Below are 45,362 nucleotides of genomic sequence, written 5' to 3' on the forward strand. Positions count from 1 at the left end.
GCGCTTGGAAAGACAATTTTTAGTACACTGCGTTAAAAATAATGAGAATACCTATGTTTGCTCTGCCGTCATCGGCGCGTTTTTTTCGCCTCCTCGCTGTTGCCAGCACATTGTCATTTTTAACGGCATGCGCCAGTGCGCCAACGGTTAGCCGCGCAACGCAACCGCCCATGAAGCAGAAAGCACCCGAGCCTGCCGCCAGCGTGCACGAATCCCCGGCGAGCTTCATCACCCGTACGATTGCGCCCGCCACCAGCGACGCTGAACAACTTGCTATCGACGCAGCAGAAGCTGACACCGCCATCAGTGCAACGCTCCCTGTCACGGATGATGACCCTGCGCTTGCCGAGTCTATTGTCATCTCGGTGCCAGTGGCAGCAATTGGCAATCCGTCATCGAGCACCAACCTCGTGCAGCGCCTGCGCCGTGGCTTCAAAATGCCGACGCGCTATAACGCACGAATTTCAGCTGAATTTACGCGCTTTGCAGGACAACAACGCTACATTGACGAGCTTATGGAGCGTGCGTCGCGCTTTATGTATACCGCGGTTGCCGAGGCTGAACGCCGCGGCCTACCCACCGAGCTTGCCCTACTACCGATCATTGAAAGTGCCTACGACCCATCGGCCACATCACGCTCTAACGCCGCCGGACTCTGGCAGTTCATTCCCGATACTGGACGCTTGTATGGGCTCCGACAAACATATTGGTTTGATGCCCGCCGCGACCCCCTAGAGTCAACACGCGCAGCCTATGATTATTTGGCAAAACTCTATGGCATGTTTGGCGACTGGGATCTGGTGTTGGCCTCGTATAATGCCGGACCTGGCACGGTCTCGCGTGCCATGAGTGCCAATGCCGCGCGCGGCCGTAGCACCGATTATTGGTCGTTAAATTTGTCGGCTGAGGCCACCGCCTATGTGCCTCGGTTTTTAGCGGTTGTGTCATTGTTTAAAGACCCAGTAAGCGCCGGTGTCAGCATTCCCAGCATCCCAAACCGACCTTATTTCCGTACCATTGCTGCGCAAGGCACGCTATCACTCGATACCGTCGCGGCGCTCTCTGGTATTCAGCTCGAAGAATTACAAACGCTCAATGCCGGCCTGCTGCGTGACAAACTCGCGCCCAATGGCCCGTTTTTATTGCATGTGCCCAGCACACTCGATGCCGCTAGCGAGCGCTTATTGGTGCAGCAGTCGAGTGCTAGCGATGTGCGCGTCGCCACCGCCGATGGCAGCTCAGCGCCAGTAGCGGCGTTGCCCAGTGCGCAGCTCATTCGTGCCAGCTTTATTGAGGCCAATAGCCGCAGCTACCGCATACAACGCGGCGACTCATGGTATAAAATCGCACGCGCTAATCATCTGTCTCAAAAACAACTCGTGCAGGCCAACAATGACAGCCTCAGTACAATTTTAGACGTTGGCCGTGTGATTATTATTCCCACACCTGCGGCGGCGGCTTATCAAGCACATACGTTTAGTGGTCAGCCCACGCCAAGCCCTCCTCCACGCCCGACTCAAGTCATTCAAACAGGCAATCGCGAGCTCTAAGCTATGTGGCACGGTGTTTTTATTCGCTTGGCTATGCGCTGCTGTTTTCTCGCCATGGGCCTGTTTGGTATGTCTGCTCAGGCAGCGGTACAACATAGCCATGCCATTACCTTACGTGGTGCGCCAGCACTCGCTGAAGGCTTTAGGCATTTCAACAGCGTCAATCCTGACGCACCCAAAGGCGGCCGCTTACGGCTCGATGCACTCGGCACATTCGACAGTCTTAATGGCTTTATCAACAAAGGCGTGGCGGCTGAAGGTTTAAATCGTCTTTACGACTCACTCACCGCCGGCTCAGAAGATGAGTTCGGCACGCGTTACGGGCTGCTGGCAAAACGCATTATTCGCGACCCCAACGACGCCTCATGGGTGATTTATGAGCTGCGGCCAGAAGCGCGTTTTAGCGATGGTCACCCGCTTCGCGCAGAAGACGTTGTGTTTACCTTCGAGACCCTGCTCAGCGAGGGTGCGCCAGCGTATAAAGCCTATTTTGCCGACATTGCATCAGTCACGGCGTTATCGCCATTGCGCGTGAAGTTTCGTTTCAAGCACAAAACCAATCGTGAGCTACCGATGACGGTCGGCGAAATTGGTATCTTGCCAAAACACTATTGGGCCACGCGCGAATTCAATCGCACCAGCCTTGAGGTACCGATTGGCAGCGGGCCATATGTGATCAGCGACATCGACCCCGGTCGCCGCATAAGCTATGCGCGTAACCCCGACTACTGGGCTCGAGACCTCAATGTCAATCGTGGGCGCTACAACTTCGATCAGATTAGCTATCAGTATTATCGCGATGGCAGTGTGGCATTTGAGGGCTTCAAGGCGAACCAATACGATGTCCGCGAGGAAAATAAAGCCAAAACCTGGGCAACCGAATACAACTTCCCTGCCGTCACCGATGGCCGCGTGATTTTGCAGCGCCAGCGCCACGAAAACCCGGCGCCTATGCAGGGCTTTGCCTTCAACACCCGACGCACACCACTCAATGATCTGGCGGTGCGTGAAGCGCTGAGCTTGGCATTCGATTTTGAATGGGCAAACCGAGCGCTATTTTTCGGCGCCTACACGCGTACCACCAGCTTTTATGCAAACTCCGATCTCGCTGCTCAAGGCGTGCCGAGCAAAGCCGAGCTGGCGCTGTTAAAGCCGTGGCGCAAGCAACTACCCGCCGCCGCTTTTGGCCCAGCCGTTACGCCGGCCAAAAGTGCTGGTGATGGCTATGATCGCGCGAATTTACTGCGCGCACAGGCCCTGCTCAAACAGGCCGGCTGGCACTATCGCGACGGCGCATTGCGTGATGTCGCCGGCACGCCCATGCGACTTGAGATGCTCCTTGTACAACCCGAGTTTGAGCGCATCGTGCAACCACTCCGGCGAAATCTAGCGCGTTTGGGCATCGACTTGAGCATTCGGCTGTTAGATGTTGCGCAGTACATTGAGCGGCTTCGTCAGTTTGACTTCGACCTGACCGTGACGGGCGTGCCGGCCTCGTTATCCCCGGGTAATGAGCTCTGGAGCTACTGGGGCTCGCAAAGTGCCGACACACCCGGTAGCGGCAATCTGGTGGGTTTAAAATCACCGGCCGTTGATGCGCTCATTGCGCGCATTACGCAGGCTAAAAGTCGTGACACGCTAGTCACTTCGGTGCATGCGCTCGATCGTGTTTTACGCGCCCAATGGCTGCTGATTCCGCAGTTCCACATTCCGTTTTTTCGCATCGCCCGCTGGGACTTTTTTGGCCTACCTAACGACCCGCCACGCTATGGTCTCGGTCTCGATAGCTGGTGGTGGAAAGGCTCACCTAACATCGCTCAGGAACGCTAATGGCTAGTTATATCATTCGCCGTTTGGCGCTCATGATCCCCACACTTTTTGGCATTTTGTTGATCAATTTCTTGGTGATTCAAGCCGCGCCCGGTGGGCCAGTTGAGCGATCATTGGCGCAGCTGCAAGGCATTGGTGGGCAAACCACTTTAGGGGGTAGCGCCGGCGATTTATCGGCTGCAAATGCATCTGCCGGACCCGGTTATCGCGGTAGCCAAGGCCTCAGTGCTGAACTGGTGGCCGAGATCGAAAAGCAATACGGTTTTGATAAATCCGCGAGCGAGCGTTTTGGCGACATGATTTGGCAATTTGCCCAGTTCGATTTAGGCAGCAGCTTTTATCGCGATATTCCGGTGCTTGATTTAGTCCTCGAAAAGCTACCCGTTTCGTTATCGCTCGGGCTATGGAGCACACTGCTCATTTACCTCATTGCTGTGCCACTGGGCATTCGCAAAGCCCGCCACCCGGGTAGCCGCTTTGATGTTTGGAGCAGTGGCGCAATCATTGTGGCCTATGCCATTCCTGGGTTTTTATTGGCCCTGCTGCTCATTATCGTGTTTGCCGGTGGCAGCTATTGGCAATGGTTTCCCATGCAAGGGCTGTCCTCTGAAGGGGCGGCCAACCTGCCGTGGTTTCAGCGCGCGCTAGATTATGCCCACCACTTGGTGTTACCAACGCTGTGCCTCACGCTTGGCGGCCTCGCCACGCTTACCCTGTTTACTCGCAATAGCTTTCTCGAAGAGCTGCAAAAGCCTTATGTACTGACCGCGCGGGCAAAAGGCGCGAGCGAACAACGGGTGCTTTGGGGTCATGTATTTCGCAACGCCATGCTGATTATTATTGCCGGTCTCCCCGCCACACTGTTTGGTATTTTATTCACTGGCGCGTTTCTCATTGAGGTGATTTTTAACCTCGATGGCCTTGGTCTGCTGAGCTATGAGTCCGTGATTAATCGTGATTATCCTGTGATTTTTGGCACGCTATTTTTATTCACCCTAATGGGCATGCTGCTGCGTCTATTCGGCGATTTATGTTATCGCTGGGTTGATCCACGCATCGATTTTTCGCGAGCCGGCTCATGACATTCTCACCGCTAACCCGGCGCCGTTGGGCACAATTTAAAGGCAATCGTCGCGCCTGGTGGTCACTGTGGCTGCTCATTGGCGTGTTTGCGTTGACGCTGGCAGCCGAACTTATTGCGAACGACAAGCCGCTGCTGGTGAGCTATCGCGGCACGGTCGTTGTGCCATTACTGCAAGATCGGCCTGAAACCTATTATGGGGGTGAATTTACGACGCCCACGGTCTACCGCGACCCTGCGGTGATGGCGCTGATCGAGGCGCAAGGCTGGATGCTCTGGCCCTTAATTCGCTTCAATGCCGACACCATTCATTTTGAACGCGCTGAGCCAACGCCTTCGCCACCAACGGCTGATAACTGGTTAGGCACCGACGATCAAGGCCGTGACGTCTTAGCGCGCTTGATTTATGGCGTACGCACATCGCTTGCGTTTGCCAGCTTCCTGACGCTTGCCACCGTGGTACTGGGTGTCGCTGCTGGCGCCTTGCAGGGTTATTTTGGCGGTTGGGTAGACTTGCTTGGACAGCGCATTACCGAGGTATGGTCGGGCCTGCCCGTGCTGTTTATGCTGATTATTTTGTCGAGCTTGGTAACCCCAAATTTTTGGTGGCTGCTGGCCCTGCTCACGCTATTTAGTTGGACAGACTTAAGCGGCTTAGTGCGTGCTGAGTTTTTACGCACACGCCAACTCGACTATGTGCGGGCGGCGCGAGCCATGGGTGTGCGCTCCAGCGTCTTGGTTTGGCGGCATGTATTGCCCAATGCCGCGGTCACCACCCTGACACTGCTGCCGTTTATTTTTACCGGGGCTATTGGCCTGCTAACGTCATTAGACTTTTTAGGGTTTGGCTTACCGCCCGGCTCGGCGTCATTAGGCGAGATGATTGCGCAAGGTAAAAATAACCTGCAAGCACCATGGCTAGGACTGACGGCATTTTTTAGCTTAAGTGTGCTGCTGAGTTTGCTGGTGTTTATTGGTGAGGGCTTGCGTGATGCCTTTGACCCACGCCATGTTGAGGTCAAATGATGAATCCGCTGATACGCATTGAGCATTTGAGCATTTGTCACGGCCAGCACAACCTAGTCGATGACGTGAGCTTGCACGTCGATGCCGGCGAATGGCTGGCGCTTGTCGGCGAGTCGGGCTCGGGAAAATCACTGACTGCCCTTGCCTGTCTTGGGCTGTTGCCCCCGAGCTTACGCAGCGATGGTGTCGTGCACGTTGCTGGCACACATCTCAGCCAAGCCAGTGCCAGCACCTTGCGGGCGTTACGTGGCGGCCGCGTGGGCATGATCTACCAAGAGCCATTGAGTGCGCTCAATCCCTTACAGCGCATTGGCCAGCAGCTCATTGAGGCGGTTACGCTGCACAAATCTATCGACCGCGCGCTGGCACGGCAGCAGGTCATTCGTTTGCTGCGTGAGGTCGGTATTGATGAGCCCGAGCGGCGCCTGCGCGCATGGCCGCATGAGCTCTCCGGCGGCCAACGCCAACGCGTGGTCATTGCCATGGCATTGGTGAACTCACCGACTGTGCTCATTGCCGATGAGCCCACCACGGCACTCGATGCGCTGCTGCAAAGCCAAATACTAGACCTACTGAAATCGCTGCAAAAAAGTCGTCAATTAAGCATTCTGTTTATTAGTCATAACTTACCGCAAGTGCGGCGCTATGCTGACCGGGTGATGGTCATGCAAGCCGGGCGTGTGATCGAGTCGGCAGCCACCGAGGTGATTTTTTCTGCGCCTCAACAGGCCTATACGCAAAAGCTCCTGCAACCGTTTGCAAGCCCGATAAAGCCGACACTCAATGACTCGGCCAGCACGGTACTCAGCATCAGCCAACTGCTTGTGCGCTACCCTCGCAAACAGGCGTGGTGGGGTGGTATTACCGCGTGGCATGAGGCCGTGAAAGGCGTCGGCTTAACGCTGCGAGCGGGTGAGTCATTGGGCATTGTTGGTGAATCTGGCTCGGGAAAATCGAGCTTAGCCGCGGCGTTATTGCGACTGACTCCGGCACAGGGTCGCGTGGTGGTGCTCGGGCGTGACTGGCTGGCGTTGCAAGGCCGCGATTTACGCCAAGCGCGAGCACAGCTACAAATCGTCTTTCAGGACCCCTATGGCAGCCTCAGCCCGCGCCTTACCGTCGCCGATATTGTTGCTGAGGGCCTGCTGGCACATGCGTCATTGTCAGCAGCGGCCCTTGATACGGCGGTGGTGACGGCTCTACAAGCAGTGAGTCTCGATCCCGACACGCGCCATCGCTACCCGCATGAGTTTTCTGGCGGCCAGCGCCAGCGTATTGCGTTAGCGCGTGCGATTATTTTGAAGCCCGCCATTTTAATTCTCGATGAGCCGACCTCCGCACTCGATCGCCATACCCAAGGGGAAGTCGTCGAGCTGCTGCGTCGTATTCAGGCCGAACAAGGCATTGCCATGCTGTTTATTAGTCACGATCTCGCTGTGGTGCGCGCGCTCTGTCATCGCTTAATTGTTCTGCGTGAGGGCCGTATTATTGAGCAAGGCGATTGTGAGCGAATATTTCAAGCGCCCCAACACAGCTACACAAAGGCCTTGGTTGCTGACTTGCCGCGCGAGCAGCCGACGCAGCAGCGCGCCTAAGGTGTCATGCACGCCGTGAGGTTTTAGCCCTATACTCGGTGCACATTTTTAGTCGTCACTTGAAGGAGAACCCATGGGCATGATGAGCGGTAAGCGCGTACTCATCGTTGGCCTCGCCAGCAAATTATCCATCGCCTACGGCATCGCCACGGCCATGCATCGCGAAGGTGCCGAATTAGCCTTTACCTATCAAAATGAAAAACTGCGTGGGCGCGTGGAAGGCTTTGCTGAGCAATTTGGTTCCAGCCTAACCTTTCCTTGCGACGTGGTCTCCGATGACGAAATTCACGCCGTCTTCGCCGAACTCGGCAAACACTGGGATGGCCTCGATGTACTGGTGCACTCAGTCGGCTATGCGCCCGGCCATGAGCTCGAAGGTAACTACGTCGATGTCACCACGCGCGAAGGCTTCCGCATCGCCCATGACATCAGCTCCTACAGCTTTGGCGCGCTCGCGCAGGCCGCCAAACCCATGCTAGCCGGTCGTGGTGGTAGCTTGCTCACCCTGACTTACCAAGGTTCTGAGCGCGTGGTGCCGAATTACAACGTCATGGGCTTAGCCAAGGCCTCACTGGAAGCCAATGTCCGCTATTTGAGCGCCAGCATGGGCCCTGAAGGTATTCGTGTGAATGGCATCTCAGCCGGTCCCATCCGCACCTTAGCAGCCAGCGGCATTAAAGATTTCCGCAAAATGCTCGCCTATAACGAAGCCGCCACGCCGCTGCGCCGCAATGTCACCATTGATGAAGTCGGCAACGCCGCGGCGTTCTTATGCTCGGACATGGCCTCAGGCATTTCGGGTGAAATACTCTATGTCGATGGCGGCTTTAACACCGTCGCCATGCCAGCCATGGACGCCATCTAGGCGCTGCGCAAGGCCAAAAAAAGCCCGGATTACACCGGGCTTTTTTTCGTCATCAACACGCGCAGCGATTAAGGTGCGCGGTTTAATGCCTTGATGGTGACATCGGTGTCACTACGCAGCACCGCTAGCGCATCCTGCAGCTCTTGCTGGCCTTGATTTTGCGCCAATAAGCCTTGTGTGACCTGACGCTCAGGGCCGGCTAATGCAGGCTTAGCAGACACCGAGGTGACCTGCACCAACGCCACCCGATCCGGCAATGCAAACGCAGACCAACGTAATGCTCCATCGACCGGCACCGGAGCACGGAAAATAGCAGCCAACAGCGCCGCCTCTGGCTGCTTGCTCGAACGCGATAGCGCAGAAGCCGTTTGAACTCGCACATTGGCCGCGGGCAACCACGCAGACTCTGGCTCATTAGCGCTGCGCTTAACCCACGCTTGCGCTTGCTCCATGGCCTGCTTCAGCGCTTTCTCAACACGCACTTCCTCACGCAATTGCGCTGCCACCTCAGGCAATGGCTGTTTACGTGCGGCAATATGCTGAGTCACATGCAGCCACACAGTGCGGCCGTCTTTCAGCGTGATCGCTGCCGAATTACGGCGCTCTTTGCTTTGCTCTTCATTAAATGCCGCCTCAATGACTTTGCGCTCGGAAAGCACGCCATCGGCGCCACGACGATCAAATATGGGCGACTGCGCAATGCTCAAGCCCGCTATTTTGGCAGGCTCAATCAGATCTGCTGCCTCATAAACGTTTGCATCAAGGCTTTCGACGGCCTTGTTATAAGCATCATCGGCCTGTGCTTGGCGCACTTCATTGATCAATGTGCTCTCTAGCGAGGCAAAACTCGGCGGCGTCTCTTTGCGCACCGCGGTGAGCTTGATGAGATGATAACCAAACGGTGTTTTCACCACCGGCGAGACATCACCCGGCTTTGCCAAGGCAAATAAAGCGTCCTCAAACTCCGGCACAAACATGCCTTTACTAGCAAAGCCCAGGTCGCCGCCTTGTGTCGCTGAACCAGGATCTTTCGAGTGTTTTTCGGCTAGCGCAGCAAAGTCAGCACCGGCACTCAATTCGGCGGCCAGCGTATCGATTTGCTGCTTCGCGGCCGCATCATCGGTGCTGTCATCAATGGCAATCAATATATGCGATGCCTGACGCTGCTCTGCACCACTCACCGCTGCCACACGCTGGTCATAGCGCGCTTTAACTGCCTCAGGACTTGCCTTGGCATTCGCCAAGAAGCTGGCGCGATCTAGCGTGATGTAATTGACCGCGACGCGCTCGGGTTGCTGGAAACGCAAACCGGCGTTGGCGTAAGCCTGGGCAATATCGGTGTCACTGACCTCAACGTCTTTAGCGTAACGGCTTGCCGGAATCTCGGCATAGCGCACATTGCGCGTTTGCGTGTCGAGGCGAGTCAAGGTGTCGAGCTCCGCCCCCGTAACAAAGCTACTTTGTAGCCAGCCGGAGACTTGCTGAGAAATTAAAATTTCCTCGCGTGCACGGAGTGGGAATGTTGTTGGTGTCTCACCAATTTGCGACAACACCTGCACATAACGCTGCGCTGAAAACTGGCCATTGTCTTGAAACGTCGGCGTTTCGCGAATGAGCTGCTGCACAGACACTTCCGAGACGCTGTAGCCGGCATCTCGCGCGGACTTCAGCAGAAGCTGACGCTGCACCAAGCTATTGAGCACCGTCTCACGCAGTTCAGCCTGCTGTTGAGCGCTCAAGATCGCATCCGGGCCCATACGTGCCATGAGTTGCTGGCGTTGGTTGTTGACCGCACGATCAAGCAAGCGCTGAGTGATGGGCTCGCCATCGACCTCTGCCACTGTAGGCTCGGCGCCGCCACCAAAATAAGTTTCAACGCCGAAAAAGATAAAAGGTATCGACAGCAGCGCCAGTAAAAATTTACCGAGCCAACCACGCACCATGTCACGAAACGCATCCATTGAAGTGTCTAGCCTCTAGTTGCCAGTTACGGCTGAATGAAAAAAGCGCGCCGACTAGGGCGCGCTTTCGGGTAACACTACCGCGCAGCAGAACTTAGCTGTTTACAGCATCTTTCAAGCCTTTGCCGGCTTTGAACGATGGTGTTTTCGATGCTGAGATTTGAATCTCTTTACCGGTTTGTGGGTTACGACCTGTGCGAGCAGCACGTTCTTTAACAGCGAACGTGCCGAAACCAACTAAGGTCACTGCATCGCCAGATTTTAATGCGTCGGTGACAGCACCAACAGTGGCATCAAGGGCACGGCCAGCATCTGCTTTGGTCAAGTTAGCAGCTTCGGCGATACGGTCGATTAATTCAGACTTATTCACAGGATGTCCCCTTTAACGAAATCGAAAATTCTTTGTTGTGGTTTTTAGCTTACGCGAGCAAAACAAGGTGATCTGCTCAAGTGCATCGATTTTTAAACGCCTGCGTTAGCAGGGTCAAGCAAAACTCCACGAAATGCCGACGAGAATCCAAAAAAAGTGGGTTTTGCGGCCATCAATGACGACTGGCCGCGGGTAAATCACGTTTTTCGATTTGTGCCAAGCCTGCGGCATAGGCCTCTTCGGTGAGCGGAATGGGCGGCTGAGTGAGCGCAATCGCCAACACTTCATCGATCCATTTCACGGTTTTAATCTCCAACGCCGCCTTCACGTTATCTGGAATTTCCTTCAAATCGCGAGCATTTTCATCCGGAATGATGACTGTGCGCACGCCACCACGGTGAGCGGCCAAGAGCTTCTCTTTCAAACCGCCAATGGGCAGCACCTGACCGCGCAGCGTAATTTCGCCAGTCATGGCCACGTCGGCGCGCACTGGAATACCCGTGAGTACGGAAGCCAGCGCGGTACACATGCCAATGCCGGCACTCGGACCATCTTTCGGCGTGGCACCTTCTGGCATGTGCACGTGTATGTCGCGCTTATCGAACAGCTCGGCGCTGATTCCCAACACCCGTGAACGTGAGCGCACCACCGTGCTGGCCGCGCGAATCGACTCCTGCATCACATCGCCCAAGGAGCCGGTCATGACCTGCCCGCCTTTGCCCGGCACCGCAATCGCCTCAATAGTCAACAGCTCACCACCAACCTGCGTCCACGCTAAGCCAGTGACTTGCCCAACCTGATTTTCAGCCTCGGCTTTGCCAAAGTTGAATTTATGCACGCCCAGATAGTCTTCCAACTGCTCGGCAGCCAAGGTGAGCTTGTCGCTATGTGTGCCCATCACTAACGATTTCACCACCTTACGGCAGAGCTTAGCGATTTCACGATCAAGCGCGCGCACACCGGCCTCACGCGTGTAATAGCGCACAATGTCACGGCAGGCACTCTCGCTGATGGCCAGTTCACTGTCTTTTAAGCCAGCGGCGGCGAGTTGCTTGGGCACCAAATATTGTCGCGCAATAGCCACTTTCTCATCTTCGGTATAGCCCGGCAGACGAATAATCTCCATGCGATCGAGCAATGGTGCTGGGATATTCATGGAGTTAGCGGTGCATAAAAACATGACTTCAGAGAGGTCATAATCGACTTCAAGATAATGATCGTTGAAGGCTTTGTTTTGCTCAGGATCGAGCACTTCCAGCAGCGCCGATGATGGATCACCGCGCATATCGGAGGCCATCTTGTCGATCTCATCTAGCAAAAACAATGGGTTACGCACACCCACTTTGGATATTTTCTGAATTAATTTGCCTGGCATGGAACCAATATAGGTGCGGCGGTGACCGCGAATCTCGGCCTCATCGCGCACGCCACCGAGAGCCATCCGCACAAATTGGCGATTCGTGGCTTTGGCAATAGACTGCCCGAGCGAGGTTTTACCAACCCCCGGTGGGCCCACCAAACACAGCACAGCGCCATTGAGCTGCTTCACGCGCGACTGCACCGCCAAATACTCCAGGATGCGATCTTTTACTTCTTCAAGACCAAAATGATCGGCATCTAAAATATCGCGCGCCTGTTTCAGATCGATGCGCACTTTGTTGCGCTTTTTCCACGGCACGCCAAGCATCCAATCGATATAGCTGCGCACCACCGTAGCCTCAGCCGACATGGGCGACATTTGCTGCAATTTACGCAGCTCGGCATCGACTTTTTTACGCGCCTCAGCGGGCAAGCCGGCCTTAATGATGCGCTGCTCAATCTCGCTCAGCTCATCTTCACCTTCGCCTAAATCACCTAGCTCTTTTTGGATGGCCTTGATTTGCTCATTGAGATAGTACTCGCGCTGACTTTTTTCCATCTGCTTTTTAACGCGACCACGGATACGTTTTTCGACTTTTAAAATGTCGATCTCCGACTCCATTTGCGCCATCAAATGCTCAACGCGCTGCTGCACCGGCAGAATATCCAAAATTGCCTGTTTTTCTTCCAAGCGTAGCGTCAGGTGAGCGGCGATGGTGTCAGCTAAGCGACTCGGATCATCGATGCCAGCTACCGACGTCAGCACTTCATTGGCGACCTTTTTAGAGAGCTTCACGTATTGATCAAACTGATTGAGCAAGGTGCGGGCTAAGACATCGGCTTCTTGCTTGGCTAGGTTGTCGTCAGATACCTCGGCAATCTCAGCAATATAGGCGTCGTCGTGCTCATGCAGCGCCGCTAACTGACCGCGACGCTGGCCTTCTACTAACACCTTCACGGTGCCATCGGGCAGTTTTAACAGCTGCAAGATATTGGCTACCGTGCCAATGCTGTAGAGACCCTCTTGATTTGGGTCATCCTCTCCAGCATCTCGCTGAGACACTAAAAAGATATGTTTATCGGCAGCCATGGCTTGATCTAGTGCTGCAATGGAGCGCTCGCGGCCAACAAAAAGTGGAATGACCATATGCGGATAAATCACCACATCGCGAAGTGGCAAGAGCGGTAAATGCAATTTTTTTGCGGCCATCATAAACTCCCAAGCAGTCAAACTAACGTTGAACTTATAGGGTCTTTATGGGGGCCTTATGGCTTAAATTACAAGGTGAACAGAGTAATTAGCCAACAAAAAAGGGGCGATTGCCCCTTTTTTGATCAGATCCACACCGGCTTATTCGGGCATCGCGCGCGCAGGCTCGCTATTGTCATAAACCAATAATGGCTCTGTTTCACCCAAAACCACTTTGTCATCGATTAGTACTTTGCTCACGCCTTCAAGCGACGGCAGCTCATACATGGTGTCGAGCAAAATGCCCTCTAAAATCGAGCGCAAGCCACGTGCGCCGGTTTTGCGGGCAAGCGCTTTCGCCGCAATGGCTTTGAGCGCCTCAGGACGAAACTCAAGCTGCACGCCTTCCATGTCCAAAAGCTTGGCATACTGCTTCGTCAATGCATTTTTTGGCTCAGTCAAAATCTGAATCAAGGCGGATTCATCCAGCTCGCCTAAGGTGGCAATGACCGGCAAGCGCCCAACAAACTCAGGAATCAAGCCAAATTTCACCAAATCCTCTGGCGATACTGATTTAAATAGCTCGCCGGTGCTCGGCGTTTTCGACTGACCTTTCACCAAGGCATTAAAGCCAATACCACCGGGCTCTGAGCGCTGCTGAATGACTTTATCGAGACCAGCAAAGGCGCCACCCACAATAAACAGAATATTTGACGTATCGACCTGCAAGAACTCTTGCTGCGGATGCTTGCGACCGCCCTGCGGCGGCACACTGGCCACCGTGCCCTCAATAAGCTTCAGCAACGCCTGCTGCACGCCCTCACCGCTCACATCGCGAGTAATCGATGGGTTGTCACTTTTGCGTGAAATCTTGTCGATTTCATCAATATAGACAATGCCGGTTTGTGCTTTATCAACGTCGTAATCGCAGTTTTGCAGCAGCTTTTGAATGATGTTTTCAACATCTTCACCGACATAACCCGCTTCGGTCAGCGTGGTGGCATCGGCCATCGTAAACGGCACATTGAGCACACGCGCCAAGGTCTGCGCGAGCAAGGTTTTACCGGAGCCCGTGGGGCCGATCAGCAAAATATTGCTCTTTGTCAGCTCAACATCGGTGTTTTGGCGCGTTGGATGCAGCTTTTTCATGCCCGCACGTAAGCGCTTGTAGTGGTTATACACCGCCACGGCCAAGACGCGCTTGGCTTGATCTTGGCCAATCACATAGTCATCGAGCGTGGTTTTCAACTCACGCGGCGTGGGCAAATGATCATTGGCTTTGTCATCCTGTTTGTCTTGGACCTCTTCGCGGATGATGTCATTACACAAATCCACGCATTCATCACAGACATAGACCGACGGCCCAGCGATCAGCTTACGCACTTCGTGTTGGCTTTTGCCGCAAAAAGAGCAAAACAACAATTTACTGTCGCCGCCACGATTATCTTCGGTCATGCTTATTCTCTCACTGACTGCAAATTAAGGGCGCTTGCTGAGCACCTGATCAATCAAACCATAGGTTTGCGCATCGCCCGCGGTCATAAAATTATCACGGTCGGTATCGCGCTCAATGCGCTCTAACGGCTGGCCCGTATGCAAGGCCAGCAACTCATTGAGCAGCTGCTTAATTTTTAAAATTTCTTGCGCATGAATAGCGATATCTGAGGCTTGGCCCTGAAAACCACCTAATGGTTGATGAATCATCACACGCGAATTGGGCAAGGCAAAGCGCTTACCTTTGGCACCGGCAGAGAGCAAGAAAGCGCCCATCGAGGCCGCCTGACCAATACAGATGGTCGAAATATCGGGCTTGATGAAATTCATGGTGTCGAAGATAGCCATGCCAGCTGTCACCGAGCCGCCGGGTGAATTGATGTACAAGTTGATGTCTTTGTCGGGGTTGACCGACTCTAAAAACAGCATCTGCGCGACAATCAGGTTGGCCATATTGTCTTCAACGGGGCCAACCAAGAAAATCACACGCTCTTGCAGCAGGCGCGAATAAATATCGTAAGCGCGCTCACCACGAGCTGACTGCTCGACCACCATTGGGATCAAACCAATATTATCAATGCCACTGGCATTAGGTTGTTCAAATCGCATGGATAACCTGCCTTAAACAATCAAAAGATGAGGTGAAAACTGCCGAGGCTCATTGGGCAGGTGCACAAACAAACACTCCCGAGCAGTCAAAGACGTACGTCGGGAGTGTCGGTCGTGCGTGGCGCGAGGTCAAGACCACGCGCGCTATGTTTTCCGCAACAGCGCGTATTAACGCTGTTGTGGACGCACCACATCGCTGTACTTCGCTGCCGCCTCAGTCACCTTAGCGTCGGCTAAAACACAGTCAACCACCTGATCTTCCAAGACCATGGCTTCAACTTGAGCGAGCTGCTCTTTATTGCCCATGTAGTAGCTGATCACCTCTTCTGGCGACTCATATGACTCTGCCACTTCGGCCACCACGGCGCGTACACGTTCTGCATCGACCACAATGGCTTTATCTTTAATGATTTGGCTAATCAGCAGACCCAAAGACACGCTGCGCTCAGCCTGCTCTTTGAACAAATCATCGGGCAACATTTTTGGGTCGAGCTTGGCATTGGCACCGCCAAATTGCTGGAACATGGCATTGCGCTGACGCTCAATCTCGCCGGCCACTAGGGCTTTTGGCGCATCAACTGTGTGTGCCGCTAATAGCTGATCCATGGTCTGCGTTTTGACTTTGTTCTTCACCGCTTGCTTGAGTTCGCGCGCCATGTTTTTCGAGACGTCTTCACGGAGCTTCTCAATACCGCCTTCGCTGACGCCAAAGGCTTTCAAGAACTCATCATCGATGGCAGGCAATGCTTGCTTTTGCACTTTGTGCGCCGTGATTTTGAAGATAGCGGCTTTATCACGCAGATTTTCAGCTTGGTAGTCAGCTGGGAAGGTCACATTAATGTCACGCTCTTCACCGGTTTTAATACCCACCACGCCATCTTCAAAGCCGGGGATCATGCGGCCTGAGCCCAAAACCAGCTCAAAATTGCTCGACGTGCCGCCATCAAAGGCCTCACCATCGATGCTGCCAGCAAAGTCGACAATGACTTTATCGCCATCGGCTGCGGCATCCGCGCTATCTTCGAAGCTAGCGCGTTGGCTGCGCAGGCTTTCAATCATTTCATCAATATCGCCTTCGCCGATATCGACAACGGGACGCTCCACCGCGATATCGGCGAAATTGCCCAAGGTAATTTCTGGATAGACTTCAACCAAGGCAGTGAACGCCAGATCTTCGCCCGCTTTATCGCTCACTTCTTCGATGCTCGGGTAACCGGCTGGGTTGAGCTTTTCTTGCGTCACGGCTTCATAAAAGCTGTCACGGATAATCTCGCCTAATGCTTCTTGGCGAATCGAGTCGCCAAAGCGTTTTTGCACCACGGATAGCGGCACTTTGCCGGGGCGGAAGCCGTCCATGCGAATGGTACGAGCCGCTTTTGCCACGCGGGCACTCACGTCTTCATCAATTTTTGTGGCCGGGACAACAACTTTAACGCGGCGTTCGATATTCGAGACGTTTTCGACAGTGACTTGCATGACAACCTCAAGACTTAAGAGTTCACGGGAATTGGATGGGCTCGCAGCACAATACTGCAAAATCAAGGGACAGCATTATAGAGATTGCGGGGCAGAATAAAAGACCAAGCCGCGGCGGGTGAAACTTTAAGCATTTAGATGGCGACTTGAACTTTTCTAGTTGACGGCCTGCTCATGGATTCGTAATATGCGGCCTCGCAAGACAGCAAGCCGTTATGGCAAGCAGCTGGCGATGTTCGGGGTATAGCGCAGTCCGGTAGCGCGCCTGGTTTGGGACCAGGATGTCGGGAGTTCGAATCTCTCTACCCCGACCACTTTTTAAGCTGTGATACCGCGCAAAAGCGCTCGTAGCTCAGCTGGATAGAGCATCGGCCTTCTAAGCCGAGGGTCGCAGGTTCGAGTCCTGCCGGGCGCACCAGTGGCGCAAAATTTGTGGTGGCCGTAGCTCAGTTGGTAGAGTCCCGGATTGTGATTCCGGTTGTCGTGGGTTCGAGCCCCATCGGCCACCCCACCCTTTTCCTAAAAGTATTAATAAATCCCGCCAGCATCTGCTGGTTTTTTATTGCCTGCTATTTGTGGGCGTTAGTCGCTTTTCGTCATCCGCCGCAGCACGCCAACCATCAGCGCAAAAAGCATCAAGCCAAAGCCCAACAGACTCGCGCCGATCGCGGCAAAGAGATCTGGCGCCTTCATCATCGTGCTCATTAAAGAGTCTTGGTAATAAAAAAACCACGCATGATTTTCTGGAAAGACCCAATGATGCAGCTGGTAAAACACCGCCTCAAAGCCTAGCAAGGCCAGCAGCAGCACGCCGGCTAGCGCCAAGCACAACAGCAAGCCGCCTTGCCAACGCCAACGAATCAATGGCACACGGCGACGCAGCCAATACAGCCCGAATACGGTCAATATCGCCACGCCAATTAAGGCATCACGCAGGCGCGCCATGAGCACCGCCACATCGTTTAAATGCACGATCTCAGGCTCACGCAATAGCGCCGTGGCGTGGCCAGTGCTTGGCATAAAGTGAATTTGACGAAGTGCCTCGACGGCTGCGCTGCCAGCAGGACCATGAACAGCCTGCACAATGGCATTAAATGCGGCGAGATGACCCTCGCGCGACAGCGTCTGAAAACCGTGAATGTAACGATTTTGCGGGCCGAACTCGGCAATTTGCCCGCGCAAATCCAACCAGTCATACCACAGCGCATAACCGTAGTTGAACTCAGCGTGCAGCCACCAGCTCAAGCCGAGTGACGTGAGCAGCAGCCCCATCAGCACGGCAAACCAAGCCACTTGATAGCGCAGGCTCATTAGCGCTCCAGTTTGTACCAAAGCGCATAGAGCGCGGGCACAAAAAATAGCGTGATGGCCGTGCCCACCGCAATGCCGCCAATAAGCACATAGGCTAAGGGGCCCCAAAAACTATCGAAGGTCAGTGGCACAAAGGCGAAAACGGCAGCAATGGCGGTGAGCACAACGGGTCGCGCACGACGCACGGCGGCCTCAATAACCGCTGTCACCGGCAGCATATCAGCGGCTAAGTTATCAGCGACTTGTTGCGTTAAAATCAGCGTATTTCGCATCAGAATACCCGCCAGGCCAATCAGGCCGAGCAAGGCGACAAAGCCAAATGGCTGACCAAATAGCAACAGCGCCAAGACAGCACCAATCACGCCTAATGGCGCGGTTGCCACCACAATAAACGTGCCGGCAAAGCTGCGCATTTGCAGCATCACAAAAATCAACATGAGCGCAAACATCAAAGGCTGCAACTTTTGAATAGACGCATCGGCCTTGCCTGACTGCTCCACGCTACCACCAATATCGATGCGATAGCCCGGCGGCAAGCTCGCACGCAAGGCCTCTGAAGCCGTCCAAATGGCTGCTGTCATATCATTAGGTTGCACGCCCACGACATCGGCATGCACGGCAATAAAGGGCTCGCGGTTGTAGCGCTTGAGCACCGGCTCTTCGTAGCGCACGGTGACCTCGCCAACTTGCGCCAGCGGAATTTTACGGCCATCAAATGAACGTAATTCCAAGCCTGCTAAACGCGCCTCCGAGCTGCTATGGCCCTTGGCGATCACTTCCACCAAGCGATTTTCTTTACGCAGTTGCGTGATGGGGCCACCTTCAAGCTCAAACTGCAGCTGGCGTGAGACCTCGGCGGGTGTCAGACCCATGAGTCGCAGGCGCTCGGTGTCCATGGCCACATGCAGCACCGGTGCGCGCTCATCCCATTCCAAATGGGCATCGCGAATGGCCTCATCAGCCGCCATAATCTCGCGCAGCGCTTTGGCTGTTTCGCGGAGCTTTTGCACATCCGGGCCAACCACACGAAAGCTCACCGGCCACGTTACCGGCGGACCATAGAGCAAGCTGCTTACCCGTACGCGCGCCTCCGGAAACTCGCCATCATCAATGTGCTGCTGCAACGTAGCAATGATGGTGTCGCGATCAGCTTTGTTGTGTCCCACCGCGACCATTTTGGCGAATGCCGGATCGGGCTGCTCAGGCAAAATCGAGATAAAAAAGCGTGGCGCGCCGCCGCCTAAATACGTCGATAACGTACTGACTTCGGGCATGTCGTGCAGGATAGCTTCGACTTTTTGTGCGGTTTGATCAGTCACCGCAATAGACGTGCCTTGCGGCATATAAATGCTGATCATGACTTCTGGGCGGTCAGAGCTTGGAAAAAACTGCTTTTCAACCACCGTGGCCATGCCAATCACCGCCAACACCAAGGCCAGCACCGTGGCCAACACAACTTTGCCACGGTGCCGCACACAGCGACTAATCCATCCACGCAAACGCTCGTACCCGGCGGTGTCATATGGCGAATGACCCGTGTGCTGAGCCGGCTGCGGCAGCATTTTCACGCCCAAATACGGCGTGAATGTGACCGCCACCAGCCAAGAAAGCGACAGTGAAATGCCCAGCACCCAGAAAATATTGCCGGTGTATTCGCCAACGCCAGACTTTGCAAAACCAATCGGCACAAAGCCAACCACAGTCACCAAGGTGCCAAAGAGCATAGGCGCCGCTGTCACCGACCACGCATAGGAGGCCGCTCGCACGCGATCCCAGCCCTCCTCCATCTTTACAATCATCATCTCAATGGCAATGATGGCGTCATCGACCAGCAAGCCAAGCGCCAAAATCAGTGCGCCCAAGGTGATGCGATCGAGATTGATATCCATCGCCAGCATGACCAAAAACGTCAGGCCCAGCGTCACCGGAATAGCAATGCCCACCACCAAGCCAGCGCGCAGGCCAATCGCTAAAATGCTCACGGCCATCACCACTAACATGGCAACTAAAAACTTAAACTGAAATAAATTAACAGCCGCTGAAATTGCATGGGCTTGGTTGGTCAACGGCTTAAAGGTCATGCCTAATGGCAGCCGCGCTTGCTCATCGCTGACAAACGCCGCCATACGCTCACCAAGCTGAAGGCCATTTTCACCTTTCTCCATGACCAGGCCCAACAGCACCGCCTCTTCACCGCGCGAGCGCACCACGTACTGTCTGGGCTCCTCGTATCCTTCACGAATACTGGCCACATCATTTAAGCGAATGAGCTGATTGCCAATTCGCAAGGGCACATTGGCGAGTTGCTCGAGGCGCGTGAGGTCGTTATCGAGGCGCACATAAATACGTGGCCCAGCGGTTTCAAAGCGCCCGGCTGGCAATAAGCGATTATCTTCCTCAATGGCGGCAAACATTTGCGCTGGTGTGAGGCCTAAATTCACCAGCTTCTGGCTATCGAACTCTAGGTAGACTTTTTGTTTGGGCTCACCAATAACAATGACTTTTTGCACGCCCGAAACGCGGCCAAGACGGTCTCGAATGCCATCGAGCGTGCCCAACAGATCGCGCATCGGCAGGCCGGGCGCGGTGAGTGACAACACACTGAAATAGACATCGGCAAAATCATCATTGGCAAAGGGCCCCAGCACTCCTGCCGGCAGCAACGGCGCCTGATCTTGCATACGCTTGCGTACTTGATAAAACAGCTGCGGCATTTTCTCGCTGGGCGTGAAATCATCAAACTCAATTAGAATATCAACGCGACCCGGATGGATGATGCTCTCAATGTGATAGACGTTTTCAACTTCCTGAATACGCGTTTCTAATGGATCGGCAAGCTGGCGCTCAATCTCCTCAGGCGTGGCCCCCGGCCATTGCGCCGAGACCATCATAATGCGCACCGTAAAGGCGGGGTCCTCAGCGCGACCAAGCGCGACAAACGAGTAGATCCCAGCAAAGATGGATAGCACCAAGAAAAATAGCGTGACCGGGCGCTCTTTGACGGCCAGCGCCGATAAATTCGGGAAACTCAACGCGCTAACTCCCGTACCGCCATGCCCGGTTTCAGCAAGTGCGTGCCCAATACAATCAAGGCAGTGTCGGCCGGAATATCGGCTCGGATGCGCGCTGTCTCACTGCTGAGCAGCGTTACCGTCACTGGCATGGGCTGCGCTTTGCCATCGTTAATAAACCAAACGCGTGGGCCTTGACCGCGCTCATCCAAAGCGGCTAAAGGCACCTCTAACGTGTTGCGGGTCAGTGTTGGCACCGCAAAGCGTGTTTGCACAATGGCACCGAGTGCGGGTGCCGGCGCATTGCCCAGCAAGCGATAGCGAGCACGCTGCGTACGGCTCGCCGCATCGAGCGCACCGGCCTTCTCATGTAAGCGAATGGACTGCGTGCTGCCGTCGGCGGTGATCATCTCGCCTTGCTCGGGCACAGGCATGCGGTCAGGGAAAAACACCTCCACTTCGCGCTCGCCAGTTTGCGCAAATATCGCCACCGCCTGACCGGCCGCCACCACCTGCCCCGGCTCGCCAGTGACCTCCAGTAACAGGCCGTTAGCGGGCGCTTTCAACACGGTATAGGCGCTGGCATTTTGCGCTTGCAGAAATTGCGATTGCGCGGCATTGGCGCGTGTTTTCATTTCACGCTCATTGAGCACGGTGCGGTCTAGCAGCTGCTTGCTAATAAAGCCTTTGTCGAATAGCTCACGTTGGCGCTGGCTTTCAGACTGCGCTGTCGCCAGGGCGGCCCGAGCCGAGGCGCGCTCCGCTTTTGCAGCACGCAAAGTGGCGGCACTGTCACTAGCATCTTGGCGAAACAGCACCTGGCCGGCCTTCACTTGCTCGCCAGCATTGACACGGCGCTCAATGATTTGACCGCTAATCCGAAATGCGAGCGGCGACTCTACCTGCGCGCGGATGATGCCTGTCAGCGATAAAGCAATACCTTGGCCACTGCCAATATGCTGTGTTTTTACCCACGGCGCATCGTTAGTCGTTGCTATTGGTGCATCTGAGCAGCCAGTGATGACGAGTGCACAGGTCAGAGCGGTCGCGAGCTTCCACATGAAAATTGTCCTACAAAACTAAATATGACTAATTATTCCCGATATTGTATGGAGATGACAGGTTAAAACTGACTGCCAAGGGAAATTTTCTAGACTCTATAGTCTAACTTACCCATCACGCCCCCGCACAAGGCACAATAGACGGCTTAGAAATCGTTGCAGAGCCTGTGTTATGCCCCCATCGCCGCGCTACCACCAGATTCATCAAGACGCCGGGCCCTGGATGCTCGCGCTCGGCGGCTGCGGTGAGTTTGGTGCGAACTTGACGCTCTATGGCAGTGCGGGCGTTTGGATTGCTATTGACTGCGGCTTGGCCATGAACACCAATCTAGCCGGCGACACCGAGATTTCTGTGCCGAGCTTGGCGGCGCTCGATACGCTCGATATTCGTGTCGATGCGCTGCTCATTACGCACGGCCATGAAGACCATATTGGTGCCATTCCGGCACTGTGGCGCAAGCTAAAATGCCCGATCTACGCCACCGCGCACACGCATCGCTTAATTAGCGGCAAACTCAATCCCAACGAAAATGGCCCGCGACAAATCACCGTGAAGCCGATGCAAATACTGAGCATCGGTCCGTTTAGCGCGCAATGGTTACCGGTCACACACTCGATTCCGGAGGCTCAAGCCATTTGCCTTGAAGTCGCGGGCAAGCGCCTCTACCACAGCGGCGACTGGAAACTCGACGCGCAGCCGGTGGTCGGCCCACTGACCGCGCAAGCGGCGCTGCAGGCCTTGGGCCGTGCCGGCGTGGATGTAGTCATTGGCGATTCCACCAACGCCACCGTGGCAGGCGCTAGCCGCTCCGAACAAGCCGTGGCATCAAGCCTCATGGCGGCGATGAAATCGGCCACCGGACGCTTAGTCGTGGTGTGTTTTGCCAGCAATGTGGCGCGCATGCACAGTATCGTGGCTGCCGCCGAACGCTTGGGCCGTTACACCGGCGCATTGGGCCGCAGCATTGACACACACGTGGGTGCTAGCCGCGCCAGTGGCTATTTAGACACTGACACACACCTCATGCCGAATTGGGAATTAGGCTTTTTACCGCGCGATAATCAATGCTGGATCGCCACCGGCAGTCAAGCCGAACCCGGCTCAGCGCTGGTGCGTTTAAGTCTCGATAAACACCCGGCGTTTGGCCTAGAGGCCGGCGATACCGTGCTCTTTTCATCCCGCGTGATACCCGGTCACGAAGCCGCGCTGGCGCAGCTGTGTGCGCGCTTAACAGCGCTCGGCGTGATGATCATCGACGATGATGCACTGCACGCCTCCGGCCATCCGCCAGTAGACGATTTAACCACGCTCTATGGCTGGCTAAAGCCGCGCTATTTGCTCCCTGTGCATGGTGAGGAGCGCCATCAAAAAGCCCACTTGCAGCTCGGCCGCGAGCTCGGCATGGCGGGCGTGGTGCAAAAAAATGGCGACTTAATATCGCTTGCGGGTAAGCCCTATGTGGCGGCCAGCACCGCGGTCGGTAAAGTCTTGCAACAGCGCTAGCTCACAGACTGCAAAACACTGGCGGCAAACAGGCTGGCCACCACGATCGCGGTCACTAATTGCCGCGTGCGCAAGTAGCTGGCCGAGATGGCATCGCGCCGATACAAGCCAAAATCAATCAGCAATAACACGGCAAAATACATCGCTAAGGCAAGCCACAGCTGATGCATGGGCAACGTGATGGCCGCGCCAACAATGCCAAGTGCCACGCCATTACTCAGCCATAACAAGGCCGTTGGCATACCGCGCGCTGGCAACTGAGCCTGCAAACCCTGAGCTTGACCCCAGTGCACGCCGGCCATAAACGCCGCAATGACCAGGGCATACACGGTCAAAATGGCATCGATACGCAACATCGGGGTTAGCGCATCAATGCCCAGCGCCATACACACCAGTGCGCCAATAAACGGCAGCGTGCCAGCCAGCGGCAAGACGCAACTCAGCATGAATACCTCCGTGTCACCCACGCCAACAAGCCTGGGCCAATCAGCCGTGAAATGCGCTCACGGTGTGTTGCAAACACGCGGTATACCAGCCGCCACAAAGGCATTAGCCAGGGTCGTGAAAATAACCACGCCAAGCGCGGCAACTGGGCGCGCTCATAGGCGGCGGCAAATACGTCTGCGCCCACGAGCACGGTGCCATCGGCGAGTTTGGCGTGCATATTATCGAGCAGAATTTGGCAGCTACTGACACCGACCTCGGCGCTGGAAAAGTCATCTGCGCAGACATCGACAAAGCTTAATAAACCGGCTTCATTGCGCTCGGCCAAGAAACGAATCTCTGCCAAACACAAGGGGCAATGGCCGTCGTAGTAAAGCGTCATGTGCATGTGTGCGCACTCTGGTAAATTTATTTAACGCTAGCGCAACGCCTTGGGCAGGAACAGTCAACAAGCACTAGACTGACACTGACGCTTGTCATACATTCCTAACACCTTTGTAACTGGCGACAATACTCTGGCGGCATACCTGCGCCCATAAACCATGTTGCACGCCTTTAGGCGCGCTAACCGGCTTTTTCATCCGGCGCCATAAACGCTTGCCATAGAGCTTGGGCGGCGCGCGGCAACATGGCATGGCGCTCCGCCACCTGCTGAGGCGTCTCGGCATAGCCGCCACCGAGCACGGCGGCTACCGGCACAGCCGCGTTAAGACATGCTGACAACACGGCATAATCGCGGGCATAGAGGCCGGCATCAGTGAGTGATAAATACCCCAGAGCATCATCGCCGTGCACATCCACGCCGGCGTCATAGAGCACCACATCGGGCTGCCAATGCCGCAATAACAGCGTCACAACGGGCACTAATTGCGCCAGGTAAGCGGCATCATCGGTGCCATTAGGCAAGGGCAAATCCCAGTGACTCGCGGCTTTGCGCGCCGGAAAGTTTTTCGCCGCATGCATGGAAAAAGTGAAGACACCAGGGACATCGGCCAGTAGGCGCGCGCTGCCATCGCCCTGATGCACATCGCAATCAATAATCAGCACGCGTCGTCCTTGTGCCTGCAATGCCAATGCCGTGATGGCAAGGTCATTGAAAATACAAAATCCTGAGGCGCGATCTCGATGCGCATGATGAGTGCCCCCCGCTAAATTTACCGCCAAGCCATGCGATAGGGCCAAACGCGCCGCCAACAACGTGCCGCCCACCTCGCGTAAACTGCGCTGCACCAAGCCCTGACTCCACGGCAGGCCCATACGTCGCGACTCATCAGCGTGCATGCTGTTGCTCATGAAACGCGTCACATAACCGGCATCATGCGCACGCAAAAGTGCCGCCATGGGCGCAAGATCGGGCGCAATAAACGCCTCAGCGGCAACCGTCTTCTCCTGCACCAACAGCAATTGAAGTAGCCGAAACTTAGCCATTGGAAAACGATGGTTTTCGGGAAAATCGGGACTGTAGTCCTCGTGGTAAATCACCGGCAATGGCATAGATGTGACTCGCAAAGACAAACCATACTCACAATGTAACGCGCTTGCGTCAGCGCGTTGGCGCATGACAAGCCATTAGTACGCACGTAAACTTGCGCAAAACTCTAATAGATAGATCGCCATGAATCGCTCACTCCTTGTTGTATTTATCCTGTTGTTGGCCGCCTGCGGTGGCAACAGCAGCTCAAACGGCCAGTTGAGCAATGGCGTCGCTCAAGCCGACCGTGGCCCTGAATTTAGCGAAGTTGATCGCCTCGAGCCGGGCCTGCAAGGGCAAATCCCCTTAGCCAGCCAAATCAATGGCGACTCAGCCTTAGGCTATCGCAAAGGCCTGAAGCTCGTTGGCCAAAATACTATTTTAGATCGCGGCGCCAACTTCTCCATGGCTTGGATTGGCGACTGTGCCTACGTGACCACCACCTCGCCCGGGCAAATCTTTGGTCCACTCGCCTCGCCCTATGCCGACGCGCGCTTTAATCCGCTCAATGGCATGGCGGTAATCGATGCCAGCGACCCCACCAATCCACAGCTCGTGCAGATATTGCAAAGCCCCGCCATGCTGGGCCCGCACGAATCACTACAGGCCAATGAAGCGCGGAAAATCATTGTCGCCACACGCGGCGGTGGCACCGCCTTTGATGTCTACGATGCCAGCGATTGTAAAAATCCCGTGCTTGCCGCATCCATTAACATCGGCATTGGCATCACGCTGCCGGAGCTGCCGATTGTCAGCCAACTGCTCTCTGGCATTCCCGGCGGCCTCAATGCCCTCGATATTGGCCTGCCATTTTTCGGCCATGCGCTGTGCTTGAGCCACGATGGCAGAACCGCCATCGCTACCAGCTCGGCGTCCACCAATGCCGTTATCAATTTAGACAATATCGAACAGCCCTTCCTCATGCATTTATTTGCACCGGCAGGCCACGACTGCGGCTTTAACCCCACCGATGACCGCTTATATTTGGCGCAATTTGGTTTCATCTCATTGGGTTTAGGCCTACCCAATGGTCCTGCCGTGGGTCAAAACGGCATGGGTATTTATGACATTAGCGCCATTAAAAATCGCAGCATTGGCACCAGTCCATTTTTGTTTAGTGCCGCACCACCGCTGCTCGGCTTTGTGCCGTGGACCAATGTGCTGATCGGCGAGGCACCGACTGCCGGCTCGCACACCGCGCGTTATTTCAAAAATAACGGCCGTACCTATTTATACTCCAGCGACGAATGGCCCACTGCCGGCGTATGCCCGTGGGCCTATGGCCGTATCATCGACATCACCGATGAGACCAAGCCGCGCATCGTCTCCAACATCAAACTCGAAGTAAATGAGCTCACCAACTGCTTGGCCACCGAGCTCGATGTCGCCAACTACTCAGCGCATTATGTGGGCTTCGATAACCCCGAAGAGGCCACCACGCTATTTACCACGCACTACACCGGCGGCCTGCGCGTTTGGGATATCCGCGACCCACTCAAGCCACGCGAAATCGCCTACTGGCATCCGGTGCCCAACCCCAATACCCCCATCGTGCCGTTGTCCGAGTTTTTCGGCAGCTCCGGCAGCCGTTGGGATGCCGTGCCCACCTATGTGCGCTATCGCCCTGAGACCGGCCATATTTGGATCGCCAGCTACAGCGCCGGCTTCCAGATCTTAGCCTTCACGCCATCGGCCGGCCCTAGCGTGCCGAAGCCCACGGGGCGTTGATCCGCCTTTCTATGGCGCGGGTCTGGCAGCTGCTCGTGGTGATCGCGGCGCTGCCAAGCGTCGCCCACGCGCATTCCTTTGCCCGCAGCTACAATATCCCGGTGCCCTTTTGGCTCTATGCCTGGGGCGCCATCGCGGCGCTACTGCTGTCATTTCTGATGCTGGCGTGGTCACTCAATGCGCCAACGCCTGCCCGCCAACACACACTGCACTGGCATCACGCCAAGCCACGCACTCAGCAACTGACAATGATCGCCTCGGCAGCGGCGCTACTGGTGCTACTCCTGAGCATTGCCACCGGCATGTGGGGCAGCGCAGATGCCTATCGCAATCTCAACATGACGCTGTTTTGGATCGGCATTGTGCTGATTCTGCCCTACCTCACGGTCATTACAGGCAATTGCTATGCGCTGATTAACCCCTGGCGCTTGCTCAGCCGTTCCGCCAAGGTGAGCTATCCAGCGCATTGGCACTACTGGCCAGCCTGCATTGCCTATGTGGTGTTTATTTGGATAGAGCTCTTTGCCGGCTTTGGGCCACGCGCATTGGCCATCAGCCTGATCATTTACAGCCTCTACACAGTCATTGCTGTGCGCCGCTACGGCCTGCATGATTGGCTGCGCTACGGCGATGTCTTTGCGCTGATGCTGCGGCTGATTGGCAAGATGGCGCCGCTGACTTATCGCGGCCCCAGCAGCCAGGCGCGCTACGGCAGCTGGGCGTGGCGCTGGCCATTGAGCGGACTGCTGCAAAGCCGCGCCAACCACGCCAGCGAAGTGCTGTTTATTTTATTCATGCTCAGCTCCACCGCCTTCGATGGCTTGCACGCCACGCGGTGGTGGGCCGAGCGTTATTGGATCGATGGCTTTGCGCTGCTGGAACCGTGGCTGGGCAGCAATATCGTCACCGCTTATCCCACGCTAAAAGCTGGTTTTGTGGTGTATGAAACACTGGCTTTGGTACTCTCGCCGGTGCTGTATTTTGGTCTTTATGTGGCGTGTTTATGGCTGGCCAAACGCCTGCTGCGCAGCGACATTAGCCTGCACGAACTGATACTGCGCTTTGCCTATGCCCTCATCCCCATTGCGGTGGTCTATCACGCCAGCCATTATTTCACGCTGGTCATCACCCAAGGCAGCCAATTACCGCGCCTGGCCTCCGACCCTTTTGGCTGGGGCTGGAATCTGTTTGGCAGCGCCAGCGCTAACCCGTGGATTATTTTGCCCGATATGAATTGGGTCTGGCATAGCCAGGTTGCGCTCATTATTTTAGGTCACATCGCCGGTGTTTACGCCGCCCACCAAGAAGCCCTGCGCTGCTTCGCCACGGCGCGCGAGGCGCTGATCAGCCAGCTACCCATGTTGGTTTTTATGATGGCGCTGACCGTTTTCGGCTTATGGATTTTAGCCATGCCGCTGAATCCGGCGGGCTAAGACTGCACATCGACGCCACCTTAGGCCAAGATGGCATCGACGGCACGTCGATTGGCCTCGACTACAAAGCCGAGCTTTGAGCGGCGCGCGCGTGGTGCAATTTTTTGTAGCTCGCTATTAAACGGAGATGCTTATCGAGCCCGACCAACTGACTGTTGGTCGGTGTTAGGCCATAAAAACGCACATGGCCAGCCACCGAACCCACCACAGCGGCCAAGGTCTCCACGCCAAACATACGTTCGAGATTTTGCTGATAGTCCGCTAGCTCGAGCTCATCATCGAGGGTGATTTCCAGCACCGTGAGTACGGCACGATAAAACAGTCCGCGCGCTACGGTGTTGTCGTTGAACTGCAAAAAGGCTGAGACGCGATCAAGCGCTTCTTCGTGCTCCTGCAATGCCAAATGAATCAACAGCTTCAACTCCAATACCGTAAGCTGACCCCACACCGTGTTCTCATCAAACTCAACACCAATGAGCGTGATGATGGTCATGTACTCATCGAGCTCGCTGTCTTCTAAACGCTCGCCAAGGTCGGCGAGTTGCTCATCATTTAAGGTGTGCAGATTTAAAATATCATCGCGAAACAGCAAGGCTTTATTGGTGTTATCCCACACTAAGTCTTCGACCGGATACACCTCAGAATAATCCGGCACCAAGATGCGGCAAACCGGTGCACCTAAATCCTCATGCACGGCCATATACACCGTCTTACCCATGGCCTCGAGCAGGCCAAAGAGTGTCTCGGCTTCGGCTTGCGTCGTGCCTGAGAAATCCCATTCAGCGAATTCATAATCGGCGCGCGCACTGAAAAAGCGCCAAGACACCACGCCCGTGGAATCGACAAAATGCTCAACGGCGTTGTTGGGCTCGGTCACCGCCAGGCTATTAAATGTCGGCGGCGGCACATCATTGAGGCCTTCTAAACTGCGGCCCTGCAAGAGCTCGGTCAGACTTCGCTCAAGCGCCACGGCAAAGCGCGGGTGCGCACCAAATGAGGCAAACACACCGCCCGTGCGCGGATTCATTAAGGTCACGCACATCACCGGAAATTGGCCGCCCAATGACGCATCTTTCACCAGCACGGGAAAGCCTTGCGCTTCGAGTGCCTCGATGCCCGCCAGCACACTCGGGTATTTTGCCAAGACCTCGCGCGGCACATCCGGCAGCGCGATTTCCTCTTCAATGATTTGCCGCTTCACGGCACGCTCAAAGATTTCCGAAAGACACTGTACTTGCGCCTCAGCGAGCGTATTACCGGCGCTCATGCCATTGCTCAAAAATAAATTTTCAATGAGGTTGGATGGGAAATACACCACGGCGTTGTCGTGGCGACGCACAAACGGCAGCGCCACGATGCCGCGATCACGACGTCCAGAGTTGGTATCGATTAAATGTGAGCCGCAAAGTTCATCATCGGGGTCGTAAATCGCCCAGCAATGCGCATCGAGCAAGCCCTCTGGCAAGCCATCATCGGCCTCCAGGGCAAACCACTTTTCATTGGGATAATGCACAAAGTCTTGGCTCGCAATATCCTCGCCAAAGTACTGATCATTATAGAAAAAATTACAACTCAACCGCTCAATAAACTCACCCAATGCGGAGCACAGCGCACTTTCTTTGGTGGCCCCTTTGCCGTTGGTAAAGCACATTGGTGAGGCGGCATCACGAATATGCAGCGACCACACATTCGGCACAATATTGCGCCACGAGGCGATCTCTATTTTCATGCCAAGCTGTTCAAGCAAGCCGGTCATGTGCGCAATGGTTTGCTCCAGCGGCATGTCTTTGCCATCAATAAACGTCTGCTGCTCGGTGGCGGCAGGGCTCATCAGCAGCGCCTGCGCATTGGCGCCGAGATTTGCCACCGGCTCAATGACAAACTCCGGTCCGGTTTGCACCACTTTTTTCACGGTGCAGCGATCTATCGAGCGCAAAATGCCTTCACGATCTTTCGCGGAGATACTTTCAGGCAATTCCACATCGATCTTAAAAATCTGCTGATAGCGATTTTCTGGATCAACAATATTGTTTTGCGACAGACGAATATGATCGGTGGGAATGTCACGGGCGAGGCAATACACGCGCACAAAATACGCCGCGCACAACGCCGAGGACGCCAGGAAGTAGTCAAATGGGCTGGGCGCAGAACCATCGCCTTTGTAGCGAATGGGCTGGTCGGCAATCACCGAGAAATCATCAAACTTGGCCTCTAAGCGCAAGTTATCTAAAAAGTTCACATTGATTTCCACCGCATTTCTCCCCGTGTGTTATCGGCTAGCTGAGGCTATTAGTTGGCGCCTCACGCAGGCCATCGCGCCGCTTGCCTGCAAAGGCGCGAGCTTATAGGAAAGCGCCATTTAATGCCTTAACGCCTGTGCGCAAATCACGCTATCGCCAGTCCTCGCCATCGCGCTATACTGCCCAAATGAACAGCATTATTGGCAAGCCCATTGCCGCGCCGCCGACCACGGCGCTGGCCTTTTTCGACGCCACTGTGGCGGCGGGATTCCCCTCGCCGGCAGCTGACTACATTCAAAATACCATCGACCTGCATGAGCGCTTGGTACACCACCCGGCGGCGACATTTTTTGTGCGTGTGGCGGGCGACTCCATGGTCGACACCGGCATTGTCGATGGCAGCATTTTGGTGGTCGATGCCTCGCGTAACGCGCAATCGGGCGATATTGTCGTGGCCATCATTGATGGCAAGTACACGGTCAAACGCTTGCGCTTGGTGGCTGGTCAATGCGAACTGCACGCGGAAAACGCACGCGCGAATTATCCGCCCCTGCGCCCTAGCGAAGACCTGCAAATCTTTGGCGTGGTCACCAGCCATATTGTTGAGCATGTGCGGCTGCCGGGTTCATCGCGCGCGAAAAAACGATCGAGCAGCGCACCATGACATGCTACGCCCTCGTCGATGCCAATAATTTCTACGCCACCTGCGAGAAAATCTTCAACCCAGCGCTCGCCGATACGCCGCTGGTGGTGCTGTCAAATAATGATGGCTGCATTGTTGCGCGCTCCGCTGAAGCCAAGGCATTGGGCATTCCCATGGGCGCACCCATGCACGAGTGGCAGGACTTTTGCGATGCCCACGGCGTGCAGGCGATGAGCTCAAACTACGCGCTCTACGGCGACATGAGCGCGCGCATGCTCGCCGTGCTGCACGATTACTGCCCGGCGGTGGAGAGCTATTCCATCGATGAGTCCTTCCTCAAACTCGATGGCTTTGCCCAGCCCACCGCGCATGGCCGGCTGATTCGCGCACAGCTGCAGCAGTGCATCAAAATCACTTGCGGCGTGGGCATTGGCCCGACCAAAACGCTGGCGAAATTTGCCAATCACATCGCCAAAAAACACGCCGACTACGCAGGCGTGTTTAACTGCCACGATCATCCGCCAGCGCATCTGCAGGCACTCATGGCCAGCTACCCTAGCAGCGAGGTCTGGGGCGTGGGGCGGCGCTTGAGCAAGCGTCTCGCCGCCGATGGCATCGAGACAGTACGCGATCTGATGCACTGCGATGCCGTGGCGATACGCCAGCGTTATGGCATCGTGCTCGAAAAAACCGTGCGCGAATTACGCGGGGAGTCGTGCTTAAGCCTAGAAGAAGTGGGTCGGCCGAAGGAGCAGATCATGGCCTCGCGCTCCTTTGGCACGGTGCTGCTTGACGCCAATGCCATTAAGGCCGCGCTCGCCAGTCACGTCAGTCGGGCCGCTGAAAAGTTGCGCGCGCAAGGCTCGGTGTGCGCGCACGTTTATGTGATGTTGCGCACCAACCCGTTTCGCAGCCAAGACCCGCAGTATCGCAAGACCACGTTAGTGCCTCTGCCGCATGTCTCTGCCGATACCGCCGTGCTCATGCAGGCCGCCATGGCTGGCTTTCGGCAGCTGTTTATTGCCGGCTTTCGCTACCACAAATGCGGCGTGATGCTCAGTGGTATCGGCCCGGCAGATCAGCAACAGGGCGACTTATTTGCCGCCGTCGACGACCCCAAACGTCTGCGCTTGATGAGCCTCATCGATCGCATCAACCAAGCGCAAGGCGCTAACACCGTGCATTTAGCCACCACCCGGCTAAGTGCGGCTTGGCATATGCGCCATGCCAATAGATCGCCACACTACACCACCGGTTGGGATGAGTTTCCCATCGCTCAGGCCTGATAAACTCGCCAGCATGGATCTCGCCCCGTTGTATTACCTCAGCAATTTTCGCAGCCTGCTCGACTGGGTGAGTTGCCGCTACAGCGACCTGCTCAGTGCCGAGGAGCAGCATTTTATAAGCACGTTTGCAGCGCTCCCAGCCAACGCGCAGGCCTTGCTGGTGCGCGTCATCATGCGGCCACGACCGCTGCTGCGCGTGAGCACATTGCACTATGCAGAAATCGCACACGGCTCGGAGGCGCTCGCCACGCTCTTGGCCAACGGCTGGCTGAGTGCCGACCCTGAGCTATCGCTCGATACGCTGTTTAGCTTGGCGACTAAGGCCGAGTTACTCGCCGATGCCGAGGCGTTTGCGCCACACACACTGAACCCGCGCCAGCGCAAAGCCGAGCTGCGCGAGCAGCTGGAGCCATTAAGTCACGAGCTGCGAGGGTGGGCGCAATGGCTGCCCAATAATGACGACCAGCTCATTAGCCTGAATGATCGCGCGCTGATTGAGCGCCTGCGTCTGCTATTTTTCGGCAATGCCTATCAGGATTGGTCTACGTTTGTGGTCGCTGATCTAGGCCATGCGCGCTATGAGACGGTCGATATTGGCGATGACGCGCGCGCTTTTCAAACGCGCATTGATCTCGACACCTATGATTGGCTGCTCGGCATCAGCGCGCGTAGCCAAGCCGGTGAGGCACTCGAGGACTTATGGGCGGAGCTCGCCGACCCAGTCACCGGCTGCAGCGCGGTGATGCTCGCGCGCCAATACAAAGCGCAATTTCAGCTCGGTCAAGCCGCTGAAAAGCAGCAGGACTGGCCGATGGCCAAAGTCATTTATGAGGCCTGTGAGTATCGGCTGGCGCGCCATCGTTTAGTGCGCGTGTATGAAAAACTCGCCGACTGGCCAGCCGCCTATGCGCTCGCTCAATGCATCCTCGCCGAGCCCAGCAGTGAGCAAGAACGCCAAGCCGTGCAGCGCGCCCTGCCGCGATTGGCGAAAAAATGCGGTGCGCCAGCGCCGGCGCGCGTCAACGCCCTGCTAGCGGCGCCAGAACACACCTTAACGTTGCCACAGGCGCCCAGCACCTCGGTGGAATGGGCGGCGCGCGAGGCCTTAGCAAGCCCTGAATACGCTGTCTATTACGTCGAAAACACCTTGTTTACCGGCCTCTTTGGCCTGCTGTATTGGCCAGCTATTTTTGCGCCCGTGCCCGGCGCGTTTTATCACCCCTACCAATCAGGCCCAGCCGATCTGTTTCATCCGGAATTTGTCAGGCGTCGTGCCGCGCTCATCGCAGAGATCACAAGCAGCCTCAACAGCGGCGCCTATCGCGAGCGCATCATCCAATGCTTTCACGCCAAACACGGCATCGAAAATCCCTTTGTGGTCTGGCCTGTGTTGAGCGCGGAATTACTTGAGCAAGCGCTGCTCTGCATCCCCGCCGCTCAGCTAAAGGTCATTTTTTTACGCCTGCTCGATGACCTGAAAGCCAATCGCAGCGGCTTTCCCGACTTGATTCGCCTGAGCTCGACCGAGGCCATTGCTCAAGGTAGCGCACCGACATTCACGCTGATCGAAATCAAAGGGCCTAACGACAGCTTGCAAGACAATCAAGCGCGGTGGATGGACTTTTTTTGCCGCCACGATCTGCCCTGTCAGCTTTTACACCTGCGTTGGCCAGCATGAATTACCGTGTTTCGGTGCGCTCATTGGTGGAGTTTACGGCGCGCCGTGGCGATCTTGATCTGCGCTTTACGCCAGCACCAACGCCCGAAGAGGGACTGCTAGGTCATCAGATTATTGCCAAGCGCCGACCCGTGCATTATGAGAGTGAGGTGCTTTTAAGCGGCCGTTATCCGGGCCTGGAGGTCACTGGTCGCGCCGATGGCTACGATCCCATCGCGCCGTGTGTGGAAGAGGTGAAAACCTTTCGCAGCACACTCGAGCGCATCCCCGATAATCAGCGCCATGTGCATCTGGCGCAGGCGAAAATTTATGGCTGGCTGCTCTGCCAGCTGCACGGTCTCAGTGAAATCACGGTCGCGGTGGTGTACTACCACGTCATCACTGGCGAGGAGTTTAGCGAGCCGGAAACGTATGCGGCGATTGAGCTTGAGCGCTTTTTTAATCAGCACTGCGAGACATTTTTAGCGTGGGCCGAGACCGAGACAGCGCATCGCACACGCCGTAATGTCTCGCTGCAGGCCATGACCTTTGCACACCCGAGTTATCGCGTTGGGCAAAAATCATTGGCTAATGCCGTTTATCGTGCCGCTCGTGACGAGCGCGTGCTGTTAGCACAGGCCACCACCGGCATCGGCAAAACGTTGGCCACGTTGTTTCCGCAGCTCAAAGCCATGGGCGAGTATGATCGCGACCGCCTGTTTTTTCTGACCGCGAAAACCCCTGGCCGCCAACTCGCCCTCGATGCGCTGCAAAGCCTGCGCCGCAACTGCTACGACTTGCAGCTGCGCGTACTGGAATTTGTCGCGCGTGATAAAGCCTGCCTGCACAAAGACAAGGTATGTCATGGCGAGTCCTGCCCGCTTGCGCAAGGCTTTTATGACCGCCTGCCCGCCGCGCGTGAAGCGGCCGTGCGCCATCGCTGGCTCGACCACGAGCAGATCCAGCGCATCGCTCAGGAGCACAGCATTTGTCCGTATTATTTGGCGCAGGAAATGGCGAAATGGGCCGATGTTTTTGTCGGCGACTACAACTATTATTTCGATATGAGCGCGCTGTTATTTGCGCTGACTATTTTGCGCGAATGGCGCGTGACGCTGCTCATTGACGAGGCGCATAACCTGGTTGATCGCGCCCGCGCCATGTACACCGCGAGCCTCGACTCCACCGCCTTAGAAGCCGCCCAACACTCCGCACCAACGAAATTGCGCCGGCATTTTCAGCGCGTAGCTGAGGCTTGGCATCGCGCCTTTCGCGATCAAACCGAAAGCTATCAGCGCTATGATCTCGTGCCCGATGAACTGCTCAAGGCCCTGCAGCGTTTGGTCAGCGAGCTCACCGATGTGCTCAGCGAACGGCCCAGCGGCCTGCCCGCCGAGCTCATGCGCTACTACTTCAATGCGCTGCTGTTTTTGCGCCTGAGCGAGTCATTTGGCGAGCATTCGCTGTTTGATGTGGTGGTCGCCGATCCCAGCAATCCGCTCACGCCCACCACCCTCACCCTGCGCAATATTTTGCCCGCACGATTTTTGGCAAACCGCTTCAATAGCGCCGTTAGCGCCACGTTGTTTAGCGCCACGCTATCGCCCACCGCCTACTTTCAAGACCTGCTTGGCCTGCCAGAAAACACCCAAGCGCTCGATGTCGCCTCGCCATTTAGCCATGACCAATTGCGTGTGCACATCGCGCAGCATATCTCCACGCGCTACCTCGACAGGCTTCAGAGCATCGCGCCGATCATTGACTGTATGGCGCAACAATTTCGCGCACAGCCGGGCAATTATCTGGCGTTTTTTAGCAGCTACAGCTATCTAGAAACCACACTCGCTGCGCTGCAAGCAACTCACCCGCAAATCCCCACGCTCGCGCAACAGCCCAATATGTCCGAGGCGGAGCGCCTGAGTTTTCTTGAGCGCTTTCGTGATGACTCGACGCAAATTGGCTTTTGTGTGCTCGGCGGTGCTTTTGCCGAAGGCATCGACCTACCCGGAAAGCGCCTCATTGGCGCGTTCATCACCACACTGGGGCTGCCCGCGCGCAATGACATCAATCAAGAAATTGAGCGGCGTATGGATGCACGCTTTGGACGCGGTTTTGATTACGCCTACTTTTATCCTGGTCTACAAAAAGTCGTGCAAGCCGCCGGTCGCGTCATTCGCACTGAACACGACCGCGGCGTGGTGTATTTGCTCGATGAACGCTACGCCAGGTCACAGGCCTTGGCGCTGCTGCCAAGCTGGTGGCGGATTTCTGGCGGCGTTGATTGATGTGTGTAGGCGCGGCAATAGCTGCTTAATTAATTTCAAGCCCCAGAAACGCTGAAACCCGCTGTTTAGGCGGGTTTTAGGCGACTCATCTGGCGGAGAAGGAGTCCGCTGTTTTTTGTGTTCATTAAGATTCACCATATTTCAGCAAAAACTGTAGATCCTTTATTGGCAATGCTTTCAGGACACATGAAACCTTGTGAACATTTTTGACACACACTGAAGCGACTATCCAAATGGTGGGAAAAATGGTGGGAAACCTCAGTATGGCGGTGTAAGATGGTTGCTTAAGGAATGATCAGTGCTTAGCACATTGAGGTATAAGCCATGCTCACAGCGAAGGAACTGCAACACCTAAAAAGACCTGGGATGCATGCTGTGGGAGGTGGAGCAATTGGGCTATACCTTTCAGTACATCGCAGTGGCACAAAATCGTGGATTTTCCGATACCAATTTCTTGTCAACGGCGTACTTAAACGACGCGAAATGGGTATGAGCTCCTACTCAGATGTCACATTGGCCGAAGCGCGCGCGATGGCACATGCACTAAGGAAAAAGGTTCGTGAAGGCATCGACCCCTTAGCCGAAAAGGCCTTAATGAAGCAGCGTCAAGCTTCTGAAAAACATATTTCAAGCAACACTCAGCCTATACATTCCTTCGCAAGCTGTGCGCTTGCTTTCATAGAAAACAAGTCAGCTGAATGGTCTAATGTAAAACAAAAAAATCAATGGTTGAGTTCATTAAAAAACTACGCCTTTCCTTTCATTGGTGATTTACCCGTCAATGAAATTTCAGTACATCACATGAAAACATTGCTCGATAAAATATGGCTTACCAAACATGTCACAGCAACTCGGGTGCGCTCTCGATGTGAAAATATTATCGACTATGCGACTGTAGCTGGCTATCGAGAGGGGGCTAATCCTGCTTCGTTAAAGGCACTGAATGCCTTCTTGCCAAGATCAAGTAAAGTTTTCAAACCCAGTCATTATGCCTCGCTCCCCTACGCTGATATTCCCAAGCTGATGACAGATATTATGTGGAAAGGCGGAGTTGGTTATAGAGCATTGGAGCTTCTAATTTATACGGGAAAACGAAGTGGTGAAATTCGTGAGGCCGCTTGGTCTGAATTCGACCTTAAGGCGAAAGTGTGGAATATTCCTGCAAAGAGAATGAAAAATGGCAAGCCACACAGGGAGCCATTAACCCCCGCTTGTTTAAAAGTACTGCACGCATTAGATCATCATCCAAATCATGATTGGTTATTTCCAGGCCCTCTAACCAAAAGACCCATTAGTGACATGACAATGTCGAAGGCGCTTAAATCCATTCGTGAAAATTGTACTCCGCATGGTTTTAGAAGCTCCTTCCGCCAGTGGGCAGCCGAGCAAACAAACTACCCTCGTGAAATTTGCGAAATGGCATTAAGCCACTCCGTACTTGGGAAGGTTGAGGCCGCATATCAGAGATCGGACTTATTTGAAAAACGAAAAGAGCTAATGTTGGAATGGTCCACTTTTTGTTATTCAGAGGTTGATAACTAACTATCAACCTCTGAATATTCGGCTGCCCTTAATTAAATCCGAGGCAACTCTGCAATAATGGCTGTTCCGCTGTCATATAAAGACAACCCTAATCCAGAAGCTGTTTTATACGTTGCGCCATCAAACTGTAGTGGTCAACTAATCCCGGACACAGTTTTAAGTTTTTCTTCCGCTACTGCTGGTGCCAAACCATCATTAAATTGATGCGGGCTGATCCAGTTGTAGCGCTCCATCAAGTAGTAACTCACATCTTGCATGGCTTCTCGCCGAGTCATGTAGCCAACACTCGGCACCCATTCAGTTTTCAAACTTCTAAACAGCCGCTCCATTGGCGAATTATCCCAACAATTTCCGCGACGACTCATGCTTTGCTGCATTCGATAGCGCCATAGCCGCTGACGGAATCGGCGACTGTCATACTGGCTGCCTTGATCCGAGTGGAACATCATACCTTCAGGTCTGCCTCGTTGCTCAAAGGCCATGTCTAGCGCCTTAGTCACTAAGTCAGCATCGGGGTGCTCGGAGAGCGCCCAGCCAACAACGCGGCGAGTATATAGGTCCAACACCGCCGCTAAGTAGCACCAACGCCCTTGCGCCCATAGATACGTGATGTCGCCACACCAGACCTGATTTGGCGCCGAGACAGCAAACTCGCGATTCATCATGTTCGGTATGTCTGGTCGCTAAACTGTTGCCTGTTTATAGCCATGCTTGCCAGGTTGCTTACTGACTAAGCCTGACTCCTCCATCAATCTAGTCACTTTAAAGCGGCCGATGGCAATGCCATGCTGCTGCCACATCATGTCGCATATGCTGCGGCTACCTGCCGAGCTTCGGCTCTGTACGAACAACTCATTCACACACTTGTGTAGCAATATCCGCTGCTCATCAACGCGCTCGAGACGTTGGCGATGGGCATAATAGTTGGATCGTGGCACTGCAAACACAGCACACACGGCATCCAGTGGTAGTGCACGACTAAGCATTTGAATCAGCGCATACGATTGATGCCTTCAGACATCAAGAGCGCGGTAGCCTTTTTTAAAATGTCCTTCTCTAGCTCAAGGCGCGCGATGCGCGCCTCAAGAGCCTGAATGTGTTGTTGTTCAGGCGTTAATGCTTTGCTCTTTGGTGTGCTGCCATCACGTTCAAATTGCAACTGTTCGACCCAACGACGCAGTGCTGTCTCGCCAATACCAACCGCTCGGCACGCCGACGTAAACGAATAGCCCTGATCAAGTACTAGTACAGCTGCATCGTGTTTGAACTCGGTGGAAAACGTACGACGTTGTTTCATCAGACACCTCTCTATGGCGATCATTTTCGCCTAAGTTGGTTTTCGAAATCATTAGACCACTACACTCACAAGTACCCCCGACGTCACTCTCGCTCTAGAAACCCCACGACATCAGCAAAAAATTTTCGATTTTCCCAATTTATTTTTTGAGTAGCCATCCTCAAAAACAGGAAAATTTCTATGTCTATTTTTAGACCGCTAATTTGGCTAGCTGCTTGCCGGCTAGCGTAAATACTGAATTTCCAAAAAATTAAGCTTGTTAGCTGAGGGGGTCAAAAAAACACTTTTTTCTATCTCATTTTTCTTCTTTATAATCATTGACTTAGCTTGACAAACTCTAAAACCAGGAGTTAGGGTTAAGTCTCCTAAACGAAGAAGGAAGTGAAAAATGCATCTCAACAACTATGTAACAGTTGCAATGCTGAAAGATAAACTTGGCATCAGTGAAAGCACGCAGTGGCGAATGCGACAAGATGGTCGATTGGGCTTTTTTAAAATAGGACGAGGGATCAGGTACAACCTAGAAGAGGTGTTACAAAGCCTTCAAAGGAAATAATTTTGATGTCCAACGCAATGAGCCCGCCAGCGGGCTCATTTTCATTGAAGCTGCTCAAGTGCGGACCACAACTACTCCGTAATTAAGTAAGGCTTACTCAACAATCGCCTTCAACAAGGCATCACGCGCATCTTGGTAAAACTGAATATCAATTTTCGTTGCCATATCATCAGACAGGTCGTACAGCTGCCGCCTTGCAGTTACTGGCATAAGTAGCGCACTGGCTCCCTTTTCCACCGCCAGCTCAGCGATATTTACAGCATTGCTAATCGGCTCAATGGAGCGGTTGTAATCCCCCCATTTACCAAAACAGCTATTCGTAGAAGTTAAGCTGCTTGCAGCAGTTGTCTTGGGGGAATACCTCCTATGGCGGTGTTGGGTCGCTCGTTGTTGTACAACCAGAGCCACTGGGTGGCAAGCGCTTGCGCTTGTTCAACCGACTCAAACACATGTAAATCCAGCCACTCATGTCGCACCGTGCGGTTGAAGCGCTCGATATACGCGTTCTGTGTTGGTTTTCCCGGTTGAATATACATCAGCGTAATTCGCCGACTGTTGGCCCAATCTATGAGCGCCTGCGCAATGTATTCCGGCCCGTTATCCAAGCGTATTGCATTTGGCTGACCTCGCCACTCAATCACCTGTTCTAGGCTACGAATGACCCGCAGGCTTGGCAATGACAGATCCACCTCAATACCCAGCCCTTCTCGGTTGTAGTCATCCAGCACATTGAAGGTGCGCAATGTCCGGCCATCCGCCAATGAGTCGCTCATAAAATCAATCGACCAAACGTGGTTGGGTGCCGTTGGCACAGAGAGCGCATCCGGCTTATCGCGTTTGATGCGACGCCTGGGCTTAATCCTAAGGTTTAACTCCAGCTCACGATAAATCCGATACACCCGCTTATGATTCCAGGCATAGCCCTTCACATTGCGCAGGTACAAATAGCACAGCCCAAAGCCCCAACGTCGATTGGTCGTGGTGAGTCGAAGTAACCAGTCCGCAATCAACTGATTATCCGAAGACAGCTTAGGCTGGTAGTAATAGCTCGACACGCTAATGTCCAAACAGTGACAAGCCATTCGCACGCTGATGTCGTAACGCTGTTTTGCGCTAACAGCCATCTCACGACGCTGAGATGGCGTTACAGCTTTCCCTCAAGTGCCTCCTGCCGGATCTCGGCTTTTTTGAGTCGCTCTTCGGCATACATCTTCTTCAGTCGCCGATTTTCGTCCTCCAGCTCTTTGAGACGCTTCATCATGGACGCATCCATGCCGCCGAACTTGGCTCGCCACTTGTAAAACATGGCGGTGCTCATGCCGTGTTCACGGCAAAGCTCTGGAACGGCTACGCCGTTCTCGTTCTGCTTCAAAATCGCCAAGATCTGGCTGTCTGTGTAGCGTGATGTTCGCATAGAAAACCCCTTTGCCTCAGTGTAAGAGAATTTTCTACGAATAACTGTTAGGGATGAGCGGGGGGATTACAAGACGACCTCACATTATGTATGAGATCTACTAGCGCTTTTCATGGCTATCACCATGAACTGTTTGAATATTCTGAAGCGGCAGACCGCATGGGGTTTTGCACATTCAGCGTACCTTATCGCGGCATCATGACGATGTATGGCGAGCTGATTTGGATGCCATGCACGCAAGCCAAAACACAAAAAAATATTAAACCCCATTAAAAGCTCACTATGTGAGCCTGACTACTGCTATGGATAAATTGATCAAAAAAGGACTTTTTAATGCACCCATTTATCGATTTCGACTTCACTCAAAAACCAGAGCGCAGCGCTTTGGATGACCTGCTACAAAATCAGTTAGGGCTCATTGAGCCAGCAAACCAGAACGATGGCTGCTTCATCCCGCTACCCGCACAGACGGGGATCGGCAAAACGTACGCTGCCTGCGCGCTCATGTTAGAGCGTATGTTGCTGAATACTAAAAATAGCCTTAATGAAAGTAACGCGACTGAACCATCTCTCACCTACTACATAACTAACTCTACCGATAACGTTAACAGTTGCGTCACTGGGCTACTGGCACTGATTGAGCGACAGATGATTAGTGGAGCGCCTCGATTCAATATTAATCAGAAAGCATTTCTCAAGTCACAAATCGTGCATATGCATTCGCAAAGCGACCAGCTTCTACAACTGTCCGGTGAGGACAGAAATCACATATTGCAGGCATTTCGACTAGAAAACTCGACGGCTATCGTGAGGGCGTTTTTCGAGATTGATAGCTTTGCAAAAGTGACCAAAAATAACCGTGTGGTCACCAGTCACTTAAGAGACCTTGCTTACAGCACCTATCAAAAGCTTTTAGGCCTCATACGCCATAGCCTAGCTAATCATGTCATACCCTTTAATGACGATCAGCAAGAGGCTGTCTATCGATTACTTCCTGGCGAAAAGGTAATCCAGAACAAAGCCTGCGTATTATTCATGACTACGAAAAAGTTCATGCACGGTTACCACACAACTAAATCTCGCATCGACCCAATTGAGCATTTAAGCAATAGCTTGGTCATTATCGATGAGATTGATCGACAAAATGCAGAAATTCTTGATGTGCTCAGCAATATTAAATCCGTCGAATTGATTGAGTTTGCTAGGCAATTGAGTGCCAACTTTAGCCATCATTTATTGGAAAAAAGTGAACGTTACTCAGGTGTCGATGGGCTCTTAGCGCCACTACTTGAGCGCACTATCGCGCACGCAGAACAGTGGCACATGAAGTACCACTTCATGATTGAAGGTAACTCCCTCGATGATAGGCCAGTGCGTTTATTTTCAGATCGTGCCATTACGCATGCTCATAGTGCCACCCATAACCTTAGCATTCGAGTCGATCACGACAGGCAAAAAAATATCATTGTCGCGAGAGCGAAAGACAGTCTAGATGCCCAAGATGCAAATGGGCCATTGAGCCGCTTAGTGAATGAAACTGACTGGCTTTTTCGTGACTTCACGCGCTTATTTCAATGGGCAGCGCAGCGAGTTACGCAAAACGAAACTCAAAAATTACAAGATCGAAACGGCCACCATAATCAATATTTAGGGGCAATAACATCATTACTCTCGCACTATGGCCTATCAGCTTACAAACCGATTGTGCTTGATGTTTTCAACACTCGACTCAGAGCACTTAGCAAACATCGTGCTCGCTTGTCTACACGCACCTACCATGACACCGGCCTAAAGCTGACTGAAGTCACGCGTCCACCCGAAGCTAGCGACACGATGTCATGCCTTTACAAAAGCCTACCTATCACCCCGACCGGTTTACTCGCACAAATCGTGGATTCGGGCGCGACAGTCTTAGGCATAAGTGCCACCGCTAATACACCAACTGTGATTCATAACTTCGACCATGACTATCTTAAAGTGCGCCTGCAAAACCGCTACCGCCTATTGAGTCACGCCCAACGCAAACAGCTTGGTGAATACTATGCCGGGCGGCGACGCTATCAAGACGCAGGTATTGCGATTAACTGCCAGCTCATCCGCTCGAATCAACAAATGGCAGCCGACTTAGTAGAGATGCATGAGGGCCACCCTCCTCGAGATTTAGGCTTTGCACTCAGCTCATTAGTCAAAATGAATGCTGCCGATAGTTATGGTGTGCAGTGGTTTTCCAAGCTTATTGGCTCCATGCACGCATTTGCTCACCAAAAACATAGCCGTTATATGCTGGCTCTACTTAATCGCACGGTTGAAGTAGACCCAGACTTCATCAAAACACTGGAGGAAAATCTCAGTGCTAATGCTGATCGACCAGTAAAAGTATTTGTCAGCATTAATGCTGAAGCTATTAAAAGTGGTCGCCTTGAAGAGGCCAAAAACCACTTAAGCAATACGCTCGACAAAGTTATTGTGATTTCGACTTATCCCACCATGGCTGAAGGTAAGAACCCAGATTATTGCGTACTACAAGCGGCAGATCGCGACGCATTGATTTGGGTGGGCGATGGCGTAAGACAAGGTGAGTGTCGTGGAGATATCGATGCAATTTATTTAGAAAAACCCACAAATATGCTGATTAGCAACTCAGACACTCAAATCAATTTGCTGATCATGCTGCATCAGATCATGTGTCTGCTTTATAACGGCACCATAGCAATCACTCAGGCACAAAAATGGGCATGGCAACTCCTAAAGGGATTAGATACGAAAATAAATACTCAGCTTTACAACAAAACAATTGATGCACCTGAGGCGACTCGTCGCGTCATTCAACAAGCGATTGGGCGTATGGCTAGGACGGCATATAAGCGCCAAGAAATTCTAGTGATGTGCGACAACGACTTAGCCACGCTCATCGGCACAGATAACAGCCATACGGATAGCCTGTCACACGAATACGTTGCGTTACGTGACTTCTGCAAGAGCCAATTAGCAAATGCTGGCGAAACCAACACAGGGGCCGAATTGCGTCAACGAAATATTGCCCTACTCAATACGCAACTAACGCTTTCGAAGATAGACGAACTACTCGGTGGAATTTTTGCTGGAAACAAAAGTGCTATTGAGGAGTGGCAAGGCGTGCGTTTGCAGTTGCTTCGCGAACCCACCAGAGACAGCATTTCTAATGATTACCCTGTGCTGTATTTACAGCCTCCTCAATTGCCTTACGCCTTTAGCGGCAATCTCGATGCGCAACGTCATCGCAGCCATCGCCAGGGCCAAGATTTAAAACTATTTGATGAAGCACTTAGCCCTAGATGGGTGGGAGAAATTGAGTGCCAACTGCCAGTGATCATGCGCAACGCCATCATCCGCCAGCACTTCACTCAATGCGGCTTTGCAACGAAGTGGTCAGAGCTATCGTGGGTTATGACCCCTGCTGCGTATCAAAATATTTACAAAGGGGCATTAGGAGAAGAAGCCATCAAGGCATTACTCATGGCCTCAGGCTTTATTGTTGAAGATATGCCTTATGAGACTTTTGAGCGCTTTGATTTTATTGCTACAAACCAGCAAGGTCTTCGAATTGCCATTGATGCAAAAAACTGGGCCAGTAGCGGAGAGGCCCATAGGCATGAGCTAAAAATTGAACTCATTAAACAGCGCTGCGGCGTACATCACTTTGCTTATATAAACCTCTTTGGTCGCGCTGAATCCAATGTCGAATTTGTCGATAACACGCTCAGACCTAGCCTAGATGGCAACTACACCACGCTAGTTATTCCTGGTGTTATCGATAGACAGACAGGCAAAACCCTGGAGAGTCATTTGGCACCAATACTGGTATGGACAGGAGCAACGTCATGATTACCGTGCATACATCAATCATCGATAGCGAACTCAATCATGCAGAGATTGCTCGACACTTTGACTTCATTGCTATTGAATTTAATGAACCGCGTAATGAGCGCATACAAGCGCTGAGGGTGTGCAGAATTTTGTGTAACCGGGATTTCGGTTACTGCCGTGGCAGTCTTTCCGCGTAGCTGATCGTAAATCGGGTCAATGCCGCTTTCC

The 45,362-nt window shown here is 53.9% G+C and carries 32 protein-coding genes, 3 tRNA genes and 1 pseudogene (1 of these 36 cut by a window edge); 20 read left to right on the plus strand and 16 right to left on the minus strand.

Annotated elements, in window-relative coordinates:
* From gloB to DFR26_RS10455, 7 genes are all read left to right on the plus strand, one after another.
* A protein-coding gene (gene gloB / locus DFR26_RS10425) for a hydroxyacylglutathione hydrolase (protein ID WP_116208898.1) crosses the window boundary here: on the plus strand, positions 1 to 23 show its end. Its footprint begins 757 nt before the window's first position; 23 of the gene's 780 nt are visible here — the last part of the coding sequence; the start codon falls outside the window, past its left edge; the stop codon is at positions 21 to 23.
* Positions 24 to 53: 30 nt separating this feature from the next.
* The gene (locus tag DFR26_RS10430) at positions 54 to 1,550 is read left to right on the plus strand and encodes a transglycosylase SLT domain-containing protein (protein ID WP_181899052.1); all 1,497 of its coding nucleotides are present in this window, start codon (positions 54 to 56) and stop codon (positions 1,548 to 1,550) included.
* Between the two features lie 3 nt (positions 1,551 to 1,553).
* Positions 1,554 to 3,380 (plus strand): extracellular solute-binding protein, encoded by a 1,827-nt coding sequence (locus DFR26_RS10435; RefSeq protein ID WP_245953061.1) that lies wholly within the window; start codon positions 1,554 to 1,556, stop codon positions 3,378 to 3,380.
* The gene (locus DFR26_RS10440; protein ID WP_116208900.1) at positions 3,380 to 4,462 is read left to right on the plus strand and encodes a microcin C ABC transporter permease YejB; all 1,083 of its coding nucleotides are present in this window, start codon (positions 3,380 to 3,382) and stop codon (positions 4,460 to 4,462) included. Before DFR26_RS10435 ends, DFR26_RS10440 begins: the two co-directional genes overlap by 1 nt.
* Positions 4,459 to 5,487, plus strand: coding sequence for an ABC transporter permease (locus DFR26_RS10445; protein ID WP_116208901.1), 1,029 nt, complete (start codon positions 4,459 to 4,461; stop codon positions 5,485 to 5,487). Before DFR26_RS10440 ends, DFR26_RS10445 begins: the two co-directional genes overlap by 4 nt.
* Entirely contained in the window at positions 5,484 to 7,082 is a 1,599-nt protein-coding gene (locus DFR26_RS10450; protein WP_220375772.1) for an ABC transporter ATP-binding protein, read from the plus strand. The genes DFR26_RS10445 and DFR26_RS10450 overlap by 4 nt, the downstream gene beginning before the upstream one ends.
* A gap of 73 nt (positions 7,083 to 7,155) precedes the next feature.
* Positions 7,156 to 7,947 carry an enoyl-ACP reductase FabI gene (locus tag DFR26_RS10455; RefSeq protein ID WP_116208903.1) on the plus strand — a complete coding sequence of 264 codons (792 nt, stop codon included), beginning with the start codon at positions 7,156 to 7,158 and terminating at the stop codon, positions 7,945 to 7,947.
* Positions 7,948 to 8,015: 68 nt separating this feature from the next.
* Here DFR26_RS10455 and DFR26_RS10460 read toward each other — a convergent pair whose 3' ends face one another.
* From DFR26_RS10460 to tig, 6 genes are all read right to left on the minus strand, one after another.
* The gene (locus DFR26_RS10460; protein ID WP_116208904.1) at positions 8,016 to 9,908 is read right to left on the minus strand and encodes a SurA N-terminal domain-containing protein; all 1,893 of its coding nucleotides are present in this window, start codon (positions 9,906 to 9,908) and stop codon (positions 8,016 to 8,018) included.
* A gap of 94 nt (positions 9,909 to 10,002) precedes the next feature.
* Entirely contained in the window at positions 10,003 to 10,278 is a 276-nt protein-coding gene (locus DFR26_RS10465) for an HU family DNA-binding protein (protein WP_116208905.1), read from the minus strand.
* A 172-nt stretch (positions 10,279 to 10,450) separates the two neighbouring features.
* Positions 10,451 to 12,847, minus strand: coding sequence for an endopeptidase La (gene lon / locus DFR26_RS10470; protein ID WP_116208906.1), 2,397 nt, complete (start codon positions 12,845 to 12,847; stop codon positions 10,451 to 10,453).
* Positions 12,848 to 12,988: 141 nt separating this feature from the next.
* Positions 12,989 to 14,281: an ATP-dependent Clp protease ATP-binding subunit ClpX gene (clpX, locus tag DFR26_RS10475; RefSeq protein WP_116208907.1), complete on the minus strand. Its 1,293-nt coding sequence runs from the start codon at positions 14,279 to 14,281 to the stop codon at positions 12,989 to 12,991.
* 24 nt (positions 14,282 to 14,305) lie between these two features.
* Complete coding sequence (gene clpP / locus DFR26_RS10480; protein WP_116208908.1) at positions 14,306 to 14,929, minus strand: ATP-dependent Clp endopeptidase proteolytic subunit ClpP; 624 nt, start codon at positions 14,927 to 14,929, stop codon at positions 14,306 to 14,308.
* A 168-nt stretch (positions 14,930 to 15,097) separates the two neighbouring features.
* A complete protein-coding gene (gene tig, locus DFR26_RS10485) occupies positions 15,098 to 16,405 on the minus strand; it encodes a trigger factor (protein WP_116208909.1) in 1,308 nt (435 codons plus the stop codon).
* A gap of 237 nt (positions 16,406 to 16,642) precedes the next feature.
* Here tig and DFR26_RS10490 point away from each other — a divergent pair.
* The 3 genes from DFR26_RS10490 to DFR26_RS10500 all read left to right on the plus strand — a co-directional run bounded on the left by DFR26_RS10490 (position 16,643) and on the right by DFR26_RS10500 (position 16,916).
* Positions 16,643 to 16,719, plus strand: a tRNA-Pro gene (locus DFR26_RS10490).
* Positions 16,720 to 16,746: 27 nt separating this feature from the next.
* Positions 16,747 to 16,823, plus strand: a tRNA-Arg gene (locus tag DFR26_RS10495).
* Positions 16,824 to 16,840: 17 nt separating this feature from the next.
* Positions 16,841 to 16,916 (plus strand) — tRNA-His (locus DFR26_RS10500).
* 71 nt (positions 16,917 to 16,987) lie between these two features.
* On the opposite strand, the gene DFR26_RS10505 is transcribed toward DFR26_RS10500, so the two are convergent.
* From DFR26_RS10505 to DFR26_RS10515, 3 genes are read right to left on the minus strand one after another with little or no spacing between them, the layout of a single operon-like run.
* Positions 16,988 to 17,716, minus strand: coding sequence for a lipoprotein intramolecular transacylase Lit (locus DFR26_RS10505; protein WP_116208910.1), 729 nt, complete (start codon positions 17,714 to 17,716; stop codon positions 16,988 to 16,990).
* Complete coding sequence (locus DFR26_RS10510; RefSeq protein WP_116208911.1) at positions 17,716 to 20,748, minus strand: efflux RND transporter permease subunit; 3,033 nt, start codon at positions 20,746 to 20,748, stop codon at positions 17,716 to 17,718. Before DFR26_RS10510 ends, DFR26_RS10505 begins: the two co-directional genes overlap by 1 nt.
* Entirely contained in the window at positions 20,745 to 21,788 is a 1,044-nt protein-coding gene (locus DFR26_RS10515; RefSeq protein ID WP_116208912.1) for an efflux RND transporter periplasmic adaptor subunit, read from the minus strand. Before DFR26_RS10515 ends, DFR26_RS10510 begins: the two co-directional genes overlap by 4 nt.
* Positions 21,789 to 21,960: 172 nt before the next feature.
* Here DFR26_RS10515 and DFR26_RS10520 point away from each other — a divergent pair, with 172 nt between their 5' ends.
* Positions 21,961 to 23,292, plus strand: a complete 1,332-nt coding sequence (locus DFR26_RS10520) for a ribonuclease J (protein ID WP_116208913.1) — start codon at positions 21,961 to 21,963, stop codon at positions 23,290 to 23,292.
* On the opposite strand, the gene DFR26_RS10525 is transcribed toward DFR26_RS10520, so the two are convergent.
* From DFR26_RS10525 to DFR26_RS10535, 3 genes are all read right to left on the minus strand, one after another.
* The gene (locus DFR26_RS10525; protein WP_116208914.1) at positions 23,289 to 23,738 is read right to left on the minus strand and encodes a DUF3429 domain-containing protein; all 450 of its coding nucleotides are present in this window, start codon (positions 23,736 to 23,738) and stop codon (positions 23,289 to 23,291) included. The genes DFR26_RS10520 and DFR26_RS10525 overlap by 4 nt on opposite strands.
* Complete coding sequence (locus tag DFR26_RS10530; protein ID WP_220375773.1) at positions 23,732 to 24,124, minus strand: thiol-disulfide oxidoreductase DCC family protein; 393 nt, start codon at positions 24,122 to 24,124, stop codon at positions 23,732 to 23,734. The genes DFR26_RS10525 and DFR26_RS10530 overlap by 7 nt, the downstream gene beginning before the upstream one ends.
* 176 nt (positions 24,125 to 24,300) lie before the next feature.
* Positions 24,301 to 25,230, minus strand: coding sequence for a histone deacetylase family protein (locus DFR26_RS10535; RefSeq protein ID WP_116208915.1), 930 nt, complete (start codon positions 25,228 to 25,230; stop codon positions 24,301 to 24,303).
* A 121-nt stretch (positions 25,231 to 25,351) separates the two neighbouring features.
* Here DFR26_RS10535 and DFR26_RS10540 point away from each other — a divergent pair, with 121 nt between their 5' ends.
* Both DFR26_RS10540 and DFR26_RS10545 read left to right on the plus strand, forming a co-directional pair.
* Positions 25,352 to 26,935, plus strand: a complete 1,584-nt coding sequence (locus DFR26_RS10540; protein WP_116208916.1) for an LVIVD repeat-containing protein — start codon at positions 25,352 to 25,354, stop codon at positions 26,933 to 26,935.
* Between the two features lie 11 nt (positions 26,936 to 26,946).
* Complete coding sequence (locus DFR26_RS10545) at positions 26,947 to 28,368, plus strand: hypothetical protein (RefSeq protein WP_116208917.1); 1,422 nt, start codon at positions 26,947 to 26,949, stop codon at positions 28,366 to 28,368.
* A 61-nt stretch (positions 28,369 to 28,429) separates the two neighbouring features.
* Here DFR26_RS10545 and DFR26_RS10550 read toward each other — a convergent pair whose 3' ends face one another.
* Positions 28,430 to 30,619, minus strand: a complete 2,190-nt coding sequence (locus DFR26_RS10550; protein ID WP_116208918.1) for an OsmC domain/YcaO domain-containing protein — start codon at positions 30,617 to 30,619, stop codon at positions 28,430 to 28,432.
* A 176-nt stretch (positions 30,620 to 30,795) separates the two neighbouring features.
* On the opposite strand from DFR26_RS10550, the gene DFR26_RS10555 reads away from it, so the two are divergent.
* From DFR26_RS10555 to DFR26_RS10575, 5 genes are all read left to right on the plus strand, one after another.
* Positions 30,796 to 31,272 (plus strand): LexA family protein, encoded by a 477-nt coding sequence (locus DFR26_RS10555; RefSeq protein WP_116208960.1) that lies wholly within the window; start codon positions 30,796 to 30,798, stop codon positions 31,270 to 31,272.
* Complete coding sequence (locus tag DFR26_RS10560; protein WP_116208919.1) at positions 31,269 to 32,537, plus strand: Y-family DNA polymerase; 1,269 nt, start codon at positions 31,269 to 31,271, stop codon at positions 32,535 to 32,537. The genes DFR26_RS10555 and DFR26_RS10560 overlap by 4 nt, the downstream gene beginning before the upstream one ends.
* Before the next feature lie 13 nt (positions 32,538 to 32,550).
* Positions 32,551 to 34,215, plus strand: coding sequence for a VRR-NUC domain-containing protein (locus DFR26_RS10565; RefSeq protein WP_181899053.1), 1,665 nt, complete (start codon positions 32,551 to 32,553; stop codon positions 34,213 to 34,215).
* Complete coding sequence (locus DFR26_RS10570) at positions 34,212 to 36,479, plus strand: ATP-dependent DNA helicase (protein WP_116208921.1); 2,268 nt, start codon at positions 34,212 to 34,214, stop codon at positions 36,477 to 36,479. The genes DFR26_RS10565 and DFR26_RS10570 overlap by 4 nt, the downstream gene beginning before the upstream one ends.
* Before the next feature lie 324 nt (positions 36,480 to 36,803).
* Positions 36,804 to 38,021 carry a tyrosine-type recombinase/integrase gene (locus DFR26_RS10575; protein ID WP_116208922.1) on the plus strand — a complete coding sequence of 406 codons (1,218 nt, stop codon included), beginning with the start codon at positions 36,804 to 36,806 and terminating at the stop codon, positions 38,019 to 38,021.
* A gap of 134 nt (positions 38,022 to 38,155) precedes the next feature.
* Here the strand turns inward: DFR26_RS10575 and DFR26_RS10580 are convergent.
* A pseudogene (locus DFR26_RS10580) lies at positions 38,156 to 39,321 on the minus strand (IS3 family transposase).
* Positions 39,322 to 39,736: 415 nt separating this feature from the next.
* On the opposite strand from DFR26_RS10580, the gene DFR26_RS11375 reads away from it, so the two are divergent.
* On the plus strand, positions 39,737 to 39,874 hold the full coding sequence (locus DFR26_RS11375; RefSeq protein WP_425453372.1) for a helix-turn-helix domain-containing protein: 138 nt from the start codon (positions 39,737 to 39,739) through the stop codon (positions 39,872 to 39,874).
* Between the two features lie 326 nt (positions 39,875 to 40,200).
* On the opposite strand, the gene DFR26_RS10595 is transcribed toward DFR26_RS11375, so the two are convergent.
* A protein-coding gene (locus DFR26_RS10595) for an IS3 family transposase (RefSeq protein ID WP_116208924.1) occupies positions 40,201 to 41,288 on the minus strand; the annotation gives its coding sequence in 2 pieces (ribosomal slippage) (positions 40,201 to 41,024 and positions 41,024 to 41,288; 1,089 coding nt in all).
* Between the two features lie 333 nt (positions 41,289 to 41,621).
* Here DFR26_RS10595 and DFR26_RS10605 point away from each other — a divergent pair.
* Positions 41,622 to 45,152, plus strand: coding sequence for a DEAD/DEAH box helicase (locus tag DFR26_RS10605; RefSeq protein WP_116208926.1), 3,531 nt, complete (start codon positions 41,622 to 41,624; stop codon positions 45,150 to 45,152).
* A 14-nt stretch (positions 45,153 to 45,166) separates the two neighbouring features.
* Here DFR26_RS10605 and DFR26_RS11155 read toward each other — a convergent pair.
* Positions 45,167 to 45,362, minus strand: a 196-nt coding sequence (locus DFR26_RS11155; protein ID WP_220375774.1) for a hypothetical protein, incomplete at its 5' end; no start/stop codon positions are given.

It is taken from the genome of Paraperlucidibaca baekdonensis (assembly GCF_003387535.1).
Lineage (GTDB): Bacteria > Pseudomonadota > Gammaproteobacteria > Pseudomonadales > Moraxellaceae > Perlucidibaca > Perlucidibaca baekdonensis.

Excerpts from the sequence above, each read along its gene's own strand:
- DFR26_RS10430 (WP_181899052.1), top strand. The coding sequence starts at position 54 with ATGTTTGCTCTGCCGTCATCGGCGCGTTTTTTTCGCCTCCTCGCTGTT.
- DFR26_RS10435 (WP_245953061.1), top strand. The coding sequence starts at position 1,554 with ATGTGGCACGGTGTTTTTATTCGCTTGGCTATGCGCTGCTGTTTTCTC.
- DFR26_RS10440 (WP_116208900.1), top strand. The coding sequence starts at position 3,380 with ATGGCTAGTTATATCATTCGCCGTTTGGCGCTCATGATCCCCACACTT.
- DFR26_RS10445 (WP_116208901.1), top strand. The coding sequence starts at position 4,459 with ATGACATTCTCACCGCTAACCCGGCGCCGTTGGGCACAATTTAAAGGC.
- DFR26_RS10450 (WP_220375772.1), top strand. The coding sequence starts at position 5,484 with ATGATGAATCCGCTGATACGCATTGAGCATTTGAGCATTTGTCACGGC.
- DFR26_RS10455 (WP_116208903.1), top strand. The coding sequence starts at position 7,156 with ATGGGCATGATGAGCGGTAAGCGCGTACTCATCGTTGGCCTCGCCAGC.
- DFR26_RS10460 (WP_116208904.1), bottom strand. The coding sequence starts at position 9,908 with ATGGATGCGTTTCGTGACATGGTGCGTGGTTGGCTCGGTAAATTTTTA.
- lon (WP_116208906.1), bottom strand. The coding sequence starts at position 12,847 with ATGGCCGCAAAAAAATTGCATTTACCGCTCTTGCCACTTCGCGATGTG.
- clpX (WP_116208907.1), bottom strand. The coding sequence starts at position 14,281 with ATGACCGAAGATAATCGTGGCGGCGACAGTAAATTGTTGTTTTGCTCT.
- clpP (WP_116208908.1), bottom strand. The coding sequence starts at position 14,929 with ATGCGATTTGAACAACCTAATGCCAGTGGCATTGATAATATTGGTTTG.
- tig (WP_116208909.1), bottom strand. The coding sequence starts at position 16,405 with ATGCAAGTCACTGTCGAAAACGTCTCGAATATCGAACGCCGCGTTAAA.
- DFR26_RS10505 (WP_116208910.1), bottom strand. The coding sequence starts at position 17,716 with ATGAGCCTGCGCTATCAAGTGGCTTGGTTTGCCGTGCTGATGGGGCTG.
- DFR26_RS10515 (WP_116208912.1), bottom strand. The coding sequence starts at position 21,788 with ATGTGGAAGCTCGCGACCGCTCTGACCTGTGCACTCGTCATCACTGGC.
- DFR26_RS10520 (WP_116208913.1), top strand. The coding sequence starts at position 21,961 with ATGCCCCCATCGCCGCGCTACCACCAGATTCATCAAGACGCCGGGCCC.
- DFR26_RS10525 (WP_116208914.1), bottom strand. The coding sequence starts at position 23,738 with ATGCTGAGTTGCGTCTTGCCGCTGGCTGGCACGCTGCCGTTTATTGGC.
- DFR26_RS10530 (WP_220375773.1), bottom strand. The coding sequence starts at position 24,124 with ATGCACATGACGCTTTACTACGACGGCCATTGCCCCTTGTGTTTGGCA.
- DFR26_RS10535 (WP_116208915.1), bottom strand. The coding sequence starts at position 25,230 with ATGCCATTGCCGGTGATTTACCACGAGGACTACAGTCCCGATTTTCCC.
- DFR26_RS10540 (WP_116208916.1), top strand. The coding sequence starts at position 25,352 with ATGAATCGCTCACTCCTTGTTGTATTTATCCTGTTGTTGGCCGCCTGC.
- DFR26_RS10545 (WP_116208917.1), top strand. The coding sequence starts at position 26,947 with ATGGCGCGGGTCTGGCAGCTGCTCGTGGTGATCGCGGCGCTGCCAAGC.
- DFR26_RS10555 (WP_116208960.1), top strand. The coding sequence starts at position 30,796 with ATGAACAGCATTATTGGCAAGCCCATTGCCGCGCCGCCGACCACGGCG.
- DFR26_RS10560 (WP_116208919.1), top strand. The coding sequence starts at position 31,269 with ATGACATGCTACGCCCTCGTCGATGCCAATAATTTCTACGCCACCTGC.
- DFR26_RS10565 (WP_181899053.1), top strand. The coding sequence starts at position 32,551 with ATGGATCTCGCCCCGTTGTATTACCTCAGCAATTTTCGCAGCCTGCTC.
- DFR26_RS10570 (WP_116208921.1), top strand. The coding sequence starts at position 34,212 with ATGAATTACCGTGTTTCGGTGCGCTCATTGGTGGAGTTTACGGCGCGC.
- DFR26_RS10575 (WP_116208922.1), top strand. The coding sequence starts at position 36,804 with ATGCTCACAGCGAAGGAACTGCAACACCTAAAAAGACCTGGGATGCAT.
- DFR26_RS11375 (WP_425453372.1), top strand. The coding sequence starts at position 39,737 with ATGCTGAAAGATAAACTTGGCATCAGTGAAAGCACGCAGTGGCGAATG.
- DFR26_RS10605 (WP_116208926.1), top strand. The coding sequence starts at position 41,622 with ATGCACCCATTTATCGATTTCGACTTCACTCAAAAACCAGAGCGCAGC.